Below are 45,277 nucleotides of genomic sequence, written 5' to 3'. Positions count from 1 at the left end.
TCTTCCCATGATCAACGTGACCAATCGTACCAATATTAACATGCGGTTTTGTTCGTTCAAACTTGCTCTTCGCCATTGCTATTAATCTCTTGTTTTATTCCCTAATTTTTATTAGCATCTAGGGACAGTTCTGCAAAACTTAAGTCTGACCAGACTGTAAACAGCCCAATCACCACAACTCTTAGACGGAAAACCCCACCAAATCTATAAATGGAATATCCTCCATCATACCTATTTGCCCAATCATCAACAACCATTTGGAGCGGGTAGCGGGAATCGAACCCGCATATTCAGCTTGGAAGGCTGCTGCTCTACCATTGAGCTATACCCGCATGACCCACGTACTAACTCTCCTTCGATGAATGGTGGAGGGGGTTGGATTCGAACCAACGTAGCATACGCAACGGATTTACAGTCCGCCCCCTTTAACCACTCGGGCACCCCTCCATTACACCGATAAAGTCGCGCAATGAGACATCACGACAACCATCTTGAATACCCATTCAATTCAATCTGATTGCGAAGTGGTTATGACGATTACTATTGTATCTGTCAACAGAATAAATACAATTCTGTACAAATTTCCTGCTCATAATTTTAAATTATAGATTTTTTCTCTCTATTTTTCTTATTAACACGTTATAAAGAAGCTATGAAAGAAAAAACATCACAAAATTCTCATTATGCTCGTTTGCGTCGCCGATATCGCGATACAAAAGGCTCTCCTTCTCGATCTTTTACACACCCAAATAAGAAAGCTGCTTCTTTACAGCAAGAGATCATCCATCTTTATGGCATTCATTCTGTTCAGGCTGCTTTAGAAAACCCAAAAAGAATTTTAAAATGTCTTTACGTTACACAAAATGCCTTAAAACGATTAAATATATCCGAATCAGATTATCCTTGCTCTGTTACATTATGTACCCCCAAATATCTTGATTCGCTTGTTGGAAGTGAGGCTGTTCATCAAGGTATTGTTTTGGAAACTCTCCCCCTCAAACCATGCAAACTGTCGGAACTAACCAATACTGATCTGGTCATTGTCATGGATCAAATTACCGATCCACATAATGTTGGTGCTATTATGCGCTCTGCAGTTGCATTAAAAGCTAAAGCACTTATTACAACTTGCCGTCACTCTCCCCACGAAAGCGGTGTTCTTGCGAAAGCGGCATCTGGAGCTCTGGAAATGATTCATTATATTACCGTACGAAACCTTGCTGAAGCTCTTCAAGAACTTCATCAAACAGGTTTTACAAGCTTTGGTCTCGATTCAGAAGGTGACCAACCTCTAGAAACAGCATTAACAGGGAATAAAATTGCTCTTGTTTTAGGAGCAGAAGGTAAAGGTTTACGTAAAAAAACACGCGAAACCGTTTGCGCTTTAACACGCCTTGACATGCCTGGAAATATTAAATCATTAAATGTTTCAAATGCAGCAACAATAGCTCTTTATGTGGCACATCAATATCTTAGATTCTAGTTTTTAATTTTTTGTGAAACATCAAAAAAACCAACCAACAAAAAACCCGCAAAAAAACCGCCAATATGAGCTTCCCATGCTATTGAGATGCCATTTTCTTCAAACAAAATAGAAGAAATACCTATGATCAAATCAGTCGTCAGCCATACACTCATATAAACAAGAACCCCCTTAGAACACAAAGCTTTTTTGACAGATAATAAAGATCCCAAAAGTTTTTCGTTCTGCACATTGACAGCTAGATTACCACTAGGAAAACCGTAACGTGCAATAGCCCCCATCATTCCAGATACGGCACCTGACGCCCCAATAAGTGATATGGTACTTTCTTGATGAAATGTAAAATAAGTCAAAACAGAAATAATTGCCGTTAACACCCAAAAAATTAAAAAACGTAAAACACCAAAATGCCTTGCTAAAGGAGAGCCGAAAACCAAAAGCCAAACCATATTAAGAGCAACATGTTTAAAACTACTATGCATAAATGAATAACTCACCATGGTATAACAAAATGCTACAGGATCCCTCTTAAACAATGCTGGTATAAATGAAAAAAACTCAAGGCTTTCAACATAAACCTGATGAGAAAAAAAATACTGAGAAATGCAATAAAGACAAAAACAAAATGCTATCAAAACAACTATAATAAATGGAACATTCAATAAGGGTTCTTTAGGTTGTTTCGGCAATCGGGAAACATCATTATGTTGGTGACTAGAAACTTTCATTGTATAAAATCTCGTATTTTTTAGAAAATGGGTTATTCTTTATACAAAATAAATATACCATTCCCAGTGATGCAGAATCTTCTCAACGCCTCTTCGAAGCCCTTTTTTAAATTTTCAATAGCTCTACATGAAAACACGTGTATTTTATACAAAAGATTTTAAAAAGCATGGATACCAAGAATATGATTTACAAACTTAGTGGTATCCTGCTTACTTAAATGTGAAGTTACCATGCAATATACAAGAACTTACGAATAGACAAACTCACTTATGAGGTGGTGTATAATAAAAATATATAAACATTATTTTCTTACTAGAAATATATTGATTATTGCATTTTTTAACCAAGCTATACTTGGATTGATAAACTTTAAAGAATCTTAAATCTCAATTTTTCCATTAATATGTCCTGCATTGCTTCTACGCTTTGAACGAAAAATGACATCTCTATGAGAAAAAACACCAATACAGCGTTCTCTAGATATACTAATTGGTGTTTCATGATGAATTACTTACTTGATAATCTGTTTCCCTCATACATGCAAAAGCGTCAGTTCATCTCTTTAACAAATATAAACAAGCCTTTCATTTCAACCTTTAACAGATATAATTCAAGAACTGTCTCTTATGAAACACTGAAAAAATATGTTGATTCTAATGATGCATCTTTGAATTTAAACAGTTCATGACGGAATTTTTTATTCCTTTTTTAGACAGTCTTATTGACACATCCGACACTTGTAACGCGCAAGAGAATAATTTGGATTATTCAATATAAAAAAAATTAAATGAGGTAATCATAGGAATTTGCTATTAAGTTGTAAAATGATAAAGGACCATTATAAATCAATGTATTATAAATAGATAACACACTAATTATTGAAGAAAACGATCTTGAGAATTCTGCTTGCAATCCTTTAACCACACATCATAAATAGGATGCTCAACAGCGTTCAAACCAGGACTATCTGCAAACATCCATCCTGTAAAAATACGCCGTATTTTTTTATCTAATGTTACTTCATTGACTTCAACAAAACCAGTTGTACGCGTGGGTTCATCTTTAGAGCTCGTATAACACGCACGTGGTGTTACCTGTAATGCGCCGTACTGATAAATTTTACCAAGAGTAACTTCAAAACGTGTGGTCCGTCCCGTGATTTTGTCAAGACCTGCAAAAACAGCAATTCCATTGCTAATACGCTCAGCCCGCACCCCATTATTTAAGGATAAAAACACTAAAATTCCCATAAAAAAAATATATATAAAATGCCTCACCCCTAAAAATAAAAAAAATCTCATCATATCAAAATCAATCGCACCTTAAAAAATAATTCTTTTCATAACATAGAGTCAAATAAGACAAAAAATACACACGCACATTAAAACATGTTATTTTTTAGGTGACCACGCATCATAATCTTCATGCACACAAGAACACTCTCCATTGGAGGTGATAGCCCCCTTTGGTCGATAGCCCTCACTTGTTCCTGTCATATTTGCAACATAAGGCTTTTCCCATTCATAAGGATGATAATCCTCTTGTGTTGGTGGACACTCACAGCGATGATGAATCCAGCCGTGCCAACCTGGTGGAATAGTAGAGGCCTCAGAATAGTCTTTATAGATAACCCAACGGTGCGGATAACCATCCTTATGAAGTCCTCCTTCATAATATATATTTCCAAATTGATCTTCCCCTATCCGCTTACCTTTGCGCCATGTGAAAAAACGCGTACCAATGGTATTGCCATTCCACCATGTGAAGATTTGCTTTAAAAAACGAGCCATCTGCTATTCCATTCATTTAGTGCGTTCATGAAATTAATCGTTGGAATAAAATTATTAACGATTGAAATTATCGAAAAAGTTACTAGTAAATTCAACTACAATTCCAATTGATAGGTTAACGTGCTATCCTTTAATTTCAAGAAGATATCATATGTATGGCTTCTTCTCCACCCCATAAAATTTAATCTATGCCAAGTTTCATCTTCACCAATTCATTAACAGCTTGGGGATTTGCCTTACCACCTGTTGCTTTCATTACCTGTCCAACAAACCAACCAGCTAAAGCAGGTTTGTGCTTTGCTTGCGCAACTTTATCAGAATTATTGGCAACGATCTCATCAACAGCTCTTTCAATAGCCTTTGTATCCGTTACCTGCTTCATATTTCGTTCTTCTACAATTTGGCGTGCATCTCCCCCCTCATTCCAAATAATCTCAAAAAGATCTTTGGCAATTTTTCCAGAAATAACTCCTTCTTTTATAAGATCAATAATGCTTCCCAATTGATTTGGCGATACTGGTGACTCTTCAATCTCACGATTATCTTTATTTAAAGCCCCTAAAAGGTCGTTAATCACCCAATTGGCAACTATTTTTCCATCACGCCCACGTGCTACTTCTTCAAAATAATCAGCAATAGCCTTTTCTGTCACAAGAATGGAAGCATCATACACTGTCAATCCCATTTCCTTAACAAAACGTGCTTTTATAGCGTCAGGCAACTCTGGTAAGTCTGCTGCCAAAGCATCCACAAATGCTTGATCAAATTCTAATGGTAAAAGATCAGGATCAGGAAAATAACGATAGTCATGCGCTTCTTCCTTTGAGCGCATAGAGCGCGTTTCACCTTTAGCGGCATCAAAAAGCCGAGTCTCTTGATCTATGACGCCTCCATCTTCTAAAATTGCAATCTGACGACGCGCTTCATATTCAATTGCTTGACCAATAAAGCGAATAGAATTAACGTTTTTAATTTCACAGCGCGTTCCAAAACCTTCACCAGGACGACGAACAGATACATTGACATCTGCACGCATAGAACCTTCATCCATATTGCCATCGCAAGTGCCCAAATAACGAACAATCGTACGCAATTTTGTCATATAGGCTTTAGCTTCATCTGATGAGCGCATATCAGGCTTAGAAACAATTTCCATAAGAGCAACACCAGAACGATTAAGATCTACAAAAGACATCGTTGGATGTTGATCGTGCATCGATTTTCCAGCATCCTGTTCAAGGTGCAACCTCTCAATTCCCACTTCAATATCCTCAAATTGGCCATTCGAATCTGGACCAACAGATATAATAATCTTTCCCTCTCCTACAATGGGATAGCGAAATTGAGAAATCTGATACCCCTGCGGTAAATCTGGATAAAAATAGTTTTTGCGATCAAAAACAGATTTTAAATTAATATGCGCCTTTAATCCTAACCCCGTTCGAACCGCTTGACGAACACATTCTTGATTAAGAACAGGCAACATACCTGGCATGGCTGCATCAATAAGTGATACATGATTGTTCGGCTCTGCACCAAATTTGGTTGATGCTCCTGAAAAAAGTTTCGAATTTGATATGATTTGCGCATGAACTTCCATGCCAATGATGACTTCCCAATCACCTGTAACTCCAGAAATAAAACGCTTAGAATCAGGAGTACGCGTATCAATGATGCTCATTGCCAATCCACTACCAATATTTTAAAATTCACTCATGGCTTATCTAAAACCATTCTCTCAGTGCAATCCTAGGATATAAATCTTACAACACAAGCCCGATTTTATCGGGCTTGTGTTGTTTGCATAAACATTAAGCTTTTTTAGGAGCCTTTTTCTTAGCTGTTTTTTTCTCTGTAGACGTTTCTTTCACTGCTGACTTTTTCTTTGCCGGCTTTTCTTCAAGGACATCTGATTCGTCATATTCTTTCATCAACTCTTCAACCGTCACTTCTTTATCTGTGACTTTTATCTGTGCTAATAAATGATCAATGACCTTTTCTTCAAAAATCGGAGCACGTAGATTTTCAACAGCTTCCGGAGTCTTACGGAAAAAATCCATAATCTCTTTCTCTTGTCCAGGATACTGGCGAACCTGATCAAAAACGGCTGCTTTTAGCTCATCCTCACTAACTTTAACACCAACCTTCATTCCAATTTCAGAAAGCACCAAACCAAGACGAACACGACGCTGCGCAAGGACACGATATTCCTCCCGTGCCTTTTCTTCTGTAATACCTTCATCTTCAAAACTGCGCCCAGCCTTTTTCAAATCATCATTAACCTGAGCCCATATATTGTTAAACTCAACCTCTAAAAGTTCTTCAGGAATCTCAAAATTATAATCAGCATCTAAAGCATCAAGAATTTGACGCTTAACTTTTTGACGTGTCACTGAACCATATTGGCTTTCAATCTGCCCACGAACGACCTCACGTAAGCGATCTAGAGACTCTAAACCAACTTTTTGTGCCGCTTCATCATCAATTTTTAATTCATCTGGTTTAAAGACAGCTTTGACAGTAATGTCAAACTCTGCTTCCCGTCCCGCCAAATGTGCCGCACTGTAATTATCAGGAAATTTAACAAAAATCGTTTTTACATCCCCAACTTTCACACCAACCAATTGCTCTTCAAAACCAGGAATAAATTGTTTTGACCCAAGAATCAGTTGTGCATCACTATCTGCCCCACCTTCAAATGGAATGCCTTCAAGCTTACCTTGATAATCTATGGTAATGCGATCACCTTCTTCAGAATTCCCCTCTTTTAGAGAATAATTACGCGTAGAAGAAAGGACGCGATTGACTTGATCATCAATATCCTGTTCAGGAATAGTTGCAATTTCACGGATAACCTTAATATGTTCAAAATCTTTAATGTCAATTTTTGGTAAAACTTCATACTTTAAACTAAAAGTAAAATCAGCCTTGCCATCTAGAATTTTTTCATCTTCATCTATATCTATTTTTGGCTGCATCGCTGTACGTTCATTGCGGTCTGCTAAAATAGAACGGGGTGCATCACTGAGTATCTCATTGAGAATCTCAGCCATAAAGGATTTACCATACATTTTTCGCAAATGCCCACTAGGCACTTTACCGGGACGAAAACCATTAAGCTTGATTTTTCCCTTGGTATCATCCAATCGTTCATTCAACTTTTCTTCTAAATCTTTCGCTGGAACCACGATCTTAATTTCGCGCTTCAGTCCTTCATTAAGCGTCTCGGTAACCTGCATTAAACACCTTCATTTTTCTAAGGAGAGGGATCAACCCACTCTAATAATCATTACATTCTAACACTTCGAGTGTTACATTTACCATGAAGCGGAATTTCAGACACGTAGAAATCCGTAGCACTTAAGGGATTGCTTTGGTGCGGATGGAGGGACTCGAACCCCCACGGTCTCCCGCCAGAACCTAAATCTGGTGCGTCTACCAATTTCGCCACATCCGCTCAAACTTACAAGCTAATAACCTTATACAAGCGGCGTTTCTATACCATTAATTACAGAAAAAAAGCAAACAAATATATTAAAAAAAACAAAATCTATGCTTTTCATACATAACTGCTTACGCTAAAAGTCAATTATGTTAAAGACATTTGATATCCCAATTCATATCATCGGTGGCGGTCTTGCGGGGTGTGAAGCAAGCTGGCAAATCGCTCAGTCAGGAATTTCTGTTGTTTTGCATGAAATGCGACCCGAAAAAAAATCAGATGCCCATAAAACCGATAAATTGGCAGAACTGGTTTGTTCAAATTCGTTTCGTTGCGATGATTCATTAACAAATGCCGTAGGGCTTTTACATGCTGAAATGCGATTAGCAAAATCGTTAATTATGAAAGCTGCTGATGCCAACAAAGTTCCCGCAGGTAGTGCTCTTGCTGTTGACCGTGATGGATTTTCAAAAACCGTTACGACAGCACTTGAAAATCACCCTCTTATAACAATCAGACGTGAAGAAGTTCAAGAAATTCCTAAAGCTTGGAAACATGTTGTCATTGCAACAGGCCCCCTTACATCGCCTGCACTTGCTCAAAAATTACAAGCAATAACCGGTATAAAAGCTCTTTCTTTTTTTGATGCAATTGCGCCTATTATCCATACCGACAGTATTGATATCAACATTTGTTGGTATCAGTCTCGCTATGATAAAATTGGTCCTGAGGGAACAGGAAAAGATTATCTTAATTGTCCCCTCAACAAAGAACAATATGAAACATTCGTTGAAGCGTTAAAAAATGCTGAAAAAACAGAGTTTCGTGACTTTGAAAAAACACCCTATTTTGATGGATGCCTCCCCATTGAAATTATGGCTGAGCGCGGACTTGAAACGTTAAGACATGGTCCTATGAAACCTATGGGCTTAACTAATGCCCATAACCCTACAGTTAAACCCTATGCTGTCGTTCAATTACGCCAAGATAATAAACTTGGAACGCTTTATAATATGGTCGGCTTTCAGACAAAATTAAAATATGGTGAACAAATTCGCATTTTTAGAATGATTCCCGGTCTTGAAAAAGCAGAGTTTGCGCGTCTTGGTGGTCTTCACCGCAATACCTACCTCAACTCGCCAATTATTCTTGATCAAACCCTTCGTTTAAAACAAAAAAAACAACTACGCTTTGCAGGGCAAATTACCGGATGTGAAGGTTATGTAGAATCAGCGGCAATAGGGCTTCTTGCTGGACGTTTTGCTGCTGCCGAATATCATCATATTTCCCCTTGCCTACCCCCACAAACTACAGCATTCGGAGCCCTTTTGAATCATATTACAGGGGGACACATCATAGATGAAAAAGCAGAAACACAATCTTTTCAGCCAATGAATATCAATTTCGGACTCTTTCCCCCTATTGCTTCTATTAAACATTCAGGAAAACGCTTACCAAGTAAAGAAAAAAAATTAGTAAAAAAACAAGCCATAACAGCGAGAGCTCTCAATGATTGTACTCAGTGGTTAGCAAATAAAGAATCAAAGAGCTCCTGTTTATAAAAAACACACGATTCGCCTCTCACCTACTGAATAGATCTTTATGCCCCTCATGAAAAAATCACCCTAAAGCCTTTTAAAGACTGCCTCCCCCAATCAATAAATACTACCCTACGTTTCATCATTTATTCAATTATGTAGATGCTGTAAAATAACTTTTGGCTATAAAAAAACTTTACCGCTATCAACAATTTAATATGATTTAATGACTAAAACAAAATAATCATATAAATATATTATGAATAATCAAAAAAATAAATAAATGGAAAATACACAAGTAATACTGTACTATCTTTATTAATAGTTTTTATATTACGTAATGTATATTATTTTATAAGAGTAATTTTTCTGTTTTTAACTTCCTCCCTCAAAATTTGTGATGTTCTCTTATTTTAACTCTGTATGATGAAGGAAAAATACGCGCTTGCATATCACAAGTGAAATAAAGATATGGAAAAAATATTTGTAGGATAGAGCTGGAGCTATCTCTCCCCTCTCAAATGCCAAGAAAAATCCCAATATTGAAAGCGAAATCTGAATATCATAAGATTCTTTTATTTCAGGATTTTATAATAAATCAATAAAATTATCCTCTTGGTGCGTCACAAGAAAGGTTGGCGTATAAGAGTAAAAGAATAAAACTATCCCTTATGCACTCGTCTCAGATATCTGGGGCTAGTCGCAACATTATAGGAAGTGAGAAAAATAGATAGCACGGTGGCACGAACATGCGCTTTTATTAAGCGTAAATGGTGATATATAATAACTTTTATAGACTTTACAGAGTTTTCCGCCTCATATTATTTACGGATCTTGTTTTGAAATAAATACCGTAACACTTCAGCGTAACAAAAGTTAATATTACATTTTATAACTCATACCCGCGCTCAATTAATACAGTGCAATATTTTATTGAAAAGACTAAAAACAATATATTTCCAGCAATACATGAAAATAAAAAGCATCGCAAAGATCTCAAAGTTTTATGTGAAAAACAAGCATAACACATGTGTTAAAAAAACCCGTTTATAAATAAATCGGGTTTTTTTAATGTAGCTTAAATTATTTTTTATTAACTGCTTCTTTAAGGCTTTTTCCTGCAGAAAATTTGGGTACAGAACGTGCTGGAATATCGATTTCAGCACCAGTTGAAGGATTACGCCCCTTTGTTGCAGCACGATGAGAAACTTCAAAAGTGCCAAAACCTGGAAGACGAACATCTCCCCCTGAAGCCAAAGCTTCTGTTACAGAAGCCATAAAAGCATCAACAACAACACCAGCTTGCGCTTTCGAAACACCTGCCTTTTCAGCAACGGAGCTAACGAATTCACTTTTATTCATAAAATATTTCCTTTCCCTATATTACCTGAACATGACTTAATCATGTTATTGGTCAGTTTATTGAAAAGTACAGCAAACAGAAGTCTTATTTTTATCCAAAACATTGTTTTTTTAGCAATAATCACAGTTATTCACGGAATTTTTCACTTTTTCCAACAAAAAACAGAATAATAACCTCAACAACACCTTCTACCACCTAAAAAATGCCGTTATAAATGAGATAAGTGAATCAGTGCGCAATCTGTATTCCTTCACTATCACTGCTCTCTGACCGGATTGGCACAGCTCCTGTAGAGGGTTCTTTCCATTCAATAGTGTCTGGAAAACGAACCAAAGCGTGTTTCAAAACTTCACTCACATGATTTACTGGAATAATTTCCATATTATTTTTGACATCATCAGGAATATCAACCAAATCTTTTGCATTTTCTTCAGGAATAAGTACTTTTTTTATCCCTCCTCGAAGAGCTGCTAAGAGTTTTTCTTTTAATCCACCAATGGGTAAAACGCGTCCACGTAAAGTAATTTCACCAGTCATTGCAATATCTTTATGCACAGCTACTCCTGTAAGGACCGAAACAATTGCTGTCACCATTGCAATCCCAGCCGATGGGCCATCTTTTGGTGTCGCACCCTCTGGAACATGAACATGGATATCGCGTTTTTCAAAAAGTGGAGGTTCAATACCAAAATCAACAGCACGAGAACGTACATAAGATGCTGCCGCTGAAATGGACTCTTTCATAATATCACGTAAATTTCCAGTTACAGTCATCTTCCCTTTGCCGGGCATCATAACTCCTTCAATGGTCAATAACTCTCCACCGACTTCTGTCCACGCAAGACCTGTTACAACACCAATTTGATTTTCTCCTTCAATCTGATTGTAATGATAACGTTTAACACCCAAGAAATCATGAATATTACTTTCTGTAACTTTTACAGATTTTTGATGTGTTTTGAGAATTTTTGTAACGGATTTGCGGGAAATTTTCATGAGTTCACGTTCAAGGTTACGAACGCCTGCCTCACGTGTATAAAACTGAATAATTGACCTTAGTGCTCCATCAGAAATACTGAGTTCTTTTTTAGATAAACAGTGATCTTTTAGTGCCTTTGGTAAAAGATGCTGTTTAACAATTTCCATTTTCTCACATTCAGTATAACCAGCGATACGAATAATTTCCATACGATCCATTAACGGACCTGGAATATTAAGTGTATTGGCAGTTGTGATAAACATGACATCAGAAAGATCATATTCAACTTCCAAATAGTGATCAATGAATGTACCATTTTGTTCAGGATCAAGAACTTCTAATAAAGCGGATGAAGGATCGCCACGAAAATCCTGGCCCATTTTATCAATTTCATCAAGCAAGAAAAGCGGATTAGATTTTTTTGCTTTTTTCATAGACTGGATAATTTTTCCAGGCATCGATCCAATATATGTTCGGCGATGTCCACGAATTTCTGCTTCATCTCGGACACCTCCCAATGAGATACGAACATACTCACGTCCCGTTGCCTTTGCAATAGAGCGCGCTAATGATGTTTTCCCTACACCTGGAGGACCTAACAAACAAATAATGGGACCTTTTATCTTTGACGCGCGACTTTGTACGGCCAAATATTCAATAATTCGCTCCTTAACTTTTTCAAGACCAAAATGTTCATTATTCATGACCTTTTCAGCAAAATCTAAATTGTTTTTAATCTTAGATTTTTTACCCCAAGGCATTGCTAATAACCAATCAAGATAGTTACGTACAACTGTCGCTTCTGCAGACATAGGAGACATGTTCCGTAATTTTCTCAATTCTGCTCCAGCTTTTTCCTGTGCTTCCTTGGATAGTTTTGTATTCTTGATACGTTCTTCTAATTCAGAGAGTTCATCTCGGCTATCATCACCTGCTCCTAACTCTTTTTGAATAGCCTTCATCTGCTCATTGAGATAATATTCTCGTTGGTTTTTTTCCATTTGCCGTTTAACATGCGAACGAATACGTTTTTCAACCTGCAAAACAGAAATTTCTCCTTCCATGAAGGACAAAACACGTTCAAGACGGGACCGCACAGGTAAGAGCTCTAATATTTCCTGTTTTTCTGCAAGTTTAATCATCAAATGAGAAGCAATCGTATCGGCAAGCTTAGAAGGATTATCAAGCTGGCCAATCGCATTCACAACTTCAGGAGAGATTTTTTTATTAAGCTTTACATAGTTTTCAAAATAAGCAATCACTGACCTTGAAAGAGCTTCAATCTCAACATCACTCTCTCTAGGTTCTTCTGTAACAGTTGCAAAAGCCTGATGATAACCTTCACTTAAAGCAAATTGACTAATTTTTGCACGTGCAGTTCCTTCAACCAAAACCTTTACAGTACCATCAGGAAGCTTTAAAAGTTGAAGAATATTAGCAAATGTACCAATATGATAAATATCCTCTGATTTTGGATCGTCATCAGAAGCATTTTTTTGTGTCACCAATAGTATTTGCTTATCAACCGCCATCGTTTCTTCAAGAGCACGAATTGATTTTTCGCGGCCCACAAAAAGTGGAACAATCATATGGGGGAAGACAACAATATCACGAAGAGGTAAAACAGCATAAACCCCATCTCTTACTTCATCTGTCTTTTCATCAATATATTGCATAACTCTCCTTTCTGGAGCCTATGAGCTATCTACAACAATTAGCCCACCTTAGAAAATCTCAGCTCTTCACTGTACATGAAGTGGTAATTACTCATACATAAATCAAGCATTATAATGATATTATTAGAAACACCTATCAAATACCGTTCATTACCACCTTTTATATTGTGCATCACACAATGTCATGCTGATACATTTTCTTTATCTTCTGCACGTTCTGAGTAAATATAAAGAGGACGCGCTTTACCATCAACGACATCACTCGAAATAACCACTTTTTGAACGCCTTCAAGAGCCGGTAGCTCAAACATCGTCTCAAGAAGGATCTTCTCCATAATAGAACGTAAACCACGAGCACCAGTTTTACGTTCAATTGCTTTCTTTGCAATAACACGTAAAGCATCTTCATGAAATGCTAACTCGACATTCTCCATTTCAAAAAGACGCTGATATTGCTTTACTAACGCATTTTTAGGTTGGGATAAAATTTGCATGAGGGCGTTAACATCTAAATCCTCTAAGGTAGCGACTATAGGAAGGCGCCCAATAAATTCTGGTATTAAACCAAATTTAATAAGATCTTCAGGCTCTAAATCACGAAAAATTTCACCGACACAACGCTCATCCGGAGCCTTAACAGTCGCAGAAAAACCAATAGAAGTTTTTTCACCACGCCCTGAAATAATCCGTTCTAAACCTGCAAAAGCTCCCCCACAAATGAATAAGATGTTTGTGGTGTCAACCTGAAGAAACTCTTGTTGCGGATGCTTACGTCCACCTTGAGGAGGAACAGAAGCAATCGTTCCTTCCATAATTTTTAATAACGCTTGCTGAACTCCTTCCCCCGAAACATCTCTTGTAATAGAAGGATTGTCTGCTTTACGAGAAATCTTATCAACCTCATCAATATAAACAATACCACGCTGCGCACGTTCAACATTATAATCTGCTGCTTGAAGAAGCTTCAAAATAATATTTTCAACATCTTCTCCCACATAACCCGCTTCAGTCAAAGTGGTCGCATCCGCCATCGTAAAAGGCACATCAATAATACGTGCTAATGTTTGTGCAAGATAAGTTTTACCACAACCCGTTGGACCAACAAGAAGAATATTTGATTTAGCCAACTCAATATCATTGCTTTTAGACTGATGCGCCAACCGTTTATAATGATTATGAACAGCAACAGAAAGAACACGCTTTGCATGCTGCTGACCAATAACATAGTCATCAAGAACTGTTATAATTTCCTGTGGCGTAGGAACACCATCACGCACCTTAACCCCAGAAGACTTATTTTCTTCCCGAATAATATCCATGCAAAGCTCTACACATTCATCACAGATAAATACAGTAGGCCCCGCAATGAGCTTACGCACCTCATGCTGACTCTTGCCGCAGAACGAGCAATAGAGAGTATTTTTTGATTCGTTCCCGCTATTGCTAATTTTGCTCATTTTTCTTTCCTTTCACCACAATATATGAACACTTTGCCTTTTCAAAGGAAGCCTTTCATCATGAAAACTAAAAGACATATAGAAAACCATGCATGTCTCAATACTTTTAGGTGTTTCTCTTATTTTGCTATATTTTTTATAAAACTCTTTGATTTAAAGTAGCTGTTTTTTCTATAAAAATTCTTAATCTTTTTCTTCTTTTTCAGTTTCTGCACGGTATTGTATAACATCATCAACTAAGCCAAACGCTTTGGCTTCTTCTGCTGTCATAAAATGATCGCGATCGAGAGTTCTCTCTATAACCTCATAATCTTGACTCGTATGTTGAACATAAATTTCATTTAAACGCCGTTTCATCTTTATAATATCTTGCGCATGTCGCTCAATATCTGAAGCTTGACCTTGAAAACCACCAGATGGTTGATGCACCATAATACGTGCGTTTGGTAATGTAAAACGATGACCTTTTGCTCCAGCCGTTAACAATAAAGACCCCATAGATGCCGCTTGCCCCATGCAAAGCGTAGAAACAGGAGGGCGAATAAACTGCATAGTATCATAAATAGCCATACCAGATGTTACGACACCACCTGGAGAATTAATATAAAGACTAATTTCTTTTTTAGGATTTTCCGCTTCCAAGAAAAGCAACTGTGCACAAACAAGCATTGCCATACCATCTTCAACAGGTCCATTAATAAAAATAATCCGTTCCTTTAAAAGACGGGAAAAAATATCATAGGCCCGTTCACCACGATTTGTTTGTTCAATAACCATAGGAACAAGGCTTAATGCTGTTTTCATTGGATCACTCATATTTTTACTTTCCGTTCATATAACAACCGCTTTTTACACATTCAATGTTTTTATCCATATGTTAACATTACTCTCTTGTGCAAGCTACAATCAAGAGATTGTATAAGATAGATTAAAATCTCAATAGTTAAAATAGCAATAATAACTCTACCTAAACAAATGATGAACATCCGGAATGCGAGATACCGCCCAATGGTAAAAACTTCCTTCCTGAGGTCTTTTCGTAGTCTTTGTCTTTCTGTGAATATGAAAGCCTATCAAGCGTGAATCTGTAAGCGGCTTTACACCAAAAGCTGGTTCAAAAATACGTTCAGTTTTTCGCCCAGTCCAATAATAAAAAGTTTCCTTTTCCTTTGCTTCATGAAAAAAACCATATCGTTTTGCTAATCGTGAAATACCATCATTGCCAAATATTGTAACGCCAAGATTTCGCGGTAAAATCGGCATTTTTTTCCTCTTTAACCAGAACGGTCTCCAAACACGACGCTTAAACCCAAGCCAATGAGGAATAATTTCTGTGCCAGCCCAATAATCCTCAAATATTTTTATAATAGGGTTATTGGGCGGAAAATAAAGTGCAGAAACGCCTACTCTTATATTATTTTCTCTTACCAACCAAACCTTATCCGCATCTGGATGAAATTGTTTAACAAGGTAAACATCTGTATCTAACCAAACACCTTGTTGATATTTCATCAGCATAACACGAAAAAAAATCCGAGAACTGAACAATTGTACACCCTAGTTTATCATCAGAAAAATCGGGATCAAGGCGATAAATTGCTGAGCGTGGTAAAATTGATTCGGCTTCATGCAGCTCAACACCAGCAGGGAGATTATCTATTTTTTTATCATAACTAAAAAGCTTAACTCGCTGTCCAGTTTTAACCATTGAGGACAAACAAAGCCTATCCACCAATCTTAATTGTCCACTATACCAAAAAGTACAAATATCCATAGATAATATATCAAAAATATTCTAAACTTACGCGAAAGAGTTGTTCAACATCACGAACCCTATCAGCAAGAGCAAAAATCACTATTCTATCACCAGACAAAATACGCGTATCTGCCGAAAGCTGTATTATTGTCTTATTGCGATAAATTGCACCAATTCTCAAACCATCTGATAAATTGAGCTCTGATAATGACTTACCAACCAATGAAGATGTTTGCATCACTTCAGCTTCAATAATTTCTGCTCGGCCATTAAAAACTGAATGAACAGAACGAATACGCCCACGGCGCATTTGTTGCAAAATTCTCGATATTGTAACACTATGGGGATTAAGATATGCATCCACACCAACAGCACGACTAAATTCTTGATAGGCAACATTATTAATCAATACCATATTGGCTTTGCAGCCCAATCTTTTAGCAATAATAGCGCTTAAGAGATTAACCTGATCTTGATTGGTCAATGTAATCATTAAATCGGACTGATCAATTCCCGCATCTTGAAGAATCACTGGATCTAACACGTTACCGTATAAAACTGTTGTTTTTTCAAGCTGATCAGCAATTGTGAGGGCTCTTTCTCTATGCGCTTCTATAATCTTCAATTTTAATTTATGGAAACGCTTTTCAATAGCCTGTGCAACATAAAGGCCAATGTGACCACCCCCTGCAATAATCATGCGGTGGGCATCTTGTTCTTTATGACCAAAAAGCCCAACAGCACGACGCATCTGTTCACGAGAAACAACAAGATAGGTTATATCACCAACGCGTAATTGCGTTTCTGAATGTGCAACCAATAATTCCGCGCCACGTTTAATAGCAGTAACCGTCGTATGAAGATCTGGAAAAAGCTCTGTTAATTGACGCAAAGGTGTATTAATAACTGGACAATCTTCCATGCATTCCAAAGCTAGTGCCACAATATCATCATTACAAAAATAAAGAACATCTATTGCACCAGGTAAAGCAATACGGCGCAAAACCATTTCCCCAACTTCAACTTCTGGCGAAATAACCACATCAATGGGAATATTCTCTCTGGAAAAAAGCGTCTTATAACGTGGTTCTAAATAAGATTGTGAGCGAATACGAGCAATTTTTGTGGGCACATTAAATAATGAATGTGCTACTTGGCAAGCTACCATATTAACTTCATCAAACAAAGTGACAGCAATCAACATATCAGCTTTGTCTGCATCTGCTGCCAAAAGAACTTCAGGCCGTGAACCGTGACCAACAAAACCTCTCACATCCAATGTATCGCGAATCTTTTCAATTAATCTCGTTTCAATATCAATAACAGTAACATCGTGATTTTCAGCAGCAAGACGCTCTGCTATCCCATAACCAACCTGTCCTGCTCCACAAATAATAATACGCATCGCTTTAAGAAACTCCAAGCGCTTTAAGTTTACGGTGCAAAGCTGAACGCTCCATGCCTATAAATTCAGCAGTACGTGATATATTTCCACCCAAACGCCCAATCTGCGCCACTAAATATCTCTTTTCAAATAATTCTCGAGCTTCACGTAACGGCAAATCCATTATACTTTCATCTGAATCCATTTGAAGACGTGGCAAAGAATCACTTACTTCACTGGGAAGAAAGTCCGCTGTTATAGGACCATCACCATCTCGCACAAGAATAAGAAGACGCTCAATATTATTACGTAATTGCCGCACATTACCCGGCCAAGCGTGCGTTTGCAAAATAGCAATCACATCATCACTGATTGCACGCGGTTTAATCCCAACCTGCTGTGATATTGTTTTTACAAAATGATGTACAAGTTCTGGAATATCTTCACGACGCGCTGAAAGGGGCGGAACAACAATAGGAACAACGGAAAGACGGTGAAAAAGATCCTCCCTAAAGCGCCCATCAGAAATGAGGTTTTCAAGATTTTGCGCTGTCGAAGAAATGATACGGACATCCACCTTAACACGTTTTGTGCCGCCAATTCTCTCAAATGTTTGCCCCGTTAAAACTCGAAGAATCTTCCCTTGAGTCTCACGCGGCATGTCAGCAATTTCATCAAGATATAAGATACCGCCATGAGCTTCCTCTAAGGCACCGATTTTACGCTCTCTTCCCTCCATTTCGCTGCCAAACAGCTCTATTTCCATTCTTTCTGGAGTAATCGTTGCAGCATTTATTGTAACAAATGGCCCATTCGAACGCGTTGAGAGCGCATGAATAGTTCGTGCAACAGTCTCTTTTCCTGCCCCTGAAGGACCTGTTATCATGATGCGACTATTGGTTGGTGCTACTTTTTCTATGATCTGACGCAAATTTTTTATAACTGTCGATTTTCCGAGCAACTCTAATGTCTCGTTCGAACGCTTTCGCAATTCTAAAAGCTCACGTTTTAAATTTGAGTTTTCAAGTGTTCTCTCTGCAACCAATACAAGTCTATCAGCTTTAAAAGGTTTTTCAATGAAATCATATGCCCCTCGCTTTATAGCGGAAACAGCCGTCTCAATATTACCATGACCAGAGATCATAACGACCGGAAGAGCTGGATATTGTGTTTTAATTTCATCAAGCAGTGCTAAACCATCGAGACGGCTACCCTGTAGCCAAATATCCAAAAAAATGAGCTTTGGAATACGCTCACTAATTTGAGCCAATGCTTCATCAGAGTTACAAGCAACACGCGTTTCATAACCTTCATCATCTAAAATACCAGCAACAAGCTCACGAATATCTGCTTCATCATCAACAATCAAGATATCTGATACCATACTATTCCCCTATCTTATGATTTATGGCTTGTATAATATTACCCTGCTTACCCCCATCCGCTGGAAATATCAAACGGATCATCGCACCACGACCTTCATAAAAACTCTCCGGTGCATCATGAAGCTCCATGAAACCACCGTGATCTTCAATAACTTTGCGCACAATAGCTAACCCCAGCCCTGTTCCTTTTTCCCGCGTTGTTATATAGGGTTCTAATAACTTTTGTCTTTGCTCTTTAGGAAGTCCTTTCCCGTTATCAACAACATCCACAACCACCCATTCTTCCTGACGATAAGAACGGATAAGAATATGACCGTGAATATTTTCCTCTCGCATAACTGAATCTATGGATTCGCTCGCGTTTTTGATAACATTGCAAAAAGCCTGTACAATGAGACGGTTATCAAATGCACCCATAAGTGGTAGAGTTCCTAAATCTTGCTCAAAATGAATATCATGTCGCGTCACTTCTATCAAGAAACATGCTTCGCGCAACAATTCTCGTATATCTAAAATATGCATTTTGGGTTTGGGCATACGTGCAAAAGAGGAAAACTCATCAACCATACGCCCAATATCTCCAACCTGCCGAATAATTGTGTCAATACACCGCTCAAAGACCTCTCTATCTTGTGTAATAGCTTTGTTATAACGTTTACGAATGCGTTCAGCGGATAACTGAATAGGTGTAAGAGGATTTTTAATTTCGTGTGCAATACGCCGCGCAATATCCGCCCACGCCGCTGTACGTTGCGCTGCAACAAGGTCTGTAATATCATCAATTGTTAGAACCCAAGATTGTCCCTGTCCATCATCCTCCTCCATCGTAACTTGGACATTACAGACACGCTCTTTTCCTGCAACATTTAAAGTGACCTGCTCACGATGGTTTTTACGATCCAATGAACGCACAAACTGAAAAACCTGCCAAATTTCAGCGCTTAAAGATAAAAGACTTTTTCCAACAACGTGCTCAGAGCGAATATCAAACATCGCTTCAATAGACCGATTGATAATGGTGATATCACCATTATCATCTATACCTGCTACTCCCGCTGTTACACCCGATAATACAGCTTCAGAAAAACGCCGTCTTTCATCAATTTGATCACGCACTGCAATCAATTCATTACGCCGACTTTTCAATTCACTGACCATGTAATTAAAAGTTTTGGATAATTGCCCAATATCTCCATCTTTTGCTCGTACTGGCACGAAAATTTCCATATTTCCAGAAGCAACATCATCGGCAGCACTAATGAGAAGACGAATAGGACGTACTAAGCGATCAGCAACAGCAATAGCAGCCCAAATAGCTGATAAGAATAAACTAAAAAAAAGACACAAATAAAGCATACCAAATGCAATCTGTGTCAGCAGGCGATTTTCATTTAAATCACGATAACGATCTGTATTAACTTCTGTCAAACGCAAAGCAGATAAAACACCTTTATCAACGTCACGCACCAAATATAAAAATGTGTTTGGAATATTGGTAAATTTTAAAATAATACCAAAATAATCATGAACGCCTGGTTGAAAAGAAAAAGGGCTCGCACTGGTTGCACGTTCAATAAGATGAGAAGGAGGAATTGGCAGTTTATCTTCATCACCAAGAGCACTCGATACAAAAATAGCTCCGCTAGAACTTAACAAAAATGCACCACGCAAATTGCGTCCTAGAGCATGACGCGTCAATTGCATCCTATATTCAGCTGGATTACGTTCTAAGAGTTTTTTGTTATCAAGTGCAAATGCCATCGCGTAGGATAAATTTTTTAAATTTTGAAGCATTTCATCTGCATAAGCATTTGCTAAATCAATAGAAGAGCCCACAATTTGCCGCGTTGTTGTATCAAACCATCGATCAAGTCCCAAATTTAGTGCTGGACCCGATACAAGAGCTACAGCAACAGCTGGCATTGTCGCAACAAGTGCAAACAATGAAATAAGGCGCACATGAAGACGCGATCCTGCACGCCTTGAACGCCAAGCACGAATGATCGGTATCATCTCATAAAAAACGATGACAATAAGCCCTAAAACCCAAAAACTATTAATTCCTATAAGAATAAGGGTTACTGTTCTACTGGGAACAACAGGAGTTAATCCAATAAGAATAATAAATGAAACAGAGGCCGTAAGTAAAGCCAATACAATAATTGTAATCCCTAAAAAAATATATACCTTACTTAAACGATACAACTCATCGTTATAAGTATTTTTATCTATGTCTTGAAGATTCGTCACAGATGTTATATTCGTCATGAGCTTACATACCCTTATCCCATTATTCTCATATAACCTTTTGTAGCAAAAATTGACAATACTAATACTACATTTAAAATAGGGCAAATATAGTCAACGAGAAAAAACTTCTACATTTTGCAAAATATCTTTAAAATAGACTGTGTTCGACGATACTTTACGAAGGAAATGAGATGCGATTAACAAAACAAACAAATTATGCTCTTCGAATGCTCATGTATTGTGCAGATAATCAGGGAACTCTCAGTCGTGTTCCAGAAATTGCTAAAGCATATGCCGTTTCAGAGCTTTTTTTATTTAAAATCCTTCAGCTGCTTGTTCAAGCAGGTTTTATACAAACAGTGCGTGGACGCAATGGTGGAGTTAGATTGGCTAAACCCGCAGCAGAGATTTCAGTCGCGGATGTTGTGAAAGTAACAGAAGACAACTTTTCCCTCGCAGAATGTTTCGATACTGCAGAACCAACTTGCCCCTTGTTTGATTTTTGTGGTTTAAATACCGCACTTCAAAAAGCATTAAATGCTTTTTTTGAGGTGTTATCTGTGATATCCCTTGCTGATCTACAACAACCATCCTTTCAAAATCATTTTAAAATTAATGACAAAAAAGCAAACTAAGATTATAATACAAGGAGATTAAGTATTTCTATTGCAGCAATAATATTAGCCGCTGGACGGGGTGAAAGAGCAGGATCTCCCCATAAAATTCCAAAACAATATCGGCTTCTAGGACAAAAGCCAATTATTTATCATACCGTGCATTGTTTTTTGCAGCATCCAGCTATCACAACAATTATTCTTGTTATTCATCCAGAAGATCGTCAAATCTGTGAACAAGCTATTGGCGATTTTAAAGAGCGCCTTATTATCGTTGAAGGAGGCAATACACGTCAAATCTCTACCTTATATGGACTTCAGGCACTCAAAAAATTGGCCCCCCAATATGTGCATATTCATGATGGTGCACGCCCTTTTATCGAAAACAAGCTTTTTAATAACATTCACAACACTATCACGCCTCAAGAAGGTGTTCTTCCTGTTCTGCCCATCTCTGATACCCTTAAACGTATAAATAATCAGCATGTTTTAGAAACAATTCCCCGTACCCATCTTTATAGTGCACAAACTCCACAGTGTTTTCCCTTTGAACATATCTTAGCGGCCCATAAACAAGCAAAACAAGCTTTCAAACAAGAATTCACTGACGATTCTGCAATTGCCGAATGGTTTGGAATTCCTATGCGTACCGTTCCTGGGGATCCTAACAACATAAAAATTACATGGCATGAAGATTTTAATACTGCACATTTATATCTCCAAAAGAAAATGCAAATATTTCCTGATATTCGCACCGGCAATGGTTATGATGTTCACTCTTTTGAGGATGGTGATTTTCTTATATTATGTGGTATAAAAATCCCTTTTCATAAAAAATTAAAGGGACACTCCGATGCGGATGTTGCTCTTCATGCATTAACAGATGCCCTTCTTGCAACTCAAGGTGCTGGAGATATCGGTACACATTTTCCTCCCTCTGATCCTCAATGGAAAAATGTATCATCAGAAATTTTTCTCCGTCATGCTCTTGATATTATAAAACAAGCAGGTGGTCGTATCGCCAATGTTGATATCACAATTATCGCTGAAAATCCTAAAATTGGTCCCTATCGTCATGCCATGACAGAAAACCTTATGACAATACTTGCAATGACACCTGATCGAATCTCTATCAAAGCAACAACAAATGAACGGCTTGGATTTATTGGTCGTGGTGAGGGAATTGCTGCCCTTGCAACAGCGAGCGTCCTTTATTCAGGAAAAATTCCCCAATGACATATCTTTGTGAAAAAAAAGCACATGAAGTCCTTAATACTTTTCGCCAAAAAGGTTTACTGTTAACAACTGTAGAGTCTTGTACAGGAGGACTCATTGCTGCAAGCCTCACAAATATTGCAGGATCGTCAGATGTTCTCGATTGTGGATTTGTTGTTTATTCAAATGAATCTAAAACACGCCTTGTTGGCGTTTGTGCTGAACTTATAAAAACCTATGGTGCCGTTTCAAAAGAAGTTGCTCTTGCAATGGCTGAGGGTGGATTAAAACATTCACAAGCTGACATTGCAGTTTCTGTAACAGGAATTGCTGGTCCAGGAGGTGCAAGTCTTGATAAACCTGTAGGACTTGTGCATTGCGCAGTAGCTTATAAAAACCACTCGCCCCTGCACAAAGAAATGCACTTTGCTCATCTTAATCGCAATGCTATCCGCCATGCAACTGTTGAAAATGCTTTTCAAATGATTCTGGAATTGCTTCACTGAATTCCCCATACTAATTTCAAAATTCTTTATTCCCCATCGAGTCTATAATCATCAACATCTTGAAAAATTTTTATTGTATCACAACTTGAAAATGAACGATCTGAATAGCGTAAAGTTATCTCACTTCAGTCCTGTGTAGGTTGAATTAATCAAATTTATTCACTTACACGCCACAAGAGAAAAAACTGTATAAATAAAATGATTAAAGAAAGAGACACTTGTACTTCTCTCAAGTGCTAAGAGCTGGCGCGCAACATCTTGAGAGATGGCAAATAAATGATGCAGGAGTACTTCTTCATAAGTGTACAGATGTAGATTTTATATACTTTTACGAGAATATATACTATTTATTATGAGCACTATTATGAAATGGGTATGACGCAAGCATGTTCTATTTGGGCGTTCTGTTTAACGGATGTGCATCTATTAAAAAAGAGAGAAACAAAAGCATGAAGCTGTGCATCATCTTCATCATTTAAAATGATGTTCCTTCAATATGCTTTTGACAGCTGAATTAAAAACAAATAGTAAAGATGGAAACCGGTTTTCACCTTCACGCTGTTATAAGCAATACGTATTGTTAAAAAATAACAGAATAGACTATGTTACCGTAGAGCCATAAATCTGATGCGCACGCTTCTCAAAAGCCTCGGTAAATTTACGAAACGCAATATCAAACATTGAGCCCATCACTAATCCAAGCGTTTTACTTTTAAATTCATAATCAATAAAAAACTCTACATTACATGCATTGGTATTTTCAATATCATGAAAGGCCCAACGATTTTCAAGATATTTGAATGGACCATCAATATATTTAACTTCTATAAGACTTTTTTCCGGCTGAAGAAATACTTGAGTCGTAAAAGTTTCACGAATAATCTTATAGCCAACGGTCATATCCGCAAGAAGCAATATTTTTTTTCCATATTCTTTTCGAGAACGTATTATTAAAGACTCACACATTGGTAAAAATTCAGGATAACGCTCAATATCTGAAACCAGATCAAACATTTCACTGGCACTATGGGTGATCTGCCGATGTATTGTAAAAATCGGCATAATTATCTCTGTAAGGAAAATTTTTCATCACGCGCTTTTTGCAAAATGGCAAAATCATCTCCAGCATGATGAGATGAACGCGTTAAAGGATTGGAGGCCATATGTAAAAATCCTTTTACTTTACCAATCTTGGCAAAAGACTCAAATTCTTCAGGAGGCACAAAACGAACAACTGGATGATGTTTTCGTGTAGGCTGCAAATATTGTCCAATTGTCATAAAGTCAACATCAGCAGCGCGCAAATCATCCATCAATTGCAAAACTTCATTTCGCTCCTCCCCAAGTCCAACCATAATTCCCGATTTTGTAAAAATTGTTGGATCAAGTTCTTTAACACGTTGTAATAAACGAATTGAATGAAAATAACGTGCCCCTGGACGGACCTTCAAATATTTAGAAGGAACTGTTTCTAAGTTATGATTAAAAACATCAGGCTTAGCAGCAACAACAACTTCTAAAGCGCCATCCTTATGACGAAAATCAGGTGTAAGAACTTCAATTGTTGTTTTAGGATTTTTTTGACGAATCGCATAGATAACTTTTGCAAAATGCTCAGCACCACCATCAGCAAGATCATCACGATCAACAGATGTAATGACAACATGTTTTAATTCCATCCGTGCAACAGCATCAGCGACACGTTCTGGCTCATTATCATCAACGGCAAGTGGAATACCTGTTGCAACGTTACAAAAAGCACAAGCGCGCGTACATATTTCACCTAAAATCATAAAGCTAGCATGCCTCTGGCTCCAACATTCGCCAATATTAGGACAACCAGCTTCTTCACATACAGTCACTAACTTATGCGTACGTACAATACCATGTGTTTCCTTATAAATTGGTGATGTTGGCGCTTTTACACGAATCCAATCTGGCTTTTTTTGAACGCTTGTATCAGGACGATGTGCTTTTTCAGGATGACGCAATCGTCTATTTGCAACTCTATCAACAACCGTAACCATTTAAGCCTTTGCCTTATAAATACGAAGTAACAATCAAAAATATAAAATTTTTCATACAATCCAGTCATCAAGCGTTTAAAACTTGACCATAAGCATCCAATACACTTTCTTTCATCATTTCCGATAAGGTCGGATGCGGAAAGACAGTATGCATTAATTCTTCTTCTGTTGTTTCAAGATTCATAGCAATAACAAAACCCTGTATCAATTCTGTTACCTCAGCCCCTACCATATGGGCCCCGAGAAGCTGTCCTGTTTTTTTATCAAAAATCGTTTTTACTAACCCCTGATCTTCACCCAAAGCAATCGCTTTACCATTCGCAGCAAAAGAATAACGACCAATACGTATATCATAACCTGCTTCTTTTGCAGCCGCTTCTGAAAGCCCTACAGAGGCAACCTGTGGTGTACAATATGTACACCCTGGAATTTTTCTTTTATCAAGCGGATGAGCACTCTTCAAACCTGCAAGATGCTCAATACATATCACACCTTCTTCTTCTGCTTTATGGGCCAACATAGGAGGACCTGCTACATCACCAATAGCATAAATGCCTTCCACCCCCGTCCAACTCCATTCATCAGTTACAATGCACCCGCGATCGGTTTTTATTCCCAAAGCTTCTAAACCAAGATTCTCAATATTACCTTGCACCCCAACAGCGGAAATCAACCGGTTAACAGTCATTGACTCTATTTTACCTAGAACATCAATATGTACACTTACAGAATCGGAAGATTTTTCAACCTTTGTTACTTTTGCTTGACGAAGAATGCGTAAACCTTTTTTCTCTAACTGTTTACGAGCAAACGTTGAAATTTCAATATCTTCAGCAGGCATGATATGGGGCATCATTTCAACAACAGTTACTGTCGCCCCCATATCATGATAAAAAGAAGCAAATTCAATGCCAATAGCCCCAGACCCTATAACCAAAAGCGATTTTGGCATTGCTGGCGGTATCATAGCTTCGAAATAAGTCCAAATGAGTTTTCCATCTGGCTCAATACCAGGAAGGACACGAGGACGTGCGCCCGTTGCAATAATGATATGCTTTGCTTGATAAGTTCCCTCCCCTAACGTCCCTTTAGGGACTGGATTTTGCGGTTGCATAATCGGTTTGGAGGATGAAGAAACCATAATTTCCGCAGGAAGGCTTCCCTTTGCTTCTTTAGTAAGCTTTGCTTCACCCCAGATAATATCAATTTTGTTTTTTTTCATTAAAAAACCAACACCAGCATTTAAACGTGCTGAAACACCCCGTGAACGTGCCACAACATCTTTGATGTTTGTCTCAATTGAACCATTAATTTTTAATCCATAATTTGTCGCATGTTCAGAAAAATGTTTCATTTCCGCTGAACGGAGAAGGGCCTTTGTTGGAATACATCCCCAATTTAAACAGATCCCTCCCAAATGTTCACGTTCAACAATCGCAGTCTTAAAGCCACATTGTGCTGCACGAATTGCGGTTACATATCCGCCTGGACCTGATCCAATCACAATTACATCATAAAGATTTACCACAGTAATTCCTCCATGGATATATATAAAATGGATATGCATTTTTTGAACTTAAGTCTGTAAAAAAACATGACAGAATTATCTTATGTCTTTTGCTTTAAACTTCACGCAAATGCTTTATCCAAACCAGAAATAGCAATAACATTGCTCTTTAAACTCTTTAAATTTGTTTCTATTCTCTTAACACGCTTTCTCACAATTTACGTGAAGAACTGTTAAACAGTTCAAACCAACATTGCTAATGGATTTTCAATCATCTTCTTAAAAGTCCGCGCAAGCTCTGCTGCTAAAGCACCATCGACAGCACGATGATCCGCAGAAAGCGTAACTGACATAACTGTCGCAACAACTAATGCACCATTTTTAACAACGGCGCGTTGCTCCCCTGCACCAATCGCAAAAATCGTCGCATGCGGTGGATTAAGAATAGCCGAAAAACTTTTTATACCATACATCCCCATATTTGATACAGCTGTTGTTCCACCCTGATATTCTTCCATTTTTAACTTGCCCTCGCGCGCACGCTTTGCAAAATCCTTCATCTCTTTGGAAATAAGTGATAACGGCTTTTCCTCTGCATGGCGAATAATCGGTGTAATTAATCCATTGGGAATAGAAACAGCAACCCCAACATCACAATGTTTATGATGAAGCATCCCGCCTTCAAGCCAAGAAACATTCGCATCAGGAATCGCTTTCAAAGAAAGTGCGACAGCTTTGATCACCATATCATTAACAGAAAGCTTATAAGTAGGCTGAGTTTCTTCCTGCCCCTTAACCATTGGAGCAGCAGCATTTAGTTGTGTACGCAGTGCTAATAGCGCATCAAGTTCACAATCTACCGTTACATAGAAATGTGGGACTCTCTGTTTTGATTCCACCAAACGTGTCGCGATTGTTTTACGCATATTATTATGGGGAGCGAAGCTATATTCATCCTCTTTGAAGAGTTTCAATATCTGTTTGTCCGAAGCACCTGTAGCTATTAGCTCCCCTATCGGTGAGGAATAAGACACTTTAGACATATCGCTGCTCACAGCTTTTTCTACATCGCGCTTAATAATACGCCCATGCGGACCACTTCCAGAAATAAGGGATAAATCAAGACCTGCCTGAGATGCTAATCGCCGCGCTAAGGGAGAGGCAAAAAGACGAACTTCCTTTTTATCTTGCTGTATTAATTGCCCAGTTGATGATTCATGAGACATTTTTATTCCCTTTGAGTCCGTTTGTTTCAGAGAATCTGTCTGTTTGATGCCCTCTGGTTTTTGTCTTGTAGAAGAAGAGATTTCTTCTGTAACTTTTGCAGCTTCAGCTAAATCTTCACCTTCTTCTGCTAAAACAACAATTAAAGCATTTACTTTAACGCCTTGTGTTCCAGCAGGAACAACAATTTTAGCAACCCTACCTTCATCAACGGCTTCGACTTCCATTGTCGCTTTATCCGTCTCAATCTCAGCAATAACATCACCAGAGGAAACCTTATCTCCCTCCTTAATATTCCATTTTGTTAAATTTCCCTCTTCCATCGTAGGGGAAAGCGCTGGCATTGTAATTTTAATGGGCATTATGCTTTCCTCCGTTATGCTCTGTATGTCACAGCCTTAACGGCCTCAATAATTTCAGCAGTATTAGGCAAAGCCAACTTCTCAAGATTAGCGGCATAAGGCATCGGAACATCTTTGCCAGAAATCGTAGCAATTGGCGCATCAAGATAGTCAAAAGCCTGCTGCATAACACGCGTTGCTATTTCAGTTCCCACAGATGACTGAGGAAATCCCTCTTCAATTGTTACCAAACGACCTGTTTTTTTAACTGACGAAAGAATTGTTGGAAGATCCATCGGGCGAATGGTTCGTAAATCAATCAATTCAACATCAATACCAAGTTTTTCAATTTCTGGTAACGCTTGAACAGCATAATGCATCCCAATTCCACATGCAACAATCGTCACATCTTGTCCAGACTTATGAATACGTGCCTTACCAATAGGCAAAAGAAAATCATCCAGTTGAGGTACATCAAATTGATGCCCATACAAAATCTCATTTTCAAGGAAAATAACAGGATTATCATCACGAATAGCAGCTTTCAGCAAACCTTTTGCATCTGCAGCACTATAAGGCATGACAACTTTCAGACCTGGTACATGACTATACCATGCAGCATAACATTGAGAATGTTGAGCACCAACACGGGCAGCCGCGCCATTGGGACCTCGGAAAACCATAGGAGCGGTCATTTGTCCACCAGACATATAACGTGTTTTGGCTGCTGAGTTAATAATTTGGTCCATCGCCTGCATCGCAAAATTAAATGTCATAAACTCGACAATAGGACGTAACCCTCCAAAAGCAGCCCCGACAGCCAGTCCAGCAAAGCCGTGCTCTGTAATTGGGGTATCAATAACTCGGCGTTCTCCGAATTCTTCCAACAAACCTTGACTAACCTTATAGGCACCTTGATATTGCGCGACTTCTTCCCCCATAAGAAAAACTGTTTCATCACGCCGCATTTCTTCAGCCAAAGCCTGATTAAGCGCTTCACGAACTGTCATTGTAACCATTTGTGTTCCCGCCGGAATATCAAAAGTAGGAGATATATCAAAAGTAGGAGCAGCCTGCGGAACTGACAAAGGCAGAGAAAGAGAAGTTTCCTTAGGTTTTTGTGCTGTATCAGTAGGTTGCGAAATATCCTCAGCACGCTCACCTTCTTCTAACAAAATCGCAATAACAGTGTTAACCTTTACGCCTTCCGAACCTTCAGGCACAAAAATCTTACCAAGAGTACCTTCATCAACGGCCTCTACTTCCATTGTAGCCTTATCCGTTTCAATTTCAGCAATAACATCGCCAGAGCTAACCTTATCACCTTCTTTCTTGAGCCATTTAGACAGTTTACCTTCTTCCATAGTTGGTGAAAGCGCCGGCATCAAAATATCAATAGACATACTTGCTTCCCTCGCATCAAACTAAAATATCAGTATAGAGCTCAGAAGCATCTGGCTCTTGATCACTTTGTGCAAAATCTACCGCATCAGCAACAATTGCACGGACCTCTTTCTCAATAGATTTTAAATCATCTTCGCTCGCCCAATTTTTTTTAAGAATCCGACTTTTTACTTGATCAATCGGATCGTGCTCCTCTTTTATTTTTTGGACTTCTTCCTTTGAACGATATTTTGCTGGGTCAGACATGGAATGACCACGATAGCGATAGGTCTGCATATCAAGAATGATCGGTCCTTTACCTGAGCGTGCCCAAGAAATTGCTTCATCAGCAGCTCCTTTTACTGATCGAACATCCATACCATCAACAACAATACCTGGAATTTCAAAAGAAAGACCACGTCGGGAAAAATCAGTTTCTGCAGATGCACGTGAAACTGACGTTCCCATAGCATACTGATTGTTTTCAATAATATAAACAACAGGAAGCTTCCAAAGTGAAGCCATATTAAAACTCTCGTAAACCTGCCCCTGATTTGCAGCACCATCACCAAAATAAACCAATGTCACATTATCTTTACCAAGATACTGATTCGAAAATGCCAAACCTGAACCAATTGGAACCTGCGCACCAACAATACCATGTCCCCCATAAAAGTTCTTTTCTTTAGAGAACATATGCATCGAGCCACCTTTCCCTTTGGAAAAGCCACCTTGACGTCCCGTTAATTCTGCCATAACACCACGCGGACTCATCCCAACCGCTAACATATGTCCATGATCACGGTAAGACGTAATAACCTGATCACCTTCTTTTGCCGCTTTCAATGTTCCTATAACAACGGCTTCCTGACCAATATAAAGGTGACAAAATCCCCCTATAAGCCCCATACCATAAAGTTGTCCTGCTTTTTCTTCAAAACGGCGAATTAAAAGCATTTCACGATAAGCATCAATTTCTTCTTCTTTTGTAAAATCTGCTATTGGTGCTTTCTTTGTGGTGCTTGATAATGCAGTGCGCGCCACCGACGCAGAATTTTTTTTAAGTCGTTCTGCCATATTAAACTCCCTTTTATGATTATTTAGGAATAACCTTTACGAACAAAAGTTACAAGCCTTATCAATCGGCTTAAACAATATCATTGCTGATTGTTGTTTAAATTAAGTGATTTTTCATTTACCTTTAGTATCATTTCAAGGTATTAAGATTGTCAGTTCATTTGACTTAGAGAAGTTCAAGTTCTTTCGGACATACTCATCCAACATATCTTTTTCTATATGCCCATTGCGTAAAAGAGAAATACGCTTTTCCATGAATATCCGCTCAGCTTCTATTTTATGAAGCTCCTTTTCTAATTCGCTAATATGCTGATTAACTTCACTGCGTGAATACAATCCATACTCACCATGATAAATGTGATAACTGAAATAGCTTAAGACTCCCACCGTCATAAGAGGTAGTACAAAGCGTACTTTGATTGATCGACGTTTCTGCTTTGTCCACATAAAATAGCACAGTCTTTACAGCACAAATTTCTTAATATTTTGCCCAACTATGCATGATTTTGATTAATACCTCATTACCAAATCTACACTAAATAATTTGTTATTTTCAATTTATCCCCCTTTATACAATCAAAGTAAGCTGAATGACCTACTTTTTATATTATAAATATTGGATATCCTCTAATTTGTAGCTTTTCCTAAAATTTCCTATTAAAATAAAGATAAAATCAACGGTATCCCCTATGCTTGGTGGTTTTTCCTAACCAATTCCAATCCTCAAATTGATAACGCTTATCATCACCTCCCAAAACGAGATAAACCCCTTGATTTTGAACAATAATTTCACCCTTCATCCTTACCCACGCTCCTTATGTGTTATTCATAAAGAGATTATTTTTAATTTGATAATATGCGGATTAACCTCACGGTGTAAATACAATTTATAGCAGCCGTAATAAACGTGAAATTAGAATAGTTTGGAGCCTCCAATAATCTAATGCTATCCACTGCCATAAGCAGAAAAACAATGCACGCCTTAATTAATTTGCGTCTTTGCTTTACCCGTATAAAATAGCATTGTCTTTTTTAATACTTTTACTTAGCTGTACATGTTTTTTAATATCTCATATTAAATAAATATAGTACAATAATTTTGCATGATGCAACTTAATTATTTATAAAAATAAAAAGCGAACTGAATTACTTTCTCTTTATTATAAAATTTTTAAAAATCTGTAATCTGATTCCCATCTTTATCCGTAAATCTTCCTCCAAGAATGACTATAAAATCAACAACTGCCCAAATTCCGGTAATTATCAATCCAAACAATGATAAAGATAGAACCAGCATTAAAGCACCAGTCCTAACTTTACCAACCATAAAACGATGGACACCAAAGATACCTGCACACCAACAAAGGAGTGCGAACATTATCTTTGAGTTCTCTGTACCTGGTCTCAACAATGGAAAAACAGAACTAACCACACCGCCTTCATAGACAAAATCAATAGTATCACCAATCCTTGGTGGTTTCTTTCCCAACCAATCCCAAGTCGCAAACTGATAACGCTTACCGTCATCACCCGAAACGAGATACATTCCTTGATCTTGAGTAATAATCACACCTCTCATCTTAATCCCTATAAATTTAAATACCTATAAAATTACTATGCATATGCCTTTGATAAGAAATCTCAATTTCATAATCTAAATGATCTTATACTTTCATATTTTTTGCTCACAACTATACACGATATAAATCACCAGCATAATGCGCTTGGGCTCCTAGCATTTCTTCAATACGGATAAGTTGATTGTATTTTGCTAATCTATCCGAACGTGCAAGAGAACCTGTTTTAATTTGTCCACAATTCGTTGCAACAGCAAGATCTGCAATGAAAGAATCCTCTGTCTCGCCGGAACGATGAGATATAATGGCACGATAACCTGCTTTATGTGCTACTTCTACAGCATCAAGTGTTTCACTCAATGTACCGATTTGATTAACTTTTATGAGAATAGAATTGCCTACCCCCATTTTGATACCATCACGCAAACGTGCTGAATTTGTTACAAACAAATCATCGCCAACAAGCTGACATTTTTCTCCAATTGTGTCAGTAAGTAGCTTCCAACCTTCCCAATCATCCTCTGCCATTCCATCTTCAATTGTAATAATAGGATAATTTTTCACAAGCTGCGCTAAATAATTTACCTGCTCTTGGGTGTCACGGCATTTCCCCTCACCTTTATAAAAATACGAACCATTTTTATAAAATTCGGTTGAAGCACAGTCTAAACCAATGGCAATTTGTTCACCTGGTTTATAGCCACATATCATGATAGATTCCATAATAAAATCAATTGCTTGATCAGCACTTTTAAATTGAGGTGCAAAACCACCTTCATCACCAACATTGGTATTATAACCCGCATCTTTTAAACGCTTTTTCAATGCATGGAAAATCTCAGCGCCATAACGGATCGCTTCTCTTATAGTAGGAGCTCCTATAGGAATAATCATAAACTCTTGAAAATCAATCAAATTATCAGCATGAACGCCACCATTAATAATATTCATCATGGGGGTTGGAAGAATATGCGCTTGTGTACCACCAATATAACGATACAAAGGTAAATTTAATGAATCCGCAGCTGCTTTTGCAACAGCTAATGAAACACCAAGAAGTGCATTGGCACCAAGACGGGCTTTGTTTGGCGTTCCATCCAAAGCAATCATTGCTTGATCAATAGCAATTTGATTTGTTGCATCCCGCCCACCAAGTTCTTCAAGAATTTCGCCATTAACTGCAGCAACCGCTTTTTCAACACCTTTCCCTTGATAGCGCAAACCACCATCACGAAGCTCTATAGCCTCGTGTGCTCCTGTTGAAGCTCCCGAAGGAACCAGAGCGCGACCAAAAGCTCCATTCTCCAAATGAACATCAACTTCTACCGTTGGATTACCACGGCTATCAAGAACTTCACGCCCAATGATATCGACAATTATAGTCATATGTGTTTCCTTATCCAATAAAAGTCTCGATTCATTTATAATGCCCTATTAATGAAATATTTTTTCTCTTCTCAACTCAATTTTTTTGACAGATAATCAAATTCCATTAAAGTCTCAAGCAATCTTTGTAAATCATCAACTTTAACCATATTGGGTCCATCAGAAGGTGCATTATCTGGATCTTGATGTGTTTCTAAAAAAATACCAGCTACCCCAACAGAAACAGCTGCACGCGCTAAAATTTCAACAAATTGACGCTGTCCACCAGATGAAGCCCCCTGCCCCCCAGGTTCTTGAACAGAATGCGTTGCATCAAAAATAACAGGAGCTCCAAATGAACGTAAAATAGGCAACGAACGCATATCAGAAATAAGTCGGTTGTAACCAAATGACGTGCCTCGCTCACAAAGCATAACATTCGGATTACCACTGTAAACAACCTTTTTTAAAACATTCTCCATATCCCACGGCGCTAAAAACTGACCTTTTTTAATGTTAATAACACATTCTGTTTTGGCGGCTGCTACCAAAAGATCTGTTTGACGACATAAAAAAGCCGGTATTTGTAAAATATCAACTGTAGAAGAAACAATTGTACATTGCTCTTCTGTATGCACATCAGTTAATATGGGACAATCAAACTCTTTTTTTAAATCAGAAAAAATAGCCATTGCTTTTTCAAGACCAATGCCACGTGCCGCACTCAAAGAGGTTCTGTTGGCTTTATCGTAACTTGATTTATAAACAAACCTGATACCAAGCTGATCGGTAATTGTTTTAATACGACCAGCCATTTCAAAAGCATGATCACGACTTTCCATCTGACACGGCCCTGCAATTAATGAAAGAGGCATTTCATTTGAAAAAATCATATTTCCAACTTTCACACGGGCATTTGGTTTAGTCATTTTATCCCTCAAAAGCAAAGTAATCCAATTTACGCATTAAACTAATCGACTTTGTTCTACAGCGGCTTCAATAAAAGAAGAAAAAAGCGGATGTGGATCAAAAGGACGAGATTTTAATTCTGGATGATATTGAACACCAATAAACCATGGATGATCTACATATTCTATCGTTTCTGGTAAAATACCATCAGGAGACATCCCAGAAAAAATCAAACCACACTGTTCTAACTTATCCTTATAATCAATATTGACCTCATAACGATGACGATGTCGCTCGACAATCTTGGTCATCCCATAAATTTGAGCAATATGACTCTCTTCTTTTAATTCAGCAGCAAAAGCACCAAGGCGCATTGAACCGCCGAGATCAGCATTTCTTGTACGTTTTTCAAGAACGTCTCCTTTAAGCCATTCTGTCATTAAACCTACAATTGGATTGTCTGTTTCGCAAAACTCACTTGATGAAGCATTCTCAATCTGTGCAATATTGCGCGCAGCTTCTATACAAGCTAATTGCATCCCAAAACAAATCCCTAAAAATGGAACTTTACGCTCTCGTGCAAATTGAATTGCTCGAATCTTCCCTTCTGCCCCTCGTGCCCCAAAAGCACCTGGAACCAAAATTCCATGGGCTTTTTGTAAAGTTGAAACAGAATCTTCTTTTTCAAAAAGTTCCGAATCAATCCACTCAATATTAACTTTCACTCTATTCGCTAAACCACCATGCGCAATCGCTTCAATAAGAGATTTATAAGCATCCTTTAAGCCCGTATATTTTCCTACAACAGCAATCGTAACTTCTCCTTCAGGATGGTGAATACGATGCGTAATATCTTCCCAACGATCCATCTTGGGGGAAGGTGCCGAATCGATTCCAAAAGCGCAAAGAACTTCAGAGTCCAAACCCTCCTTATGGTATGCCATAGGAACATCATAAATTGTTGGCATATCTAATGCCTGAATGACTGCATTGGAGCGAACATTGCAAAAAAGTGATAATTTGCACCGTTCTGTTTCTGGAATAGATCGATCTGCACGTACAAGCAAAATATCAGGAGAAATACCAACTGCTTGCAATTCTTTGACAGAATGTTGTGTTGGTTTCGTTTTTAATTCACCTGCTGAAGGAATATAAGGCATTAATGTGAGATGGACATAAACGACATTTTGTCTCGGTAGCTCATTGCGAAGCTGACGAATCGCTTCTAGAAAAGGCATTGCTTCAATATCACCAACCGTTCCACCTATCTCACACAAAACAAAATCAAATTCTTCATTTTCCATCGTAATGAATCTCTTAATTTCATCTGTAACATGAGGAATAACTTGGACTGTTGCCCCCAAATAATCACCACGCCGCTCTCGTTCAATGATATTGCGATAAATACGCCCTGTTGTAATATTATCTTGGCTATTTGCAGAACGCCCAGTAAAACGCTCATAATGACCAAGATCAAGATCCGTTTCTGCACCATCATCGGTCACAAATACTTCGCCATGTTGATAAGGTGACATCGTACCTGGATCAACATTTAAATAAGGATCAAGTTTGCGAAGACGTACGCGATAGCCACGAGCCTGTAATAACGCTGCTAACGCCGCCGCTGCGATGCCTTTTCCAAGGGAAGAAACCACACCACCAGTAATAAAAACATAACGTGCCATGGGCTTATGGTGATAAGCAATTTATAATGATTTTTCCAGCAAAAAATGCAAAAAGAAACAATTTTTCTTCTAAAATAAAAAAGGCGAAAAAAATCACCTTTTTTAAAAAGTCTATGTTTTCTTAAAAAACTATTTTGTACTGTTATCCGGAACTGTATTTTCAAAAACCTGAGGAACTGGACTTTCTGCTTCAGGATTTGTGGACTGTTTCTGTTCCTGCGGAGAATTCGAAGTGCCTCCTAGCTGTTCAAGAATAGAAGGGGAAGACTCACCATCTGATGATGGGACTGATCCTGAGTCTTTATTGGTAGAATTCTGCTCTGAATTAACCGGTATACGCTTTAAAATATCAGAACTAGAATTTGATATATTACTCACCACGGTAAGTCCAATAGACACAACAAAAAAACAACAGGCTAAAATAGCAGTCAAACGTGTTAAAGGATTTCTAGATCCACGAGTTTTCATCAACCCTGAGCTATTACTCACACCTAACCCACCACCTTCTGAAGGTTGAATTAATATAATACCAACCAAAGTAATCACAATCAAAAAATGAATAACTATAAGTACTGTTTGCATAAACCCTGCTCTTCAAATAACTCTTTAATAGCTATTTACACATAAATAACGCACAATCCAAGGGGAAACTCAAATTTCTCTGCTATAGTTTACGACAAACATCGCAAATTGTTAAAAAATCAATCGCTTTTAAGCTTGCTCCACCTATCAAAGCACCATTAACATGAGCAATGCTTAAAAGCTCAAATGCATTGGATGGCTTTACGGATCCACCATAAAGCAAACGTATCTTATTACCTTCATCACCAAAACGAGAGCGCACCCTATCACGAATGAAATGATGTACTTTTGCAATATCTTCTGGAGTCGCTGTATTGCCGGTGCCTATCGCCCAAACTGGTTCATAAGCGATAATGGTATTCTCTGCTGTTGCATCATCTGGAAGAGATTCTTCAAGCTGCTGCGTGAGAATATCCAGTACTTTATTATTATTACGCTCCTCCAATGTTTCACCAATACATACAAGAGCCACAAGACCTGCTCGCCACGCAGCTTGCACTTTGGCACAGACAATCGCATCATTTTCCTGGTACACTGTACGACGTTCTGAATGCCCAATAATAACATGACTTGCTCCCGCTTCTTTAAGCATAAAAGCTGAAATATCTCCAGTATAAGGACCATGATCATCAAAGTGACAATTTTGTCCTCCCAAAAGGAGATTTTCACCATTCAGCGTATTAGAAGCACGCGATAAAAGCGTTGCTGGAACACAAATTAGGGCTTCAAATAGATGACCTAGATCAGAGCTAACGCCTGTAGCAATAGCACGCAACTCTCCAAGCGATTCACTCGTTCCATTCATTTTCCAATTTCCAGCAAGAAAAGGCCGAATATTTTGAGACATATTTTCACCTCAAGAGCTCTTACAATACATTGTTTATCTGTAGTTACCAAATTATAAAATGAAAGCAAGTCTTTAAAGCTTGCATCTTTCATCTCTTTATTGCAAATTCCATTACAGCTTTGATAATAACTCACATTAAAAATGGACTTGAACAATGCTTGACATCATAAGAAATGCTACAAATTCTTGGATTTTTAGAATTTTCCTTGCTATTTTACTCTTATGCTTCATTCTTTTATGGGGGGTACCGCAGTTACACAAAAAAAGTGAAAGAGATCTTATTACTTCTGGAAAGTCCACAGTAACTGTCGATGATTATCGTCTTGCACTCGCCGATCAAAGCGCACGTTTAGCATATGCTGCTCATCTTGGACGAATGTTTACAACAAATGAAATGCAGCAATACCAAATTCCTGCTTTTGTATTTAATCAATTACAACAAAATGTACTGCTTGATGAACAAGCACGTAAAATGAAAATAAGTCTTTCAAAAGATACAATAGCTCATACGATTGGTTCTGATAAAATGTTCCAGGTAAATGGCACTTTTGATAAAAACTTGTTTTATAACTATCTTCAGCATTTACGTATTAGTGAAAGTGCTTTTCTTAATTATTACACCAAACAAGAAAAGCGTAATCAGCTGATTGCTGCTTTACTTTCTGATATGAAGGCACCAAATCTCTTTTATAAAGCACTTGCTCTTTATCAAGGAGAAATGCGTATTGCTGATTATCTCGTTATTGATCTAAAAGAAAAGAAAACAATTGCTGATCCTGATTACGAAACATTACAAAAATGGTTTGAAACACATCAAAGTCAATTTCGTGCTCCAGAATACCGTACTGTCTCTTTGCTATCTATGGAACTTAATGATTTTGTAAAACCTAAAGATATCTCAACAGATGAGGCGAAAGCCTATTATACACAAAATGCTTCACGTTTTGTAACGCCTGAAAAGCGTACATTCGAAGAACTGCGATTCCCCTCACGCGAAGAAGCCGATAATGCAGCAAAAAAAATAGCTGATGGATTGAGTTTTGATGAACTGGTAAAAGCTGAAAAAAAGACTCTTAATGACATAAAAAAAGGACCTCTCGCAGAAAATGAACTCCCTAATCATCTGACATCTGAAATTTTTGAACTTCAACAAGGCCAAGTCAGTCCTGTGATAAATGACTTACAGGGACCTGTTCTCATTCGCGTTACGCATATTGAACCTTCAAGCTCTCTTCCTTTTGAAAGTGTAGAAGAAAATATTCGCCAAATACTTGCCAAAAATCGTGCTACTGATGATATCCGTAACAATTATGTAGCCATTGAAAATGCTCGTTTTGAGGGTGCTTCTCTCAAAGAGTTAGCTGACCAATACAAGTTATCTTTGCGCACAATTACTATTGATAAAACGGGAAAAACGCTTGAAGGTGCAATACTCACGGATTTACCTCAAAAAGATATTTTACTGAATGCCATCTATCAATCAAACGAAGGAGTCGATCTTGATCCTCTCTCTTTTCAAAATGGTGGATATCTCTGGTACAAGGTCGATAAAATTATTCCTGCCCGCGATAAAACACTTGAAGAGGCTAAGCTAGATGTTCTTTCTCAATGGAAAAATGAAGAAATCCAACGTCTTCTTGATGAAAAAGCCCAAAATGCTCTCAAACAGCTCACGGAAGGAAAAAGTCTTGTTGCTCTTGCTCATGCCCTTGGTGTTACAAAACAAACAACACCCGCCCTCCGGCGTCAAGACTCATCTGACCCTCTTGGCGTTGAAGGGATTAAAGCATTATTTTCTGCTCCCAAAGGCCATTATGGCATCATAAAAGGTCCAGTTGCAACAAACCGTATCATTTATCAAATAAAGACTGTAACCATGCCTAAAGATATCACGTCTCATACTCTTTCAACTGAGGTCCGCGCCAATATAGATATGATGATAAGAGAAGATCTCAAGCTAGAAATGCTACAAGTTGCCAATAAAGAACATCCTTTGGAAATTAATAGCACAAATTATAATCAGATCTTTAACGCTCTCCAATAAAAAGATTGTGCATAATTTTAAGAACTTATTGATAAAGTTTTCATCAGCTCTTCGTCTATAGTTGAAGAGGTAAGACGGGTTTCTTGTCTGCATATCTTAGGATCAGCGTTTGTATAATGATTCATTTTCTCGCAAAACAGTGCATGTATGGATTTGCGAGAAAATAGTCAATGGAATGTAGAATCGTTTTTGCAATGCATTAAAAAACATTACCCATCCAAAGGTTGTAAAGGTTGCCGCCCATTAAGCTATAAATATCATCCCTATCGTCATTCATTCATAGCTCATCATATTGCTACTCTTAATATTCATTCATAGGGAGCGTATTGCTTCTTCCTTAAATGATTTCATTTACACACCCAACTTATAATAGATAAAAAAAAACTATTTTTAAAATTCATTATAAAAATGGAGAAATCTTTTTCTATTCAAGACTCTCATTCAATATGAGAAAAAACGAATTATCATTATAAATCAATATATTAATCAATCATAACAGTCATCAATTATGATGTTATAATTTTCTCAAAAATAAGAGTTTTTTATAGACTTATAGACTGCTAAGATAACTTCTCTCATAAAATAGAAATTTTACCTCATGTTTTTCTTTCTCTGCATCTCACCCATCCAATACACTGAATAAAACATATTACTGATGAAGAAATATACCGTATTTTCAAGATCACAAAATTTCTTATTCTTTTGCGTTCATAACAACCAAAACATCAACATTTTTTATAATAAAAAAATGGTTTGGAATCACAATAGCTCCTTTATCTTCCTATGAGAAAATCAGTCTACATGTTACGCATTCCAACATAGTAATATTCTTTTACAATATCTTTGGAAAATTGCCGCTTATTGCTGCCCTTGTTATCAACCAATAGCGATACATCAATGGCAAAGTTGCACTCTCTTGAAAAATTGCTGCCCCCAGCTGTATAGCTTTTTGAAGAGAAGCTGGTACAATGACCAATGGAAGAAAAGCTGGCTTAAGAACTCTAGGTAAAGTACAAGAATACTCGTAAAATTGGGTATAATGATCGCGCGATAATGCTACCATAGCTTCAACAATACAACCCTTTTGTTGATCGCTGAGACGATGAGATTCCAAATCTTCCCTATTCACTCCTACAGCCTTTAATATATCAGTGGGTAAATAATATTGATATCGTGATTGCATAAATGATAAAAGACGCAATACACCGCTTAATCCTTGAGAAATCCCTCCGTGTTCATAGATATCTGTAAACTCTTGTGCAGTTTCAGGATCTAATATCTGACAAGAAAGCTGTAAAATTATGCCTGCTGTCTCACCACAATAATGCTCTAGATCATGAAGTGTTTCTATTGGATTGTGATAAAGATCTAAAATTTGCGCATCACAATAACGTAAAAAAGCTGTCTTAGGTAAATTAAAAAGAATGATTGCTTTTAATAAATCATTCAAAATCGGATTGTTTCCACTCGTTTGCATTTCACCATGAGCAATAGCATCATACCACCAACGTAACCGTATTTCTCCTATGAGTGGATCATGTACACTTTCGCGGATACGAGAAACTTCAGCATTAAATACATAAAGAGCAGCCAATGCTTGGCGCTTTTTTTTAGGTGCAAATAAAACCGATATATAGCGATCACGATCTATTGTACGTAAAATATCAAGACAATAAGGAAGAGAGCCTATCATTCTATGAACCTATTAACGTCCCTTTTTTAGCAATTAAATTAATATCCTCTTTTTATTCATATTAAAAAATGAATGATAAGCAAATACAGTTCAGAAAATAAGATTTTTAAATGTGTCTCTTAACTGTATTATGAATTAAAATTTCTTTTCTAGTCCCTTTTCGTTTTAGAAAGAAAAAAATTAAATAAATAATTTTTCTGATAAAACTTATCTTATCGGACTTCAAGTTTTCATTTGCAATAAAAAAGCTAAAAACCAATCGTAACATGCATAGTAAAACTTGAACAACAAACAACGCAAAACACTTTTTCAGTGGATAGATGACAATGTTATTTTATAAAAAATGCACTGATCACAAAAACTTCATCAATCATTGACCTCCTCCCCATCCTAAAAGACAAAGGTTCTTACCAACACCAATTTGTAAAAAATCCAATTGCTCTCGGTGCATTTCTGTTACTATAAACGCATTGATTTATAATGATAATTTTGTGTTTTGTATGTTAAATTAGAATCCCAAATATCGTAGATATGCTTTCATTTCAAACCAATTCCATATTACATCAATAAAAACTATTCCCTTGCACGTCACAAGCGGAACTGGCTTGTAGGTAAAAACTGTATAAGAAAGAATTAAAATGCCTCTTATGAACTGTCTTAAGTGCCAAGAGCTGATCACTCATATGATTCATTAGGAACTATGAGCAAACTTTGTCCTGAATACTTGCTGCTGTATTTAAAAACACTTAATGTGTTAAGTTATGTATATTCTATACCCTTATATCACCGCCTTAAACGACAGTATTTTACAGCGCAGAAAATAATCACACAAGTCTTTCATGCTAGACCAGAGCCTTTGTTTTATTAAACAATACTCTAGTCTACCGCAAATAATAACGCCGCAACAGCGCGATCTTCAGCTAATAAAACATTAAATGTACGCACCGCCGCTCCCGTACTCATTGTATCTGATGAAATACGTTTTTCCCATAAAAGCACCCGTAACTCTTCAGGTAATCGTAATAATTCAATTCCAGTACCTATTAATAAAACTTCGATTTCAGAAGCTTCTTCTAAAATACGAGATATATCCCCTTGAGTGGGAACAGGCCCTGCCATCTCAATGCCATAAATACCTGATGGTACACAAATAATAGAACCTCTATGAGACATATCAGCAAAACGAAACCCACCATTTCCATAAGCATCAATAGGTGCGCGACTTGGAAAATGTGCTTCACGAATTTGAATTGCATCGAACATGAATATGCACCTTTTATTTTTGAATAATCCAATTGTCTTTGCTTCTTCTCACCATAAAAATTAAAGTAAGGCTGATATAAACATTGATATGTTAAACATAGCCTAGTATTGAAGTGAAAATTTTTATATAATGCCCTAATCTTCTCATACAACAAATATATGAAAATTTTGGAATAAACCGCAGTAAAATGCTATACCTGCTTAAATAAATCTATCTTTTAAAAAGTTTCCTCAGCTTATTTACTCACAAATTGCTTTTTATAAAAACAATGATCTTGTTTAAAAAACAGAAAAAATTGCGTAATATTCCATAAATAAAACAACTATTTTAATCATCTAAAGAAAACAAAAACTCCATTTTCTGTAGCCACTATAAAAGCCCCTTTTTCAATGAAATTGTCTTGATCTTGCCAAGCTTTTTATAAAAATGCTTAAAAAATGTAATAAACTGCCATTACACCTTAAGATGCATTTTCCTTTGATATAGCTTTTTTCTCTTTAGAGATACTCATATCTTCTTTCGTTGTCGTTTTAGATTTAGACTTTTGTGGTCTTTTTGCTTTAGCATTAAGTTTTGATTTTTTTTCTGCAATCGGCTCACCTTTAACGCGCACATCAGCTAATGTTGAGCGAATAACACGAATATTCATACTCTCACCAATTTCAACCTCTAATTCACCACTCTCGTCGTGAACCTTCGTAACCTTGCCGATAATACCACCACCCGTTATAACTGTATCACCACGACGTACTGCATTAAGCATTTCTTGGCGTTTTTTCATTTGGGCACGCTGTGGACGAATGATAAAAAAATACATAATTGCAAAAATTAAAATGAATGGGACAGCGCTAGCAAATGAAATTCCACCGGAAGCATCGCCTGCAACTTGAGCATAAGCGTTCGTAATAAACATTTTTATCTCCTATAGTTAAACCTCAGGTATTTCCCACTCTATTAAAATGAAATTCCGATACAGAAAAAATTCCTAAAGAATTTATCATAAAAAGCAATAACTACATAATCTAATCACAGCTTTACAAAAATACAATAAATCCTTAAGAGGCAGAATACCAAAATACAATGAGAAAAATCTTAAAAAATAGATTCACTTTCCCCTATTGTATATCCTACAATACAAATCTTTTCACTAACTCAATAAATTATACAAGATAATTTTTCTAATGAATAAACTTAATTTATATAGATAATTTATCGTTTTTGATATCAAATGACAGATCTAAATACAATAAAACGCTCTCATTTCAAACCCTGAATTAATCAAAACGATTTTCTTGCACGTCACACATATGAAATGAGCCTGTAGATAAAAACTTTTTAAGAAAGGGGTGAAAATATCTTTTTTCATGCTTCTCTCAAATGCAAGAGCAATTGAAACACTCAAAGCTGACAAATAGTATGATACTATTGTCTTACACTTTCATAAATACAAAAATGGTAATATCTACCGACCCCAACGAACTACTTTCCTAAAACCAATGATTTTTTGCTGAAATGTCATTGATTTAAGAAAATCAATTATTTTTCATGAATTTTCTATAAACTGTAAGACTATTCAAATGTAAAAGTCATCAATAAATTAGTTTTCTAAATATTTAAGGGGATCAACAGGTAATGAATTCTTACGCATCTCAAAATAGACACGTGGCGTTTTAACATTTCCTGAAACACCAGATTTAGCAATCTCATCACCGCGCCTTATCCTTTGTCCTTTGTTAACAACAAGCTTACTATTACATCCATAAATAGTGATAATATCATTTTCATGTCGAATCATCACAACATTACCAAGCTCTTTTAGTCCATCTCCCGCATAAATAACCACACCATTTTCTGCCGCCTTTACCGAAGACCCTTCAGGCACTGCAATATCTATTCCTCGATTCATTACTGTTCCCTTTTTTTGACCGAACTGGCTTAATAAACGCCCTCGTACTGGCCAACGCATCTTAGAAATTCCTGTGGCTTGCGGAGTCGTCATATTATCTGTATTCGTAACAGTACTTGACAAACCAGTCTCATGTTTCAATTGCGTCATCTGTTTAGAAAAATTTTTCTCAGAGCTTGATTTGTTCATCTTTGCAGAGGGTGGCATTATTACAGGAGCTTTATATATAGGAGAGGACTTCTTGTTTTTTATAGAGGACATCACTTGAGATTGGGATGC

General features: G+C 37.4%; 36 protein-coding genes, 3 tRNA genes and 2 pseudogenes (1 of these 41 only partly in view). 6 read left to right on the top strand and 35 right to left on the bottom strand.

Features of this window, described 5'->3' with window-relative positions:
* The 3 genes and pseudogenes from ACFINU_RS01855 to ACFINU_RS01845 form a co-directional block, all read right to left on the bottom strand.
* Positions 1-76, bottom strand: a pseudogene (locus ACFINU_RS01855) (elongation factor Tu); the annotation flags it as partial.
* Positions 77-258: 182 nt separating this feature from the next.
* Positions 259-332 (bottom strand) — tRNA-Gly (locus tag ACFINU_RS01850).
* Positions 333-363: 31 nt separating this feature from the next.
* A tRNA-Tyr gene (locus ACFINU_RS01845) sits at positions 364-447 on the bottom strand.
* A 205-nt stretch (positions 448-652) separates the two neighbouring features.
* Between ACFINU_RS01845 and ACFINU_RS01840 the strand changes: the two genes are divergently transcribed.
* Positions 653-1,483: a TrmH family RNA methyltransferase gene (locus tag ACFINU_RS01840; protein WP_375617708.1), complete on the top strand. Its 831-nt coding sequence runs from the start codon at positions 653-655 to the stop codon at positions 1,481-1,483.
* Here ACFINU_RS01840 and ACFINU_RS01835 read toward each other — a convergent pair.
* The 6 genes from ACFINU_RS01835 to ACFINU_RS01810 all read right to left on the bottom strand — a co-directional run bounded on the left by ACFINU_RS01835 (position 1,480) and on the right by ACFINU_RS01810 (position 7,459).
* Positions 1,480-2,211, bottom strand: a complete 732-nt coding sequence (locus ACFINU_RS01835; RefSeq protein ID WP_375617707.1) for a rhomboid family intramembrane serine protease — start codon at positions 2,209-2,211, stop codon at positions 1,480-1,482. The two genes, ACFINU_RS01840 and ACFINU_RS01835, sit on opposite strands and share 4 nt — an antisense overlap.
* Positions 2,212-3,087: 876 nt before the next feature.
* Complete coding sequence (locus ACFINU_RS01830; protein WP_375617716.1) at positions 3,088-3,513, bottom strand: DUF2155 domain-containing protein; 426 nt, start codon at positions 3,511-3,513, stop codon at positions 3,088-3,090.
* 90 nt (positions 3,514-3,603) lie between these two features.
* Complete coding sequence (locus ACFINU_RS01825) at positions 3,604-4,002, bottom strand: NADH:ubiquinone oxidoreductase subunit NDUFA12 (RefSeq protein WP_375617706.1); 399 nt, start codon at positions 4,000-4,002, stop codon at positions 3,604-3,606.
* A 181-nt stretch (positions 4,003-4,183) separates the two neighbouring features.
* On the bottom strand, positions 4,184-5,683 hold the full coding sequence (gene gatB, locus ACFINU_RS01820) for an Asp-tRNA(Asn)/Glu-tRNA(Gln) amidotransferase subunit GatB (RefSeq protein WP_375617705.1): 1,500 nt from the start codon (positions 5,681-5,683) through the stop codon (positions 4,184-4,186).
* Positions 5,684-5,813: 130 nt separating this feature from the next.
* Complete coding sequence (tig, locus tag ACFINU_RS01815; protein WP_375617704.1) at positions 5,814-7,241, bottom strand: trigger factor; 1,428 nt, start codon at positions 7,239-7,241, stop codon at positions 5,814-5,816.
* Between the two features lie 135 nt (positions 7,242-7,376).
* Positions 7,377-7,459, bottom strand: a tRNA-Leu gene (locus ACFINU_RS01810).
* A gap of 134 nt (positions 7,460-7,593) precedes the next feature.
* Between ACFINU_RS01810 and trmFO the strand changes: the two genes are divergently transcribed.
* Positions 7,594-9,006: a methylenetetrahydrofolate--tRNA-(uracil(54)-C(5))-methyltransferase (FADH(2)-oxidizing) TrmFO gene (gene trmFO / locus ACFINU_RS01805; RefSeq protein WP_375617703.1), complete on the top strand. Its 1,413-nt coding sequence runs from the start codon at positions 7,594-7,596 to the stop codon at positions 9,004-9,006.
* 1,059 nt (positions 9,007-10,065) lie between these two features.
* Here the strand turns inward: trmFO and ACFINU_RS01800 are convergent.
* The 8 genes and pseudogenes from ACFINU_RS01800 to ACFINU_RS01765 all read right to left on the bottom strand — a co-directional run bounded on the left by ACFINU_RS01800 (position 10,066) and on the right by ACFINU_RS01765 (position 21,250).
* Positions 10,066-10,344: an HU family DNA-binding protein gene (locus ACFINU_RS01800; RefSeq protein WP_375617702.1), complete on the bottom strand. Its 279-nt coding sequence runs from the start codon at positions 10,342-10,344 to the stop codon at positions 10,066-10,068.
* 229 nt (positions 10,345-10,573) lie between these two features.
* Positions 10,574-13,000 carry an endopeptidase La gene (gene lon, locus ACFINU_RS01795; protein ID WP_375617701.1) on the bottom strand — a complete coding sequence of 809 codons (2,427 nt, stop codon included), beginning with the start codon at positions 12,998-13,000 and terminating at the stop codon, positions 10,574-10,576.
* A gap of 182 nt (positions 13,001-13,182) precedes the next feature.
* Complete coding sequence (gene clpX, locus ACFINU_RS01790) at positions 13,183-14,457, bottom strand: ATP-dependent Clp protease ATP-binding subunit ClpX (protein ID WP_273723371.1); 1,275 nt, start codon at positions 14,455-14,457, stop codon at positions 13,183-13,185.
* Positions 14,458-14,640: 183 nt separating this feature from the next.
* Positions 14,641-15,273, bottom strand: coding sequence for an ATP-dependent Clp endopeptidase proteolytic subunit ClpP (clpP, locus tag ACFINU_RS01785; protein ID WP_375611281.1), 633 nt, complete (start codon positions 15,271-15,273; stop codon positions 14,641-14,643).
* 147 nt (positions 15,274-15,420) lie between these two features.
* A pseudogene (locus tag ACFINU_RS01780) lies at positions 15,421-16,231 on the bottom strand (hypothetical protein).
* A gap of 10 nt (positions 16,232-16,241) precedes the next feature.
* On the bottom strand, positions 16,242-17,618 hold the full coding sequence (gene trkA, locus ACFINU_RS01775; protein ID WP_375611279.1) for a Trk system potassium transporter TrkA: 1,377 nt from the start codon (positions 17,616-17,618) through the stop codon (positions 16,242-16,244).
* 4 nt (positions 17,619-17,622) lie between these two features.
* Complete coding sequence (locus ACFINU_RS01770) at positions 17,623-18,981, bottom strand: sigma-54-dependent transcriptional regulator (RefSeq protein ID WP_375617700.1); 1,359 nt, start codon at positions 18,979-18,981, stop codon at positions 17,623-17,625.
* Between the two features lies 1 nt (position 18,982).
* The gene (locus tag ACFINU_RS01765) at positions 18,983-21,250 is read right to left on the bottom strand and encodes an ATP-binding protein (RefSeq protein ID WP_375617699.1); all 2,268 of its coding nucleotides are present in this window, start codon (positions 21,248-21,250) and stop codon (positions 18,983-18,985) included.
* Positions 21,251-21,423: 173 nt separating this feature from the next.
* Between ACFINU_RS01765 and rirA the strand changes: the two genes are divergently transcribed.
* The 3 genes from rirA to ACFINU_RS01750 are packed head-to-tail and all read left to right on the top strand — an operon-like array spanning position 21,424 to position 23,567.
* A complete protein-coding gene (gene rirA, locus ACFINU_RS01760; protein ID WP_375611276.1) occupies positions 21,424-21,867 on the top strand; it encodes an iron-responsive transcriptional regulator RirA in 444 nt (147 codons plus the stop codon).
* Positions 21,868-21,891: 24 nt separating this feature from the next.
* Positions 21,892-23,082 (top strand): bifunctional 2-C-methyl-D-erythritol 4-phosphate cytidylyltransferase/2-C-methyl-D-erythritol 2,4-cyclodiphosphate synthase, encoded by a 1,191-nt coding sequence (locus ACFINU_RS01755; RefSeq protein ID WP_375617715.1) that lies wholly within the window; start codon positions 21,892-21,894, stop codon positions 23,080-23,082.
* On the top strand, positions 23,079-23,567 hold the full coding sequence (locus ACFINU_RS01750; RefSeq protein ID WP_375617698.1) for a CinA family protein: 489 nt from the start codon (positions 23,079-23,081) through the stop codon (positions 23,565-23,567). Before ACFINU_RS01755 ends, ACFINU_RS01750 begins: the two co-directional genes overlap by 4 nt.
* Before the next feature lie 600 nt (positions 23,568-24,167).
* Here the strand turns inward: ACFINU_RS01750 and ACFINU_RS01745 are convergent.
* From ACFINU_RS01745 to tpiA, 14 genes are all read right to left on the bottom strand, one after another.
* Entirely contained in the window at positions 24,168-24,629 is a 462-nt protein-coding gene (locus tag ACFINU_RS01745; RefSeq protein ID WP_273791149.1) for a type II toxin-antitoxin system RatA family toxin, read from the bottom strand.
* Between the two features lie 2 nt (positions 24,630-24,631).
* The gene (gene lipA / locus ACFINU_RS01740) at positions 24,632-25,594 is read right to left on the bottom strand and encodes a lipoyl synthase (protein ID WP_375617697.1); all 963 of its coding nucleotides are present in this window, start codon (positions 25,592-25,594) and stop codon (positions 24,632-24,634) included.
* Between the two features lie 67 nt (positions 25,595-25,661).
* On the bottom strand, positions 25,662-27,122 hold the full coding sequence (lpdA, locus tag ACFINU_RS01735; RefSeq protein ID WP_375617696.1) for a dihydrolipoyl dehydrogenase: 1,461 nt from the start codon (positions 27,120-27,122) through the stop codon (positions 25,662-25,664).
* A gap of 221 nt (positions 27,123-27,343) precedes the next feature.
* Complete coding sequence (locus ACFINU_RS01730) at positions 27,344-28,687, bottom strand: pyruvate dehydrogenase complex dihydrolipoamide acetyltransferase (RefSeq protein WP_375617695.1); 1,344 nt, start codon at positions 28,685-28,687, stop codon at positions 27,344-27,346.
* A 14-nt stretch (positions 28,688-28,701) separates the two neighbouring features.
* Positions 28,702-30,069 carry a pyruvate dehydrogenase complex E1 component subunit beta gene (locus ACFINU_RS01725; protein WP_375617694.1) on the bottom strand — a complete coding sequence of 456 codons (1,368 nt, stop codon included), beginning with the start codon at positions 30,067-30,069 and terminating at the stop codon, positions 28,702-28,704.
* 16 nt (positions 30,070-30,085) lie between these two features.
* A complete protein-coding gene (pdhA, locus tag ACFINU_RS01720) occupies positions 30,086-31,126 on the bottom strand; it encodes a pyruvate dehydrogenase (acetyl-transferring) E1 component subunit alpha (RefSeq protein ID WP_375617693.1) in 1,041 nt (346 codons plus the stop codon).
* 135 nt (positions 31,127-31,261) lie between these two features.
* Positions 31,262-31,573: a septum formation initiator family protein gene (locus ACFINU_RS01715; RefSeq protein WP_375617692.1), complete on the bottom strand. Its 312-nt coding sequence runs from the start codon at positions 31,571-31,573 to the stop codon at positions 31,262-31,264.
* Positions 31,574-31,800: 227 nt separating this feature from the next.
* Positions 31,801-31,926 carry a hypothetical protein gene (locus tag ACFINU_RS01710; protein ID WP_375617691.1) on the bottom strand — a complete coding sequence of 42 codons (126 nt, stop codon included), beginning with the start codon at positions 31,924-31,926 and terminating at the stop codon, positions 31,801-31,803.
* Positions 31,927-32,297: 371 nt separating this feature from the next.
* The gene (locus ACFINU_RS01705; protein WP_375617690.1) at positions 32,298-32,705 is read right to left on the bottom strand and encodes a TM2 domain-containing protein; all 408 of its coding nucleotides are present in this window, start codon (positions 32,703-32,705) and stop codon (positions 32,298-32,300) included.
* A 112-nt stretch (positions 32,706-32,817) separates the two neighbouring features.
* Positions 32,818-34,089, bottom strand: coding sequence for a phosphopyruvate hydratase (gene eno, locus ACFINU_RS01700; protein ID WP_375617689.1), 1,272 nt, complete (start codon positions 34,087-34,089; stop codon positions 32,818-32,820).
* A gap of 71 nt (positions 34,090-34,160) precedes the next feature.
* Positions 34,161-34,997 (bottom strand): 3-deoxy-8-phosphooctulonate synthase, encoded by an 837-nt coding sequence (kdsA, locus tag ACFINU_RS01695; RefSeq protein ID WP_375617688.1) that lies wholly within the window; start codon positions 34,995-34,997, stop codon positions 34,161-34,163.
* A gap of 36 nt (positions 34,998-35,033) precedes the next feature.
* On the bottom strand, positions 35,034-36,662 hold the full coding sequence (locus tag ACFINU_RS01690) for a CTP synthase (protein ID WP_375617687.1): 1,629 nt from the start codon (positions 36,660-36,662) through the stop codon (positions 35,034-35,036).
* Between the two features lie 129 nt (positions 36,663-36,791).
* Positions 36,792-37,244: a preprotein translocase subunit SecG gene (gene secG / locus ACFINU_RS01685; protein ID WP_375617686.1), complete on the bottom strand. Its 453-nt coding sequence runs from the start codon at positions 37,242-37,244 to the stop codon at positions 36,792-36,794.
* Between the two features lie 82 nt (positions 37,245-37,326).
* Positions 37,327-38,091 carry a triose-phosphate isomerase gene (gene tpiA, locus ACFINU_RS01680; RefSeq protein ID WP_375612907.1) on the bottom strand — a complete coding sequence of 255 codons (765 nt, stop codon included), beginning with the start codon at positions 38,089-38,091 and terminating at the stop codon, positions 37,327-37,329.
* Positions 38,092-38,245: 154 nt separating this feature from the next.
* On the opposite strand from tpiA, the gene ACFINU_RS01675 reads away from it, so the two are divergent.
* Positions 38,246-40,135, top strand: a complete 1,890-nt coding sequence (locus ACFINU_RS01675) for a peptidyl-prolyl cis-trans isomerase (protein ID WP_375617685.1) — start codon at positions 38,246-38,248, stop codon at positions 40,133-40,135.
* A gap of 832 nt (positions 40,136-40,967) precedes the next feature.
* Here ACFINU_RS01675 and ACFINU_RS01670 read toward each other — a convergent pair.
* The 4 genes from ACFINU_RS01670 to ACFINU_RS01655 all read right to left on the bottom strand — a co-directional run.
* Positions 40,968-41,828, bottom strand: coding sequence for a phytoene/squalene synthase family protein (locus ACFINU_RS01670; protein WP_375617684.1), 861 nt, complete (start codon positions 41,826-41,828; stop codon positions 40,968-40,970).
* 876 nt (positions 41,829-42,704) lie between these two features.
* On the bottom strand, positions 42,705-43,091 hold the full coding sequence (locus ACFINU_RS01665) for an Mth938-like domain-containing protein (protein WP_375617683.1): 387 nt from the start codon (positions 43,089-43,091) through the stop codon (positions 42,705-42,707).
* Between the two features lie 461 nt (positions 43,092-43,552).
* Positions 43,553-44,005, bottom strand: a complete 453-nt coding sequence (gene yajC / locus ACFINU_RS01660; RefSeq protein WP_375617682.1) for a preprotein translocase subunit YajC — start codon at positions 44,003-44,005, stop codon at positions 43,553-43,555.
* Between the two features lie 684 nt (positions 44,006-44,689).
* Positions 44,690-45,277: the 3' end of a peptidoglycan DD-metalloendopeptidase family protein gene (locus ACFINU_RS01655; RefSeq protein WP_375617681.1), read on the bottom strand. It continues 594 nt past the right edge of the window; only the last 588 of its 1,182 coding nucleotides appear in the window; its start codon lies off the right edge, out of view; it ends in the stop codon at positions 44,690-44,692.

The organism is Bartonella sp. AC130YNZD (assembly GCF_042196865.1).
GTDB lineage: Bacteria > Pseudomonadota > Alphaproteobacteria > Rhizobiales > Rhizobiaceae > Bartonella.
This window is presented reverse-complemented; position numbering and strand designations above follow the sequence as displayed.

Excerpts from the sequence above, each read along its gene's own strand:
- ACFINU_RS01840 (WP_375617708.1), top strand. The coding sequence starts at position 653 with ATGAAAGAAAAAACATCACAAAATTCTCATTATGCTCGTTTGCGTCGC.
- ACFINU_RS01835 (WP_375617707.1), bottom strand. The coding sequence starts at position 2,211 with ATGAAAGTTTCTAGTCACCAACATAATGATGTTTCCCGATTGCCGAAA.
- ACFINU_RS01830 (WP_375617716.1), bottom strand. The coding sequence starts at position 3,513 with ATGAGATTTTTTTTATTTTTAGGGGTGAGGCATTTTATATATATTTTT.
- ACFINU_RS01825 (WP_375617706.1), bottom strand. The coding sequence starts at position 4,002 with ATGGCTCGTTTTTTAAAGCAAATCTTCACATGGTGGAATGGCAATACC.
- gatB (WP_375617705.1), bottom strand. The coding sequence starts at position 5,683 with ATGAGCATCATTGATACGCGTACTCCTGATTCTAAGCGTTTTATTTCT.
- tig (WP_375617704.1), bottom strand. The coding sequence starts at position 7,241 with ATGCAGGTTACCGAGACGCTTAATGAAGGACTGAAGCGCGAAATTAAG.
- trmFO (WP_375617703.1), top strand. The coding sequence starts at position 7,594 with ATGTTAAAGACATTTGATATCCCAATTCATATCATCGGTGGCGGTCTT.
- ACFINU_RS01800 (WP_375617702.1), bottom strand. The coding sequence starts at position 10,344 with ATGAATAAAAGTGAATTCGTTAGCTCCGTTGCTGAAAAGGCAGGTGTT.
- lon (WP_375617701.1), bottom strand. The coding sequence starts at position 13,000 with ATGCAATATATTGATGAAAAGACAGATGAAGTAAGAGATGGGGTTTAT.
- clpX (WP_273723371.1), bottom strand. The coding sequence starts at position 14,457 with ATGAGCAAAATTAGCAATAGCGGGAACGAATCAAAAAATACTCTCTAT.
- clpP (WP_375611281.1), bottom strand. The coding sequence starts at position 15,273 with ATGAGTGATCCAATGAAAACAGCATTAAGCCTTGTTCCTATGGTTATT.
- trkA (WP_375611279.1), bottom strand. The coding sequence starts at position 17,618 with ATGCGTATTATTATTTGTGGAGCAGGACAGGTTGGTTATGGGATAGCA.
- ACFINU_RS01770 (WP_375617700.1), bottom strand. The coding sequence starts at position 18,981 with ATGGTATCAGATATCTTGATTGTTGATGATGAAGCAGATATTCGTGAG.
- ACFINU_RS01765 (WP_375617699.1), bottom strand. The coding sequence starts at position 21,250 with ATGACGAATATAACATCTGTGACGAATCTTCAAGACATAGATAAAAAT.
- rirA (WP_375611276.1), top strand. The coding sequence starts at position 21,424 with ATGCGATTAACAAAACAAACAAATTATGCTCTTCGAATGCTCATGTAT.
- ACFINU_RS01750 (WP_375617698.1), top strand. The coding sequence starts at position 23,079 with ATGACATATCTTTGTGAAAAAAAAGCACATGAAGTCCTTAATACTTTT.
- ACFINU_RS01745 (WP_273791149.1), bottom strand. The coding sequence starts at position 24,629 with ATGCCGATTTTTACAATACATCGGCAGATCACCCATAGTGCCAGTGAA.
- lipA (WP_375617697.1), bottom strand. The coding sequence starts at position 25,594 with ATGGTTACGGTTGTTGATAGAGTTGCAAATAGACGATTGCGTCATCCT.
- ACFINU_RS01730 (WP_375617695.1), bottom strand. The coding sequence starts at position 28,687 with ATGCCCATTAAAATTACAATGCCAGCGCTTTCCCCTACGATGGAAGAG.
- ACFINU_RS01725 (WP_375617694.1), bottom strand. The coding sequence starts at position 30,069 with ATGTCTATTGATATTTTGATGCCGGCGCTTTCACCAACTATGGAAGAA.
- pdhA (WP_375617693.1), bottom strand. The coding sequence starts at position 31,126 with ATGGCAGAACGACTTAAAAAAAATTCTGCGTCGGTGGCGCGCACTGCA.
- ACFINU_RS01715 (WP_375617692.1), bottom strand. The coding sequence starts at position 31,573 with ATGTGGACAAAGCAGAAACGTCGATCAATCAAAGTACGCTTTGTACTA.
- ACFINU_RS01710 (WP_375617691.1), bottom strand. The coding sequence starts at position 31,926 with ATGAAGGGTGAAATTATTGTTCAAAATCAAGGGGTTTATCTCGTTTTG.
- ACFINU_RS01705 (WP_375617690.1), bottom strand. The coding sequence starts at position 32,705 with ATGAGAGGTGTGATTATTACTCAAGATCAAGGAATGTATCTCGTTTCG.
- eno (WP_375617689.1), bottom strand. The coding sequence starts at position 34,089 with ATGACTATAATTGTCGATATCATTGGGCGTGAAGTTCTTGATAGCCGT.
- kdsA (WP_375617688.1), bottom strand. The coding sequence starts at position 34,997 with ATGACTAAACCAAATGCCCGTGTGAAAGTTGGAAATATGATTTTTTCA.
- ACFINU_RS01690 (WP_375617687.1), bottom strand. The coding sequence starts at position 36,662 with ATGGCACGTTATGTTTTTATTACTGGTGGTGTGGTTTCTTCCCTTGGA.
- secG (WP_375617686.1), bottom strand. The coding sequence starts at position 37,244 with ATGCAAACAGTACTTATAGTTATTCATTTTTTGATTGTGATTACTTTG.
- tpiA (WP_375612907.1), bottom strand. The coding sequence starts at position 38,091 with ATGTCTCAAAATATTCGGCCTTTTCTTGCTGGAAATTGGAAAATGAAT.
- ACFINU_RS01675 (WP_375617685.1), top strand. The coding sequence starts at position 38,246 with ATGCTTGACATCATAAGAAATGCTACAAATTCTTGGATTTTTAGAATT.
- ACFINU_RS01670 (WP_375617684.1), bottom strand. The coding sequence starts at position 41,828 with ATGATAGGCTCTCTTCCTTATTGTCTTGATATTTTACGTACAATAGAT.
- ACFINU_RS01665 (WP_375617683.1), bottom strand. The coding sequence starts at position 43,091 with ATGTTCGATGCAATTCAAATTCGTGAAGCACATTTTCCAAGTCGCGCA.
- yajC (WP_375617682.1), bottom strand. The coding sequence starts at position 44,005 with ATGTTTATTACGAACGCTTATGCTCAAGTTGCAGGCGATGCTTCCGGT.